Raw genomic sequence first — 55,955 nt, 5'->3', positions numbered from 1 at the left:
AGCCGAGCCCGAGGATCATCATCTGCGTGCCCTGCGGCTCGACCCAGGTGGAGCGCCGTGCCATCCGCGAATCGGCGCTCGGTGCTGGCGCGTCGGAGGTCTACCTGATCGAGGAACCCATGGCCGCCGCGATCGGCGCCGGTCTGCCGGTCTCCGAAGCCTCGGGCTCCATGGTCGTCGACATCGGCGGCGGCACCACCGAGGTCGGCGTCATCTCGCTGGGCGGCATGGTCTACAAGGGCTCGGTCCGCGTCGGCGGCGACAAGTTCGACGAAGCCATCATCAACTACATCCGCCGCAACTACGGCATGCTGATCGGCGAGCCCACGGCCGAGTCGATCAAGAAGAACATCGGCAGCGCCTTCCCCGGCTCCGAGGTCAAGGAGATGGAGGTCAAGGGCCGCAACCTCTCTGAAGGCGTGCCGCGCAGCTTCACGATCTCGTCCAACGAGATCCTGGAAGCGCTGACCGACCCGCTCAACCAGATCGTCTCCGCCGTGAAGAACGCGTTGGAGCAGACGCCGCCCGAGCTGGGCGCCGACATCGCCGAGCGCGGCATGATGCTGACCGGCGGCGGCGCCCTGCTGCGCGACCTGGACCGCCTTCTGGGCGAGGAAACCGGCCTGCCGGTGCTGGTGGCCGAAGACCCGCTGACCTGCGTCGTGCGCGGTTGCGGCATGGCCCTGGAACGCATGGAGCGCCTCGGCTCCATCTTCACGTCGGAATAAGCCTCTCTTAACGCGCCGCGCGCGCCATGCCCTTCGGCACCCTAGACCGCTCCCCACCGCCGTTCTTCCGCCAGGGTCCGTCGGCGCTGACCAAGCTCGTGCTGTGTTCGGCGCTGGCCCTGGTGATGATGGTGGCTGACGCCCGCTTCAAGCTGATGCAGCCGGCCCGCGCCGCGCTCGCCCTCGTCCTGCAGCCCGTGCAGCGGCTGATGCAGACGCCGGTGGACACGTGGGAGACCGCAGGCGACTACCTGCGCGGCACCAAGCGCGCGATGGCGGCGGAAGACCAGGCCAGGCGCCAACTGGCCGAGCAGGCCGAGCGCCTGTCGCGCGCCGAAGCGCTGCAGACCGAGAACGCGCGCCTGCGCAAGCTGCTGGACCTGCGCCCCGCGGCGGCGGTGCCGTCCCTGTCCGCCGAGGTGCTGTTCGAGGCGCCCGACCCCTTCTCGCGCCGCGTCGTCATCGACCGGGGCGCGACGCAGGGCGTGGCGGCCGGCTCGCCCGTCATCAACGAGAGTGGCGTGCTGGGCCAAGTGACGCGCGTCTACCCGCTGTCCGCCGAGGTGACGCTGTTGACCGACAAGGACGCCGCCATCCCGCTGCTGAACGCGCGCACGCAGATGCGCAACGCCGCCGCCGGCCGCGCCGACGGCAGCGGCATGGAGCTGCGCTTCCTGGCCGCCAACGCCGACGTGAAGGTGGGCGACCTGATGACGACCTCCGGCCTGGACGGCGTCTACCCGCCGGGCCTGCCGGTGGCCAAGGTCACGGTGGTCGACCGCCGCGCCGACTCCAGCTTCGCCCAGGTGCTGCTGGCGCCCATCGCCCAGCCCGACAGCGCCCGCCATGTGCTGGTGCTGCAGCCCATGGACCGGCATCTCGCAGCCAAGCAGGAGGCCGAGGTGGCGACGGCGGCCGAAGCGGCCTTGACCGCCGAGGCCAAGGCTGCCGCCCGCGCGGTGAAGAAGGAAGAACGCGCCGCGAAGGCCGCCGCCAAGGCTTCGGGGGCGACGCCATGATCATGCCGCGCGCAGCTGAAAAGCTGCTGCTCCCCGCCAACCCCTGGTTCATCGCCTTCACGCTGATCGTCGCGCTGATGATCGACATGGTGCCGGTAGGCCGCGTCGCCGCCATGCCGGACGTGCTGGCCGTCGTGCTGGTGTTCTGGGGCGTGCACCAGCCCAGGCGCATCGGCGTGCTGTGGGCCTTCGTGTTCGGCCTGCTCATCGACGTGCATGACGGCGCTCTGCTGGGCCAGCATGCGCTGTCCTATAGCGGACTGAGCTTCGGCGCGATCATGCTGCACCGCCGCCTGCCATGGTTCAGCGTCGGCGCCCAGGCCATCCAGGTGCTGCCGCTGTTCTTCGCCGCCCATGTGCTGGCGCTGATCGTGCGGATGATCGTCGGCGGCATGTGGCCGGGCTGGGGCGTGCTGCTGGCGCCGGTGTTCGAGGCCGCGCTGTGGCCCATCGCCAGCATGCTGCTGCTGGCCCCGCAGCGCCGCGCGCCGGACCGCGACGCGCACAGGCCCCTGTAAACCCAAGTGGTCGTCCTCAAGAACCTCCACCAGGAGCTGTCCCGCTTCCGGCTGCGCGTGCTGGCGGCGGGCGCGTTCGTGCTGTTCTGCTTCGGCCTGCTGGTGCTGCGCCTGGTGTGGCTGCAAGTCTGGCAGTACGACAGCTTTGCCGAGCGGGCCGAGTCCAACCGCATCGCCGTCGTGCCCATCGTGCCCAACCGCGGCCTCATCAAGGACCGCAACGGCGTCGTGCTGGCCAGCAACTACTCGGCCTACACGCTGGAGATCAACCCCGACAAGGTCAACAGCCTGGACGCCACCATCGAGGCGCTGGGCGAAGTGCTGGAGATCCAACCGCGCGACAAGCGCCGCTTCAAGCGGCTGCTGGAAGAGGCCAAGCACACCGACTCCCTGCCCATCCGAACCAAGCTGACCGACGAGGAGGTGGCTCGCTTCACGGCCCAGCGCTATCGCTTCCCCGGCGTCGAGATCAAGGCGCGGCTGTTCCGCTCCTACCCGCTGGGCGACATCGGCGCCCATCTGATCGGCTACATCGGCCGCATCAACCAGGCCGAGAAGAAGGCCATGGACGATTGGGAGGAGGAAGACCTCGCCAACTACCGCGGCACCGAGTACATCGGCAAGCTGGGCCTGGAGCAGGCCTACGAGAAGGAGTTGCACGGCGCAACCGGCTTCGAGCAGGTCGAGACCAGCGCCGGTGGCCGTGCCGTGCGCCGGCTGGACCACAAGCCGCCCACGCCCGGCAACACGCTGAACCTGTCCATCGACATCAAGCTGCAGGCGCTGGTGGAGCGGCTCTATGGCGAACGTCGTGGCGCGCTGGTGGCCATCGACCCGCGCAACGGCGAGGTGCTGGCCTTCGTGTCCAAGCCGACCTTCGACCCCAATCTGTTTGTCGACGGCATCGACGCCGACTCCTGGCGCGACCTCAACGAGGACATCGACAAGCCGCTGCTGAACCGGGCCTTGCGCGGCACCTACCCGCCGGGTTCGACCTTCAAGCCGCTGATGGCCATGGCCGCGCTGAACAGCGGCAAGCGCGCGCCGGGCACCATCGTCATGGACAACCTGGTCTACAGCTTCGGCGGCCGCAACTTCGGCAGCCCCGAGACGGACCGGGCCGGCCCAAAGGACATGCGCCTGGCCATCGTGTCCTCGTCCAACGTCTACTTCTACAGCCTGGCCAACGAGATGGGCGTGGACCTCATCCACGACCAGCTGCTGCCCTTCGGCCTGGGCCGCAAGACCGAGATCGACGTGCAGGGCGAGGTCACCGGCGTCCTGCCCTCGCAGGAGTGGAAGCGCCGCTACTTCTCCAAGAGCCCGGCGAATCAGAAGTGGTTCCCCGGCGAGACCATCTCGCTGGGCATCGGCCAGGGCTACAACAACTTCACCATGCTGCAGATGGCCAACGCCTACTCGACCATCGCCTCAGGCGGCCAGCGCTACAGGCCGCGCCTGGTGCGCGAGATCGAGGACGTCGTGCGCCACGAGCAGCGCCGCGTGGCCAGCGACGCGCTGGAGCCGCTGCCGCTCAAGCCGGCCGACGTCGCCATCATCCAGAACGCGATGAACGGCGTGACGCTTGAGGGAACCTCGCGCCTGGCCTTCCTGAACGCGCCCTACCAGAGCGGCGGCAAGACCGGCACCGCCCAGGCCATCGGCCTGAGGGCCGGCGAGAAGTACAGCAACATCAAGGCAGACGAGCGCAAGCGCGACCACTCGCTCTACGTCGCCTTCGCACCCGTCGACAACCCGACCGTGGCGTTGGCCGTCATCGTCGAGAACGCCGGCTATGGCTCGATGTCGGCCGCGCCCATCGCGCGCCGCGTGTTCGACTACCTGCTCGCCGGCGTCTACCCCAGCGAAGAAGACATCGCCAAGACGCAGCTGGGCCAGACCTTCGCGCCCATCGGCGTGCCGCGCAAGGCGGCCGACGTGCCGCTGCTGCCACCCGCTGCAGCGGCGGCCTCCGCACCCGCATCAGGAGCCTCGCGATGACCGTCATCGAGCGCCCACCGCTGATGAGCCGGCTGCGGCCCTGGCTGATCGGCTTCGACATCCCGCTGCTGCTTGCCGTGCTGTGGATGTGCGGCTGGGGCCTGCTGTGCATGTACTCGGCCGGTTATGACCACGGCACCCGCTTCGTCGACCATGGCCGCAACATGGCTCTGGCGCTGGGCCTGATGTTCATCGTCGCCCAGGTGCCGCCGCAGAAGCTGATGGCGCTGGCCATCCCGCTGTACACGCTGGGCCTGGCCCTGCTGATCGCGACCGCCCTGTTCGGCGTCACCAAGAAGGGCGCGATGCGCTGGCTCAACATCGGCATCACGCAGATCCAGCCGTCCGAGCTGCTCAAGCTCGCCACGCCGCTGATGCTGGCTTGGTGGTTCCAGAAGCGCGAGGGCATCCTGCGCTGGCCGGACTTCGTCGCCGCCTTCGCGCTGCTGCTGCTGCCCTTCTTCCTGATCGCCAAGCAGCCCGACCTCGGCACCGGCATCCTGGTGCTGGCTGCGGGCCTGTACGTGATCTTCTTCGCCGGCCTGCCGTGGAAGCTGATCGTCCCCGCCATGTTGCTGGCGGCGGCGGCGGCCACGACGCTGGTGCTCAGCGAGGACAAGATCTGCCAGCCCGACGTGACCTGGCCGGTGCTCAAGCCGTACCAGAAGCACCGCATCTGCACGCTGCTGGATCCGTCCAAGGACCCGCTCGGCAAGGGCTTCCACATCATCCAGGGCGAGATCGCCATCGGTTCCGGTGGCCTGACCGGCAAGGGCTTCATGAAGGGCACGCAAACCCACCTGGAGTTCATCCCCGAACGCACCACCGACTTCATCTTCGCGGCCTTCGGCGAGGAGTTCGGCCTGTTCGGCGCGCTGTCCCTGCTGGCCGGCTTCACGGCGCTGATCCTGCGCGGTTTGATGATCGCCTCCGACGCGCCGACGCTGTTCACGCGGCTGATGGCCGGCGCGGTGACGCTGTCCTTCTTCACCTACGTCTTCGTCAACATGGGCATGGTCAGCGGCATCCTGCCGGTCGTCGGCGTGCCCCTGCCCTTCGTCAGCTATGGCGGCACGGCGATGGTGACGCTGGGGCTGAGCCTTGGCCTGCTGATGTCGATCGCCCGCGTCAAGAAGCTGGTGAAGACCTGAGGAAAGGGCTGAGCGAGCCCACGACCGCCGCACATCCCTGGCTCGGGCGGTCTGCGGCGTTGCAAATCCTCGCCATAGCCCGCTATGGCTGTGGTTTGCGCCTTGCATCCCATCCCGATATCAGGGCGTGCACCGGCCGCGCGCTCACTCGGCCCCTTCCGCCGCCGGCTCGGCCGGGAAACGGATCGTGAACCGCGCGCCCGGGCCCTGCCCGTCCGGCGACTCCCCGCCCGCTGCGCGGCGCAGGCGCGTGTCGTCCAGCGTCAGCTCGGCCTCGTGCTGCTGCACGATCTCCCTGACGATGGCCAGGCCCAGGCCTGAGCCCTCCGCACCGCTGCCCAGCGAGCGGTAGAACGGCTGGAAGACCTTCTCCCGCTCCGCCGGAGCGATGCCCGGCCCGGTGTCCTCCACCTGCAGCACGACGACCTGGCCGAACGGGTCCTCCACGACACGCACCGTCACCAGCCCACCCGCCGGCGTGTAGAGCAGCGCGTTGTCGACCAGATTGCGGATCAGCTCGCCTATCAGCACCGGCTGCCCCTGCACGCGCAGCCGGCCGTCTTCCGGTACGACGCCGTCGTAGCCGAGGTCGATGCGCCGCTCCAGCGCGCGCGGCACGAAGTCGCGCACCGTGTCGACGGCGACTTCGGCCAGGTTGACCGGCTCGCGCCGCATGGCCTGCTCGGCGTCCTCGGCCCGCGCCATCGACAGCAGCTGGTTGACCATGTGGGCCGCCCGCTCGCTGGCCTTGGCGATGTGCCCGAGGGAGCGCTTCAACTCCTCGGGCGAGGCGCGGCCGGCGTCGATCTCGCGCTGGATCAGCTCGGCCTGCGTGCGCAGCCCCGCCAGCGGCGTCTTCAGCTGGTGCGCCGCGTCTGCCAGGAAATGCTTCTGCCGGCTCATCGACGAATCCAGTCGCGCCAGCAGGTCGTTGATGGCCTGCACCAGCGGCGCCACTTCGTCGGGCACACGCTGCTCGTCGATGGGGGACAGGTCTGAACTCTCGCGCGAACGGATGCGCCGCTGCAGCTCGTTCAGCGGCGCGATGCCACGCGCCAGCGCCAGCCATACCAGCAGCACGGCCAGCGGCAGGATGACGAACTGCGGCAGGATGACGCCCTTGATGATCTCGTTCGTCAGCCGCCCACGCTTGCCCAGCGTCTCGGCCACCTGCACCAGCATGGTCTTGGCCTGCCCGGCCTGGCCCTCGGGTGCGACCCAGAGGTAGGCGACCCGCACGGCATCCGCGCCCACCTCGTCATCGCGGAAGTGCAGCTCCCAGGGCACGATGGGGCTGTCTTCCGTGGGCACCGGCAGCGTCGCGTCGCCGCTAAGCAGCTCGCCGCGCAGGCCCAGCACTTGATAAAAGACGGTGTCCGAGGCGTCCACCCGCAGCAGCGCCGCCGCCTCGGGTGCCAGGGCATAGCGGTCCCGGCTGCGGGCCGGCGCCTCAGGCGCAGCCACCTGCTGCCCGAGGCTGCGCGCCATCTCGCCCAGCTCCCGGTCGTAGGGCCTGCTGGCAATGCCCTGCGCCACCAGCCAGGTCAGCGCCACGCTGATCGGCCAGATCAGCAGCAGCGGCGCGAGCATCCAGTCGAGGATCTCGCCGAACAGCGAACCCTGCTGCTGCGGGTTGGCGCCGTCCTTGGTCGGCATCTAGGAGGCGATCTTTTCCAGGCAGTAGCCAAGACCACGCACCGTCGCGATACGGATCGGCCCCTGCTCGATCTTCTTGCGCAGCCGGTGGATGTAGACCTCGATGGCGTTGTTCGAGACCTCCTCGCCCCACTCGCACAGGCGCTCGACGAGCTGGTCCTTGCTGACCAAGCGCCCCGCGCGCTGCAGCAGCACCTCCAGCAGCGACAGCTCGCGCGCCGACAGCTCCAGCATCTGCTCGTTGATGTAGGCCACGCGGCCGGTCGCATCAAACGTCAGCGGCCCATGCTTGATGACGCTGCTGGCCGTGCCCAAACCGCGCCGCGTCAACGCCCGCACGCGCGCCTCCAGCTCCTGCAGCGAGAAGGGCTTGGCCATGTAGTCGTCGGCGCCCAGGTCCAGCCCCTTGACGCGTTGCTCGACGCTGTCGGCCGCCGTCAGGATCAGCACCGGCATCGTCGAGCCGCGCGCGCGCAGCTTGCGCAACACCTCCAGCCCGTGCAGGCGCGGCAGGCCGAGATCCAGGATCACGAGATCGAACTCATGCGTCGCCAGCGCCGAGTCGGCCTCCGTGCCGCTGCTGACGCGGTCCACCGCATAGCCCGACGCACGCAGCGCACGCAGCAGACCATCGGCCAGCACTTGGTCATCTTCGGCAATCAGGATGCGCATCGTCTTGTCTCCGCCGCCGATGTTAGGCGCTGCCTAACTGGCTCACGCCATGAGCCACCCGGCCGCTAGCATGCTCATCAATCCTGGGGACAAACCACTGTACAAACATACAGATTGCCCCATAATTCACTCACTGCATTTGGAGACCCGCATGGACGCCCCCGTCAAAGCCCTGAACACCGAAAAAGCCAAGGCCCTGCAAGCCGCCCTCGCCCAGATCGAGAAGCAGTTCGGCAAGGGCTCCATCATGCGTCTCGGTGAAGGCGAGGTCATCGAAGACATCCAGGTCGTCTCCACCGGCTCCCTGGGCCTGGACATCGCCCTGGGCGTCGGCGGCCTGCCGCGCGGCCGCGTCGTCGAGATCTACGGCCCTGAATCCTCGGGCAAGACGACGCTGACGCTGCAAGTCATCGCCGAGATGCAAAAGCTCGCCGGCACCTGCGCCTTCATCGACGCTGAACACGCGCTCGACATCCAGTACGCCCAGAAGCTCGGCGTCAATCTGCAGGAACTGCTGATCAGCCAGCCCGACACCGGCGAGCAAGCCCTCGAGATCGTCGACGCGCTGGTGCGCTCCGGCTCGGTGGACCTCATCGTCATCGACTCGGTTGCGGCGTTGACGCCCAAGGCCGAACTCGAAGGCGAGATGGGCGACAGCCTGCCCGGCCTGCAGGCCCGCCTGATGAGCCAGGCGCTGCGCAAGTTGACCGCCACGATCAAGAAGACCAACTGCATGGTCATCTTCATCAACCAGATCCGCATGAAGATCGGCGTCATGTTCGGTTCGCCTGAAACGACCACCGGCGGCAACGCGCTGAAGTTCTACGCCTCCGTGCGCCTGGACATCCGCCGCATCGGCTCCATCAAGAAGGGCGAAGAAGTCATCGGCTCCGAGACCAAGGTCAAGGTCGTCAAGAACAAGGTCAGCCCTCCGTTCAAGACCGCCGAATTCGACATCCTCTACGGCGAAGGCATCAGCCGCGAGGGCGAGATCGTCGACATGGGCGTCGTCGCCAAGATCGTCGAGAAGTCTGGTTCCTGGTACGCCTACCAGGGCGAGAAGATCGGCCAGGGCAAGGACAACGCCCGCGAATTCCTGCGCGAGAACCCCGACGTGGCCCTCGAAATCGAGAACAAGATCCGCGAGTCGCTGGGCGTGGCGCTGCTGACCACCGCAGCACCGGAATAAGCCCACGCGGCCGGCCGTCGTGGCGCGCGCGCCCCTGTCGCTGAAGGCTCGGGCCATAGCCCTGCTGGCCCAGCGCGAGCAGAGCCGCGCCGAGTTGCGGCGCAAGCTGCTGCGCATTGAGCAGCAGCAGCGCGCCCGGCTTGCCGCTCAAGCGGGCGGCGAAGGTAGCGACCTGTCCGTCGAAGAAGCGCCCGAGGCGGGCGAGAGCGTCGTCGACGCCCTGCTCGATGCCCTTGCTGCGGCTGGGTACCTCGATGAAACCCGCTTTGTCGAGTCACGCCTGCATCTGCGCGCGCGCCGTTTCGGCGCCCAGCGCATCCAGCAGGAACTGGCCCAGCACGGGCTGAAGCTGGACGCCGAGCAGCAATCAGCGCTGCGCGCGACCGAGCTGGAGCGCGCCCGCGAGGTCTGGCTCAAGCGTTTCGGGGCGGAACCCGCCCGCGACGCCGCCGACCAGGCGCGCCAGACCCGCTTTTTGCTGGCCCGGGGTTTTGCCCCCGAAGTGGTGCGCCGCTTGCTCAGGGCCTAAGGGGTGCTTGACCGAGCGCGCAGGGGTGATTTTCACCCTCCGTGCTACATTGCCGGCTGCCCCGAAAACGGCGGTTCACCCGGTTACAAGCCACTGGCCCCTACGGCAAAGCGGCTCCGAAAGCTGGCAAAACCGCTGTACCGGCACCGGCCGGGTTGTTTCGCTTGCTTCCCGCCCATGCCCGCAGTCCATCCCTCCGTCACGCGCCGCCCGCTGCACCGCCGCGCCTTCGATGTGCAGGTGTTCGCGCGTGATGACGGCCTGTTCGACGTCGAAGCCAGCCTCATCGACACCAAGTCACATGACGTACCGCTGGCCGGCGTGACCCGCAACGCGGGCGACCCCATCCACGAGATGCACCTGCATCTGACCGTCGACGCGACGCTGACGATCACCGCCGCCTCGTCCGAGACGCTGTGGATGCCCTACGCGCAAGCCTGCGGCGAGCACGGCGACGCCTATGCCCGGCTCGTCGGCCTGAACCTGCTGAAGGGCTTTCGCCAGGCCGTCACCGAACGCCTGAGCGGCACACGCGGCTGCACGCATCTGACCGAGCTCTGCCTGGTACTGCCCACCGCAGCCATCCAGGCGATGGCCGGCTCGGTCATCGATACGCGTGAAGGCGACGCCGACGGCAACCCGCCCTTCCAGCTCGACCGCTGCCACGCGCTGCGCAGAGACGGCGCCACCGTCGCCCAGTTCTATCCTCGTTGGCATCTGACGCCAGAGCCAGCCTCGACCGCTTCCTGACTTCCCCGACCGAAAGACCCAGCCATGAAAATCCACGAATACCAAGGCAAAGAAATCCTGCGCCAGTTCGGCGTGCCGGTGCCGCGCGGCATTCCCGCCTTCACCGTGCAGGAAGCCGTCGAGGCCGCGCAGAAGCTGGGCGGCCCGGTCTGGGTGGTCAAGGCCCAGATCCACGCCGGTGGTCGCGGCAAGGGCGGCGGCGTCAAGGTCGCCAAGAGCATCGATGAGCTGAAGGAAAAGGCCGAAGCCATCCTCGGCATGCAGCTCAAGACGCACCAGACCGGCCCCGAAGGCCAGAAGGTCCGACGCCTGTACATCGAAGACGGCGCCGACATCAAGAATGAGCTCTACGTCTCGCTGGTCACCGACCGCGGCACGCAGACGGTCGCCTTCATCGCGTCGAGCGAAGGCGGCATGGACATCGAGGAAGTAGCCCACTCCACGCCCGAGAAGATCATCACCGAGATGATCGACCCGCTGGTGGGCCTGACCACCGAGCAAAGCAAGAAGATCGCTGCGGCCATCGGCCTGACCGGCGCGTCCGTCGACCAGGCCGTCGACATCTTCGCCAAGCTCTACAAGTGCTACATGGACACCGATGCGTCGCTGGTTGAAATCAACCCGCTGAACTGCGATTCCAAGGGCAACCTGATGGCGCTGGACGCCAAGTTCAACTTCGACGCCAACGCGCTGTTCCGCCACCCCGAGATCGTGGCCTACCGCGACCTCGACGAAGAAGATCCCGCTGAAGTCGAAGCCAGCAAGTTCGACCTCGCCTACATCAGCCTGGACGGCAACATCGGCTGCTTGGTGAACGGCGCCGGCCTGGCCATGGCCACCATGGACACCATCAAGCTGTTCGGCGGCGAGCCGGCCAACTTCCTGGACGTCGGCGGCGGCGCCACGGCCGAGAAGGTGACCGAGGCCTTCAAGATCATGCTCAAGAACAAGAGCGTCAAGGGAATCCTGGTCAACATCTTCGGCGGCATCATGAAGTGCGACACCATCGCCGAAGGTGTCATCACCGCCTGCAAGGCCGTGAACCTGTCCGTGCCGCTGGTCGTGCGCATGAAGGGCACCAACGAAGAACTGGGCAAGAAGATGCTGGCCGAATCCGGCCTGCCCATCATCGCCGCCGACACCATGGCCGAAGCTGCGACCAAGATCGTCGCTGCCGTCGCCTAAGAGGAATCAGACATGTCCATCTACATCAATAAAGACACCAAGGTCATCACCCAGGGCATCACGGGTAAGACCGGTCAGTTCCACACGCTGGGCTGCCAAGCCTATGCCAACGGCAAGAACGCCTTCGTCGCGGGCGTGAACCCGAAGAAGGCCGGCGAGAAGTTCAGCGAGATCCCCATCTACGCGACCGTCAAGGAAGCCGCCTCGCAGACCGGCGCGACCGTGTCCGTGATCTACGTGCCGCCCGCCGGCGCTGCCGCTGCGATCTGGGAAGCCGTCGAGGCCGACCTGGATCTGGCGATCTGCATCACCGAAGGCATCCCGGTCCGGGACATGCTTGAAGTGCGCAACAAGATGAAGGCCAAGGAGCTGGCCGGCGGCAAGAAGACGCTGCTGCTGGGCCCCAACTGCCCCGGCCTGATCACGCCGGAAGAAATCAAGATCGGCATCATGCCGGGCCACATCCACCGCAAGGGCCGCATCGGCGTCGTCTCGCGCTCGGGCACGCTGACGTATGAAGCCGTGGCCCAGCTGACCGAGATCGGCCTGGGCCAATCATCGGCAGTCGGCATCGGCGGCGACCCGATCAACGGCTTGAAGCACATCGACGTGATGAAGGCCTTCAACGACGACCCGGACACCGACGCCGTCATCATGATCGGCGAGATCGGCGGCCCGGACGAGGCGGAAGCCGCCCGTTGGTGCAAGCTGAACATGAAGAAGCCCATCGTCGGCTTCATCGCCGGCGTCACGGCGCCCCCCGGCAAGCGCATGGGCCACGCCGGCGCGCTGATCTCCGGCGGCGCCGATACGGCCGACGCCAAGCTCGCCATCATGGAAGAGTGCGGCTTCACGGTCACGCGCAATCCGTCGGAAATGGCCAAGCTGCTCAAGGCCCTGCTGTAATCGGGTCTCGACCCCACACCAGCCGCCGGGTTCGACCGGCGGCTTTTTTTTGCTTGACCGACCTACACGCCATGGACCTGCTGAACGCCGCCTTCTTCATCGCGCTGCTGAAGATCATCTGGGTCAACATCCTGCTTTCGGGTGACAACGCCGTCGTCATCGCGCTGGCATCGCGCAACCTGCCGCACAGCCAGCAGAAGAAGGCCATTGTCTTCGGCAGCGGCGCCGCCATTCTGCTGCGCGTCGTGTTGACGCTGTTCGCCGTGCAGTTGCTGCAGCTGCCCTGGCTCAAGCTGATCGGCGCGGTGCTGCTGCTCTGGATAGGCATCCAGCTGCTGGCCGACAGCGATGACGACGCCGACGTGCACGCCAGCGGCAACCTGTGGACGGCCGTTCGCACCATCCTCATCGCCGACCTGGTCATGAGTCTGGACAACGTCATCGCCGTGGCCGCCGCCGCCAACAGCGCGCCCGAGCCACTGCGCCTGCCGCTGCTCGTCATCGGCCTGGGGTTGTCCATTCCGTTGATCATCTTCGGTAGCACGCTGCTGCTGAAGTTGATGGAGCGTTTCCCGGCCATCATCACACTCGGCGCAGCGCTGCTGGGCTTCGTCGCCGGCGAGATGGCGACGACGGATATGGCCGTGCATGAGTGGTTCGAGACGCACATGCATGGCATGGACTACGCGGTCAGCATCAGCTGCGCGGTCCTTGTCGTCGTGGTGGGTCTTGCACTCGCCCGCCGCAGCAAGCGCGAGCCGACCTAAGATCTGCCGCATGGCAAGCGGCAGCAAACCCGGCACGGCAGGCGGCTTTTGGCAGCGCCTCATCGGCAGGGTCGCCGAAAGCGCAGACGCGCCACAGGACGAGCCTTCGACGCTACCCGCCGTGCAGCAGACGCAGGCCCCTGGCGCCTCCTCATCGCAGGCCGCGTCGCCGCCCAACCTGCATGACTTCGAACTCGGCGCCGAGATAGGCCGCGGCGCCATGGCCATCGTCTACAAGGCCACGCAACGCTCCACCGGCCGCCAGGTCGCCATCAAGCGCCTGGCGCTGAGCCGCGAGTTCTCGTCGGAAGACCTGGCCGATGTGCGCGAGCGCTTTATGCGCGAGGCCCGTGCGGCGCGGGCGCTGGAGCACCCGGACATCCTGCAGGTCGTCGATGCCGGCCAGGACGGCCGCGACGCCTGGCTCGCCCTGGATTACGTGCTGGGCCGCGACCTCAGCCTGTTCGCCAAGGCCGGCCAGCTGCTGCCGGTGCGCGAGGTCGTGCAGATCGGCGTGCGCCTGGCGCGCGCACTGCACTATGCCCACAGTCAGGGCATTATTCACCGCGACATCAAGCCGGCCAACGTCATGCTAGACCGCGTCAACGGCAGCTTGAAGCTGATGGACTTCGGCATCGCCCGGGTCGGCGACGGCAGCCGCACGCGCACCGGCCTCGTGCTCGGGACGCCCTCCTTCATGTCGCCCGAGCAGTTGTCCGGCCTGACGGTGGACGGCCGCAGCGACCTCTACTCCCTGGGCGTGCTGCTCTATCAACTGCTCACCGGCACGCTGCCGCATCAGAGCGACTCCATGGCGCGGCTGATGCAGCAGATCGCCACCCAGCCGGCGCCCGACGTGCGCATCCGCCGCCCCGGCCTGCCCGAGTCCCTCGCGCTGGTGTTGACCGTCGCGCAGGAGAAGCGGCCCGAGCTGCGCTACGCCTCCGGCGAGCAGATGGCGCGCGACCTCGAAGCCGTCCTCATCATGGATCTGCAGAACGAGCCGCCTGCGCCCGAGCCCGTCAAGTCCCCCGATGCAGCCTTCGCACAAACACTGCGCTTGACGCCGGAGGAAGCAGGGCAGAATCGTCTCTCCCCTGCCGAGCCCCACGAGCCACCTCAAGCCTCATGATCCTGGAGTTCTTCAGCGCCACCGACGTGGGCCGCGCTCGCGACAACAACGAAGACTCGGTTGCCCTCGATGAGGCGGCCGGCCTTGCCGTGCTGGCCGACGGCATGGGCGGCTACAACGCCGGCGAGGTGGCCAGCCAGATGCTGACCGGCTTCGTCAACACCGAACTCGGCCGCTGGCTGAAAGACGCCGGCCGCGAGGCCCGTGCCGGCGAAGTCAGGCGCGCGATGGACATCTGCGTGGACAACGCCAACCGCGCCATCTTCAACGCCGCCAACACCAACCCGCGCTATGCCGGCATGGGCACGACGCTGGTGCTCGGCGTCTTCCGCCCCGAGGGGCTGCTGCTCGGCCATGTGGGCGACTCGCGCGCCTACCGCCTGCGCGCCGGCCGCCTGATGCAGATCACGCGCGACCATTCCCTGCTGCAGGAGCAGATCGACGCCGGCCTGCTGACCGTGGAGGAGGCCGCCTTCTCCAGCAACAAGAACCTCGTCACGCGCGCCGTCGGCGTCGAAGACACCGTACTGATGGAGCTGCATCTGCACGAGATCCAGGCCGGCGACATCTACCTAATGTGCTCGGACGGGCTCTCCGACATGCTCGACGATGACAGCATCGCCAACCTGCTCAATGGCAACACGGCCCTACCCGAGACTGCGCAGGCGCTGATCAACGCAGCCAATGACAGCGGCGGTCGCGATAACATCGCGCTCATCCTGGCCCGCGCAGACGGCCGCCAACGAACCGAAGGCCGGGGCTGGTGGCCCTTCGGGCGACGTGGCGGCAACTGAGTCCTCGCCTAAGAGTCACGGCACGTACAACAGAACTTGAGGTCATTCATGGGCAAACTGGTGGTTTCGCTCGACGGTGTCGTGATCAAAGAGGTGCAGATCACCAAGGACAAGACGACGCTCGGTCGGCGGCCCTACAACGACATCGTCATCGACAACCTCGCCGTCTCCGGCGAGCACGCTGTCCTGCAGATGGTCGGCAACGACGTTTTCATTGAAGACCTCAATTCCACCAACGGCACCTACATCAACGGCAAGGCCATCAAGAAGCAGCTGCTGGCCGACCACGACACCGTCGAGATCGGCAAGTACAAGATCAAGTTCCTGCTCAATGACGGCAACGACTATGAGAAGACCATGATCCTCAAGCCCGGTGCGGCAGTGCCGGCGCTGGGCGGACTGGGCTCCTCATTCGGCGGTCTCGGCAGCGCTCCGGTCATCGGCCCGGCCTCCATCAAGGTGCTGACCGGCGCCGCCGCCGGCCGCGAAGTGGCGCTGAGCAAGGTCGTCACGACGCTGGGCAAGCCCGGCGTGCAGGTCGCGTCCATCACCAAGCGCCCCACCGGCTACGTCTTCGCCCACGTCGAGGGGGCCCAGCGCCCCAGCGTCAACGGCATTCCGTTGACGGGCGAATCCATCGCCTTGCGCAGCGGAGATCTCATCGAGCTGGCCGGCACGCAGATGCAGTTCATCCAGGGTTGAAGCGCCCGACCCGGACCGTCCGGCCGAGCCGGATTGGCGGGGTCTGCAGCATGAGCAGCCGGGGTCGCGGCTGCTGTGACTTCCTCACGATTGGGATACCCCCAACTCGGTAATCCGACCGCCTCCGATACCGGTCCGCTGCGTACATTCTTGGCTCCACCTCGCCTGACGCGAGGCCCCGAATCCCGAGCCAACGCACCGCATGAATATCCGCGTCCTGGGCTGCTCCGGCGCCATCGCCGCCGGCTACAAGACCACCGCCTTCCTGCTCGACGACGATGTCCTCATCGACGCCGGCACCGGCGTGGGTGACCTGCCGCTGGATGCCCTGGCCGCCATCGACCACATCCTGCTCAGCCACTCCCATCTGGACCATGTGCTGGGCATCCCGCTGCTGGCCGATGCCGTGCTGCGCCTGCGCGTCGCCGCCGGCCGCCCGCCCATCCAGGTGCACGCCCTGCCGCAAACGCTGGCCACGCTGCAACAGCACATCTTCAACGGCGCCATCTGGCCCGACTTCACGCGCCTGCCCAGCCGCGAGGCACCCGTCCTCAGCCTGCACCCCTTCCAGATCGGTGACCGCCTGGAGCTCGGTGGCCGCGTCATCGAGGTGCTGTCCGCCGTCCACACCGTGCCGGCGGTCGGTTTCGCCGTCGACGGTGGCGAAGCCAGCGGCCACGCCCACTGGGTCTTCACCGGCGACACCGGCCCCAACCCTGCGTTGTGGCGCCGCCTGGCCCAGCTGCGCCTGTCCCACCTCGTCATCGAAACGGCCTTCAGCGACGACGAGGTGGAGGTCGCCCATGTCAGCCAGCACCTCTGCCCGTCCGACCTGGGGCGGGAACTGGCCCAGCTGGCCGGCAGCGTCGACGTGCGCATCACCCACATCAAGCCTGGCGAAGCCGAGGCCGTCATGCAGGGCGTGCAGGCACTGAACAGCCCGCACCGAATCAGCGCGTTACAGGCCGGGCAGGAGATGGCGCTGTAGGCGCTCGGTGCTTTCATCCGTCAACGGCGCCTCGGCGCCGTTTTTCTTGACTGACGTTTCTTGCTCCTCAGGCCGCGACTGACAGAACGCGTCAGGCCGAAGTGACGATTTTTGTCAGGCCCAGCCCGGCAAGGCGGCCAAATGTGCGATTTCGCACGCCCGCAGCCGGCAAAGAAGCTGGCACGCCCCCTGCATTCATGGGGTCTGCCTCCCTCCCAAACACTCGCTGGAGTAACCGACATGCAACTGAAAGCACGCGCCCAAAAGGGCTTCACCCTGATCGAACTGATGATCGTCGTGGCCATCATCGGCATCCTGGCTGCTGTGGCTCTGCCGCAGTACCGCACCTACACGACCCGCGCCAAGTCCGCGAACGCCATCACGGTGGGCGATGCCTACAAGAGTGCCGTTGCTTTGTGCATCCAGGAAAACGGTGGCACGACGACGAACTGCGACCTCGGCAAGAGCGGCATTCCCAATACGGTGGTGACCAAGGAAGTTGCATCCGTCGCAGTCGCAGCCGGCGTCATCACCTTGACGCTCAATGACATCGGCACTGGCATCCAGGGCAAGACAATCAAATTCACGCCGGCAGATGTCGTGGGCGATGCGGTCATCTGGAAGACCGAGACGACCATCACCGACACAGTCATCAAGGAAGCCATCGAGAAGAACAACGTCTCCAGCTGATCGTGAGACTGGAACGTGCCGCCCCGGCGGCACAAACAAGGAAAGGGGCCTCGGCCCCTTTCTTTTTGACGTTTGCGTCCATGCACAACCTGAGTCGACTGCAAAGCCTCGCCGCGCTGCTGGCCGTTGCCGCCTGGATGCTGCTGGCCCACCCCTACCAGGGCCTGCGGCATGACGGCATCCTCTACTTCGGGCAGGTGCTGCTCAACTCCCGCGTGCCGGGGCTGAGCGACGACATCTTCTTTGCCGCTGGCTCGCAGGACCGCTACTCCATCTACTCCCACCTGATGGTGCCGCTTTACGAGCACCTGGGCGTGATGGCCACGCATATCGGCGTGCTGCTGGCCGGCTGGCTGCTGATGCTGGGGGCGGTGCTGGCCCTGCTGCGGCGCTTTGCGCCCACGCACAATTTCCCTCTGTGGGGTCTGCTCGCTTTTGCGGTGATGTCGCCGGTCTACGGCGGCAGCTGGGTGTTCAGCTATGGCGAGACCTTTGTCACCGCTCGCAATTTCGCGGAACCGGCCCTGCTGTGGAGCCTCGTGGCGCTGCTCGCCGGCCGGCGGCGCCTCACGGTGGCCTTGCAGGTGCTGGCCGCGCTCTTCCATCCGCTGATGGCCCTGCCCGTCATGGCAGTGAGCTGGTGCTATCTCGCCGAGACGGACCGGCGCTGGCTGTGGCTGCTCGCCGCGATTCCCGTCGTGCTGATCGCCGCGCTCGCGGGCGTGCCGCCCTGGAACGGCCTGCTGAAGACCTATGACCCCTACTGGTGGGCGCTGGTAGAGACCGGCAATCGCCAGGTGCTGCTGGGCAACTGGACGCTCCAGGACAAGCTGAGCGTCGCGCTGGATCTGGCCGTGCTGCTGGCGGTGAGCCGGCTCAGGCCGACCGACGACTGGACTCGCCTGCTCCATGCCGTCGTCATCACCACCGTCGCGTTCATCGGCCTGACCGCGCTTGCTACAGACGGCTGGCACGCGGTGCTGCTGACGCAATTACAGCTCTGGCGGGCGCATTGGGTCGCGCATCTGCTGGCCATGGCGCTGTCGCCCTGGCTGCTCGCACGCCTGTGGCAACTCGGCGGGCTGTGGCCGGTCAGCGCCTGTGCGCTGGCGCTGGCCCTGTTGAATGCCCACATCGGCATGGATCATGGCGCCGCCACCCTGTCTCTCTGGGCCCTGGCCTCGCTGGCCGCCTGGCGGGCAGGCGAGGTGTCGCCGGCCACGGTGCGGCTGGCCTGCGCCTGCATCCTGCTGTGCGTGCTGGGCCTGTCGGCCTATCAGCTCGACGGCGCGCTGCGGCAGCTGGGCTGGCAGTTTCCCAACACCGCCTGGGGCGATGGCTTCGGCAAGGTGGCTGCCTTCCCGCCCGTCGCGGCCTGCGGTTTCGCGGGGCTGATGTTCATCGCCGGCAAGCGGCCGGCGGGTGCGCTGGCGGCCTTGAGCCTGAGTGCGCTGCTGTTGATCGCCTCGGCAACCCACTGGGACCAGCGCCCGGACATCGTGCGCGCCGTGGAGTCCCCGCCCGCTGCAGCGCATCCCTTCGCCGCCCACCTGCCGGCCCATGCCACGGTCTACTGGCCCGAGCATCTCGTGCCGGTGTGGAGCCTGTTGGAGCGACCCAGCCACTATGCGTCGCAACAGGGGGCCGGCGTGCTGTTTAACCGCGATACCGGACTCCTCTTCGGCCCACGCAAGGAGATGTACCGGCCAATCAACGACGATCACGAGCGCTGCCTGACCGGCGCCTCGCTCAACCGCAGCCGAGCCGATCGACTCCACTGTGATAAGCCGGCAGAGCAGCGCTTGACGACGCTGTGCAGCCAGCCCGATGCGCCCGACTTCCTGGTGCTGCTGGGTCGGCTGCCGGTCGAGCCGCTGGCCACCTGGCAACCGCCCGAACACCGCGACCTGCCGCAGACCTATGCCCTTTATGCCTGCTCCCAGCTCAAACCGCCGCAAAGCCTGACATGACCTCAACCTTGCGCGAATTCCTGCTTTATTTCGCGGCCAGCGCCGCTGCGCTAGCGCTGGACACCGCCGTGTTCAGCCTCAGCCTGCGCCTGGGCGTGCACCTCGCCGTGGCCGCCTGCCTGGGCTTCAGCTTGGGCCTGATGCTGGTCTACACGATCAGCACGCGGCTTGTGTTCTCTCAGCACCGCCTGGCCGACCGCCGCAACGAGTTCGCGCTGTTCGCCCTCATCGGCGCGGCCGGCCTGCTGCTGACCGAGGCGTTGCTGTGGCTGCTGGTCGCGCAACTCGGCGTAGCGCCGCTGGCGGCCAAGCTGACCAGCGCCTGCGGCGTCTTCCTCTTCAACTTCGCGCTGCGCAAGGCCCTTTTGTTCACCGACCGCCGCACGGTGCTCGCCACGCAGCCATGACCCAGCCCTCCACCCTCATCATCGGCGCCGGCCCGGCCGGCCTGACCGCCGGCCTCGAACTGCTGCGCGCCGGCTACCCGCAGGTCACCATCCTGGAGGCCACCCAGGAAATAGGCGGCATCTCCAAGACGGTCAACTACAAGGGCAACCGCATCGACATCGGCGGCCACCGCTTCTTCTCCAAATCCGACTGGGTCATGGACTGGTGGCGCGACGTGCTGCCGGTCGCCAAACCGGCCGAAGGCAGTGGCGACGCGCGACTGGCCTACCAAGGCAAGGAGCGACTGCTCGGCGGACATGAAGCCACGGCCAGCGAGACTGACGACTCGGTGCTGCTGATCCGCAACCGGCAGTCGCGCATCTACTTCGGCGGGCAGTTCCTCGACTACCCGCTCAAGCCCGGCATGGACCTCGTGCGCAAGATGGGCCCGGCGCGCTGCTTGCAGTTCGCCGGCAGCTACATGGCAGCCGCCGCGCGGCCCATCCAGCCCGAGCAGACGCTGGAAGACTTCTTCATCAACCGCTTCGGCCGCCAGCTCTATCTGCAGTTCTTCAAGACCTACACCGAGAAGGTCTGGGGCGTGCCCTGCCGCGACATCAGCGCCGACTGGGGCGCCCAGCGCATCAAGAGCCTGTCCATCGGCAGCGCGGCCAAGCAGGCGCTGAAGAAGATCGTCACCGGCAAGACCGACAGCCAGCACACCTCGCTGATCGAGAGCTTCCTCTATCCCAAGTACGGCCCTGGCCAGATGTGGGAGACGGCAGCGGCCGAGTTCGAGCGCCGTGGCGGCCGCCTGCTGCGCGGCTGGGCCGTGGATGAGATCCATCGCCAGGAACGCCGCGTCGAGCGCGTCGTGGCGCGCGATGCCGACGGCCAGCGCCAGAGCTTAGCCGCCAGCGCCGTCGTCTCGACCATGCCCATCCGCGAGCTGGCCCAGGCCCTGCGCCCCGCGCCCGACGCGCCGGCGCTGTCCATCGCCTCGGGCCTGGAGTACCGCGACTTCATCACCGTGGGCCTGCTCTACCGCCGCATGTCGCCCAAGGTGGCGGGCAAGGCACGCTGCGTGACCGACAACTGGATCTACATCCAGGAGCCCGGCGTCAAGGTCGGCCGCGTGCAGGTTTTCAACAACTGGAGCCCCTACATGGTGGCCGACCCCGACACGGTCTGGCTGGGGCTGGAGTTCTTCGCCCGCGACGACGACGAGCTCTGGGCCATGAGTGATGAGGCCTTGAAGGCGCTGGCCGTGCGCGAGATGCAGCAGATGGGCATGGCCGACGAGGCCGAGCTGCTCGACGCCACCGTGCTGCGCCAGCCCAAGGCCTACCCGGGCTATTTCGGCGCGGCCTTCGAGCGCTTCGACGAGCTGCGCGGTTGGCTGGACGGCCTGGACAACCTCTTCCTGTGCGGCCGCAACGGCATGCACCGCTACAACAACCAGGACCACTCCATGCTGTCCGCCCGCCTGGCCGCGCAGGCCATCATGAACGGTGGCGCCGGGCGCGACGCAATCTGGTCGGTCAACATCGACGACGACTATCACGAGGAGGACGGCGCCAAACGCTGAGGCTGACCGCAGCAGCCCGGTCGCCGACAAACGCCATGCACATCATCCTCGGATGCCTGGCCTTTCTGGCCCTCTTTGTCCTGACACGCCAGTTGCAGCCGCAGGGCATCCTGTTCTACCAGGGCCTGGCCTGCGCGCTGCTCTGCGCTGGCGGTCAATGGCTGTGCAGCTTGCGCTGGTCCAACGCTGGCCGTCTGGCCTCAGCCAAGGATGCACTGTTGACCTTGCTGCTGGCCTATGCGTTCATGTTCACCGTGCCCACGACGGTGGATCGCGCGTACTCCGTTCGTCTGATGCAGCAACTGGCCAGCCACTCAGAAGGCATGAGCCGCACTGAAATGGAGGATTGGTTCGCGCGCCGCTTCATCGCCCAGGGCGGTGTCGAACGCCGTGTCCACGAGCAGCTCGCCACCGGCACATTGCAAGAGGCCCACGGCCGCTTCGTGCTGACCGAACGTGGCCACCGGTTGGTCAGTGCTTTCGGCTTCTTTCAGCGGCTCTTCAACTGCGGCGACCCGGCATGAACGTCGCGGCGTTGTGCTATCTCGTTGTACCGGGCCTGCTGTTCCTGACGAGTTTCGTCAGGCCTGCACTGGGACTGCCACTGGCTCTGGCGCTGCTGATGCTGCTGGCACATGCCGTGTTGAAGAGACGTGGCGAGCCCCACGTCAGCGTGCAACTGCGGCTCTTGGGCGTAGCGCCTTCCGTCATTCTGGCCATCGGCACCCTCGCGCTGATGGGCTTTGCTACCGGCCACTACTGCTGGGATTGGATCAAGCATTGGGCCCTGCTGAACAGCCTTGAAGGCCTGCCCTGGCCCGTTGAGCTGAACCTCCAGGGCGAACCAGGTTATCTACGCTTCTATGTCGGCGCCTATCTTGTGCCCGCCGCAATGGCTCATGCGACGGGCTGGAGCGTCGTGGCGTGCACGGCGCTCTGGTACGGCCTGGGGTTGGTGCTGGCCTTCACGCTGCTGGGCTCGGGCGCCAACGCCATCGGCAACCGGCTGCGTCTGCTGTGGGTCGTACCGCTTCTGCTGTGCATGGCAGGCGCTGACGCCTGGATGCAAACCTTGCTGCGCCCCGAAGTCGGGCCCATCACGTTCACGGGCTTCCACCACGAGTGGTGGGCCAATGCGCTCCTGGACCACCCGCTTCAGTACGGCTCACCACTGTGCCTGCTGCTCTGGGTGCCCCACCAGGCCATCCCTGCCTTCATCGCCGTTGGTTTGCTACGTCGCCTCAGAGCCGCTGACGACATCGGCACCGTCGTGTTGGCGACGAGCATGCTGGCACTGTGGTCACCCTATGCGCTGATCGGTGTCGTCCTGTTGCTTGTGCCGCATGTATTGGCACAACCGGCTTTGCGCAAGGCCGTGCGCCGCCCCGGGCCGGCAGCTGGTGGCGCGGTGCTTGCGGCCAGCGCCTTCGCAGCGCTGATGGCTTGGACGCTGACACACGAATTGCCAGCCGGCGGCCTGTGCCTCAGCTGCGCACCCGCGCGCCTGGCACAGCCCGGCCCCTACCTTTTATTTCTGGCGGTCGAGCTGGCCATTCCGCTGCTCTTGCTGAGGCGACGGCTTTTCGACGACGCGGCCAGCATCGCCGCCGTCGTGACGCTCGCGGTGCTGCCCTGGATAGGCGGCCCGGTGCCAGATGCAGTGATGCGCATCTCTATGCCGGCCTTGATCTATCTTTTCATACGATGTGCCCATGAGATTGCACAGCGGCCGCCGCGTCAATTCGCGGTCGCCGCCGTACTCGTCCTGACCCTGAGCGGCCCCACGGTGTGGGGAGAGGCCAGCTTTCACGTCGAGGGTGGCGCTCGCCACAAGGCCCTGCTTGCGCGCGACCCGCTCGCCTCGCCCTACTACACCGTCTGGGCCTCTCGCACGACCTATTCAGCGCAGGAGTTCTTCGAGATCTGCGGCTGGAAGTGGCGCCCACAGTATTTCGCCTTTACCCCCCCACCGACCTGGCCACGCGCCGCATCGGTGCCAGCGCGCTGACGCGCCAGGCAGGGGACGGCCAGCCCATGCCATCATCCGCGCCCATGTCCTCCCAGACCTCCGCCGCTGCGGCCGATGCCGCGCCCTTCAGCCTTGTCATTGCGGCCGCGCTACCGCCGCTGCTGGCCTTCAACCAGACGCCGGCTGCGACGCTCTACAACCAGTTGCTGGCGCTTGCCGGCTGGGGGTTGGCACTGGCCTTCTGGGCGCACTCGTCCCCCGGCTGGCGAGCCAGCCTGAAGAGCCCCGCCGCGCTGGCGATGGCGCTGCTGCTGGTCGCGCCGCTCAGCTCCGTCGCCTGGCGTGCGCTGCCGCTGTCGCTGGGCCTGGGCGCCACCGCCGTGCTGGGCGCGGGCCTGGCCGTGCTGCTGCTGGCCCAGGGCCTGTCGCGCGAGGCTCGCCACAACGCGGCCGAGGCGCTGTGCTGGGGCCTGCTCATCGCCGGCCTGTTCAGCGTGGCCATCAGCCTGGTGCAGGTGTTTGCGCCGCAGTGGGCGGACGGCAACTTCATCGCCCGCTCGGGCGTCGTGGGCAGCGCGGTCAGCAACCTGCGCCAGCCCAACCATCTGGCCAGCCTGGTGATGTGGTCGGCCATCGCCGCCGTCTTCATCACGGAGAAGCACGGCTGGCGCTGGCTGCTGCCGCCGCTGCTGTTCGCCTTTGTCTTCACCATTGTGCTGAGCGCCTCGCGCACCGGTTTCATCGGCATCGCCATGCTGGCGGTGTGGGGCCTGGTGGACTGCCGGCTGTCGCGCAGTGCCCGCCTGAGCCTGTTCGCGACCACGCTGATGCTTGCCGCCAGCTGGTGGCTGATGGCGCAATGGGCGGCAGAAAGCGGCCATGCCTTCCGAGGCACTTCGCGGCTGGCCGAGGGCGCCGGCTCACCGTCGCGGCTGGCCATCCTGCGCGATGCCTGGGCGCTGACGCTGGCCCATCCGCTGCTGGGCGTCGGCTGGGGCGAGTTCAATGTCGCGTGGAGCCTGACGCCCTTCCCGACCCGGCCCATCGCCTTCTTCGACCACACCCACAACATCGCCTCACAGCTGGCCGTCGAGCTGGGCCTGCCCTGGGCCGGCGCGGTGCTGGCGCTGCTGGGCTGGGCGCTGTGGAAGGCCTGGCGCGGCGCGGCCCGCGGTGACGACGATGCCCCGCTGCGCCGCGCGGCGCTGATGATCGTGCTGACCATCGCCCTGCACAGCCTGCTCGAGTACCCGCTCTGGTACGCCTACTTCCTGCTGCCCGCCTGCTTCGCCTTCGGCCTGGCCCTTCCCGCGGACGACACGTCGAAACCGGCACCGGCGGCGCCCAGCATCGTGCTCGGCGTCCTGCTGATCGCGGGCAGCCTGTTCGCCGTCTGGGACTACCAGCGCATCGTGTCGATTTACGCCCCCGGCGCCCGCGCCGCGCCCCTCAACGAGCGCATCGCCACCGGCCAGGGCTCGCCGCTCTTCAGCCACCAGGCCGACTACGCGGCCGCGACCAGCCAGCCGCCGGGCGCCGACGCCCTCGCCGCGTCCCGTCGCACGGCCTTCAGCCTCGTCGATGCCCGGCTGCTGATGCACTGGTCGCGCTCGCTCGAAGCCACCGGCGACGTGGAAGGCGCACGCTATGTGGCCGACCGGCTGCGCGAGTTCCGCAACCCGACGGGCGACAACTGGTTCGAGAGTTGTGCCGAGCCGGCCGCGGCCTCCGCGCCGGCCATGGTGCAGTGTCAGGCGGCCTCGGCCGTCATCGACTGGCGCTCTCTACGCTGACCAGTCGCCGCTCTTGCCGCCGTGCTTCTCCAGCACCCGCACATTGCCGATGACCATGCCCCGGTCCGCGGCCTTGCACATGTCATAAATCGTCAGCAGGCCGACCTGCACCGCGCACAGCGCCTCCATCTCGACACCGGTTCGGCCCAGCGTCTCGACCTGGGCGCGGCACAGCAAGCGGCTGGCGGGCTCGTCCAGCTCGAACTCGACCTTGACGCGGGTGATGGGCAGCGGATGGCACAGCGGCACCAAGTCCGAGCAGCGCTTGGCGCCCTGGATGGCCGCGATGCGCGCCACGCCCAGCACGTCACCCTTCTTGGCCGTGCCGCTGGCGATCAGCGCGAAGGTCGCGGGCAGTATGCGGATCTCGCCGGCCGCCACCGCCACGCGGTGCGTCTCGGCCTTGGCGGACACGTCGACCATGTGGGCCTGGCCTTCGGCGTCGAAATGGGTCAGCGGGGTGGTCATGTCAGGTTGGGACGCGTTTCATCTTCAGGAAACATTCGGGCGCCGAGTTGAAGGCATCATAGACAGCCAGCCCGCGCTGGCCGGAGCCCCTGCCTGATGAAGAAGTCGTTCGCCACCCGCCCCCTGCTGTCCTTGCTCGCAGCCGCCACGCTGGCCCTGCCGGGCGCACCGCTGAATGCGCAGGTCAACCTCCCGGCGCTTGGTGATTCGGTGTCGCAGGATCTCGACCTCGGCGCCGAGCGGCAGCTGGGCGAGCGCTACATGCGCCAGATCCGCCTCGACCCGGCCGTCGTGCAGGACCCGCTGCTGCGGGAGTACATGGCCACCATCTTCGATCCGCTGATCTCAGCGTCACGCAAGCTGGGGCACATCGGCGACGACATCCAGACTCGCTTCGCATGGGAAAGCTTCCTGGTCGAGGACAAGAGCGTCAACGCCTTCGCGCTGCCGGGCGGCTTCATCGGCACCCACCTGGGTCTCATCGCGATGACGGTGTCGCGCGACGAGCTGGCCTCGGTGCTGGCCCACGAGATCTCGCACGTGACGCAGCGCCACATCGCGCGCCGCATAGCCGGCGACTCGAAGAACAGCATGATCGCCATCGCCGGCCTGCTGCTCGGCGTCCTGGCCGCATCGCGCGGCAACATCGAGATGGCCAATGCCGGCATCGTTGGCGGCCAGGCGGCAGCGCAGCAGATGTCGCTGAACTTCTCGCGCGACATGGAGCGCGAGGCCGATCGCGTCGGCTTCAACGTGCTCGTCGAGGCCGGCTTCGCGGGCAGCGGCATGGTCAGCATGTTCGAGCGCATGGAGCAGGCCTACCACCTGATGGACAACGGCGCCTACCCTTACCTGCGCTCCCACCCGCTGACGAGCGAGCGCATCGGCGACGCCCGCACGCGCCTGGCGCTGGAGCCCTTCGCGCGCCCGCGTGGCCTGGCCGAGCATGCATTGATGGCGGCGCGCGCGCGCGTCCTCATGGATCCGCGCGTGGAAGCCTGGAAGGTGCTGGAGAACTACGACGCCGGCGCCCGCAACATCCGCGAAAGCGGCGGCTACGAGCAGCTCGGCGCGCGCTATGCGGCGGCGCTGGCGTCCATCAAGCTTCGCAACTTCGACCGCGCCGAGGCCACGCTGCGCAGCGCCGAGGTGACGCTGCAGCTCATCAACCCCAGTCCCTCCGAGACAACCTCGGCCAGCCGGCAGCTGACTTATCTGCGCGCCGAACTGGCGCAGGCGCGCGGCCGGGCGATGGAGGGGGTCGCCGCGCTGGAGACGCTGGCGGGAGAGAAGTCCCGCCCGATGCTGATGCAGCGTGTGGGCCTGGCGCTGGTGGCGGGGCCGTCATCACCCACCTTGCGCGAAGCGGCTGACGCGCTGCAGACCCATGTGAGCCTGGAACCTCGGGACTCCCTCGCCTGGGCCCAGTTGGCGCTGATCTGGCAGAAGCTGGGCCAGCCGCTGCGGGCGGTGCGCGCCCAGGCCGAGGTCTACGCCGCCGCCGGCGACCTGAACGGCGCCATCGACCGCATGCGCTCCGGGCTGCGCCAGTCGCGCGGGCCCGATGCCGACCAGGTCGAGGCCTCGGTCATCGACGCCCGGCTGCGTGCACTCGTCTACGAGCGCCAGTCCCTCCTGGGCGAGATGTACCGCGGGCGCTACATCCCGCCGGACGTCGAATTGCCGAACTAAGCCGCTCTCAGCCGCTGCTCTTCCTGATAGAGCGCGAACTCCTCGCGCGTCGCGCGCATCACCGCTTCGCGCTGGTTGATGCGGCGGTGGAAGCCTTTGACGGCGGGCCACGGCGCGAGGTCGACGCCGGCATAGGGCGCCCAGTTCAGCACGACGGCAAGGTAGATGTCGGCGATGCCGTAGCCGCCCTCCAGGTACTCATGCCGCGCCAGGTGCGCCTCCAGCACCGACAGACGCAGGGCGGCCTTCTCCATCGCATAGGCCTTCACGTCGGCGCCGGCTTTCGGGTCGAGCAGCGGCACAAACACCGCCTTGTGCAGCTCGGTGGCGATGAAGCCAAGCCACTGGCGCATGCGAGCCTGCGCATCCAACTCGGCGGGCAGCAGGCCGGCAGCGGGAAAGGCCTCAGCCAGGTATTGCAGCACCGCCGCGTTTTCGGTCAGCAACCAGCCGGCGGGCGTCAGCAGCGCAGGCACCTGGCCCATGGGGTTGATCTGCCAGTAATCGCGCCCGTCGCCGGTGCGCTTGGCCTTGTCAACATGGATCAGGCGCGCCTCGACGCCCACTTCGTAGATGACGATGCGGCTGGCCAGCGAACAGGCCATGGGGGAGAAGAACAGCTCCATCTCGGTCTCCAACAGTGTTTTTGTACTATATTGAACAGAAATMAATCGCGTCAATGAATTTCATGCATCGTGGTACAAAAATCTGAAGACATCGGCAAACCGGCGCCGCGTCCCCGTGGCCGGCCGCGCAGTTTCGACACCGAGGCCACGCTGGCCCAGGCCACGCTGACCTTCTGGCAGCGTGGCTACGCAGCCACGTCGCTGGATGACCTGAGTGCTGCCACCGGTCTGAACCGGCCCAGCCTCTATGGCGCGTTTGGCGACAAGCACGCGCTGTATTTGCAAGCGCTCAAGCTCTACACCGAGCAGTCCGACGCGGCCATTGCGGCGGCACTAGCGGGGCGGTCAGTGCGTGAGGGGCTGTTGCGCGTCTACGAACTGGCTCTGCAGCTCTACTGCCCGGCCGACGCTGCCGCGCGTGGCTGCCTGCTGATCGGCACGGCAGCCACCGAGGCGCCACGCGACGATGCGATCCGCCAGGCGCTGGGTGATGCGTTGCGCGGCTTCACCGCCGCCTTCGAGGCCCGGCTGCAGCGAGCAGTTGAAGAGGGCGAACTAGGCGCCAGCACCGATGCCGCCATGCGCGCCCAGCTCGCCTCGGCGGTGCTGCATTCGATCGCGCTGCGCGCCCGCGCAGGGGATGCGCGCGAGGCGCTGGCGGCGCTCGCGCTGGCGGGCGTCGAAATGGTCGTCAGTCGCTAGGGAACATGCGCTCGACGACGACGTCGATGGCCATGCCGCACAGGCTGTAGATCAGCGAGCCGATCAGCGCGGCCCAGAAGCCGGTCACGGCCAGGCCGTCCAGCAGGGACGCGGCCGCCCAGAACATCAACGCGTTGATGACGAACAGGAAGAGCCCCACGCTGATCACCGTCACCGGCAGCGTCAGCAGCACCAGGATGGGCCGCAGCAGCGTGTTCAGCAGGCCCAGCACCAGCGCCGCGATCAGCGCCGAGGTGAAGCTCGTCACCACGACGCCAGGGTAAAGGTGAGCCACCAGCAGCAGCGCACCGGCCAGCAGCAACCAACGAACGAGGGTCTTCATGCCGCGAGCATATCGGGCCGGCAGGCCACGCAGGCTGTCGCGTGGCCGCCTCATTCCTCAAATAGGAATCGTTCGCATTCGTGTTAATATTTTCGTACTGTCACTGCCTGCCGCCCCGTCTTGAAGACCGCTCTCGCCTTTGTCGCCCCATCTCCGGTTGCCGCGCCCGTGCCGCACCTGGCGGTTGTGCGCACGCCGCGTGAGCCGCGACGGAGCTATGCCGAGCTGTCCCGCGCGCCGCGCAGCCGCCGGCTGCTGCTGGTGGGCATCGCGACGCTGCACCTGCTGGGCTTGTGGGGCCTGAGCCGCATGCAGGACGTGAAGCGCGCCGTGGCCCAGGTCGCGCCTATCGTCGTGCGCCTGGTGGCGCCCGCCGACCCGCCCAAGCCGCTGCCACCCACGCCCGTGGTGATGCCCGAGATGAAGGCGCCCACGCTGACGCTGGTGGAACCGCCGCTGATCGCCATCGCCGCGGCGCCGGCCCCGTCGCCCGTCGTGGCCGCCCTGCCGCCACCGCCGCCTACGCCCACGCCGGTGCAGATGACCCCGGCACCGCCCGTGCAGGTCACGCCGCCGCCCACGCCGGCCCTCAAGCAGATCCCGGCCAGCGCGGTGCGCTACCTGAAGGAGCCGCGTTGGACGGTGCCACTGATGTCCAGGCGGCTGCGCGAGTCCGGCATCGTGAACCTGCGCGTCGTGGTGGACGCGCGCGGCCTGCCACGCGAGATCACGCTGGCCAAGTCCTCCGGCTTCGCCCGCCTGGACGAACAGGCCCTGCAGGACATGCGCGGCGCCCGCTTCGTGCCGCAGACCGAGAACGGTCAACCCGTCGAGTGGGAAGTCATCACGCCGCTGTCCTACGAACTCGACCGCTAGACCTTTTCCCCTTCCCCTTCTAGCCATGCCGTGGGCGGTGCTTGACACCGTCGTGGGCAAAGCCATGCCCATTCACGATCCTTCGGAGAAATCCATGTCCCGCAACAACAACCTGAAATCGCCCGCGCTGCTGCCTCTACTTCCTCTTGGCGCACTCGCCGCCGGCTTCGGCCTGGCCTCGGCCGCCCTGGCCCAGACCGCGCCGCCCAAGGAAGAAACGGTGCTGCCCACGGTGCGCATCAAGGCCAGCGCCGAGAAGCAGGGCAAGGACGACTACCAGGCCACCGAGACCCGCATCGGCAAGGGCAAGCAGGACATCCGCGACATCCCGCAGGCGCTGACCGTCGTGACGGAGAAGGTCATGGATGACCGCAACTTCACCAACGTCAAGGAAGTGCTGAAGAACACTTCGGGCATCACCTTCCTGGCGGCCGAAGGCGGCGAGGAAGACGTCAAGATCCACGGCATCTCGCTGCAGAGCACCGGCGACATCTTCATCGACGGCATGCGCGACCCGGCCTTCTACGACCGCGACACCTTCTTCCTCGACAAGCTGGAGCTGCTGCGCGGCTCGGCCTCGCTGCTGTTCGGCCGCGGCTCGACCGGCGGCGCCGTCAATCAGGTGACCAAGCAGGCCCAGCTGGCCGACCAGAACCAGATCGACGTGACCATGGGCAGCCACGGCGCGCTGCGCGCCATCGGCGATTTCAACCAGCGCACCGGCGAGACCGCGGCTTTCCGCATCAGCGCGATGACCAACCAGGCCGACAGCAACGGCGCCGGCTCCAAGATCGACAAGCGCGGCATCGGTGCCAGCTACCGCTTCGGCATCGACGAGACCGACGAGTTCGGCATCACCGTCTACGGTCTGCAGAACGACAACGGCATGAACTACGGCGTGCGCTGGATCAGGCCGACCGCCACATCCCCTGTCGCCAACGGGCTCAATACCAAGCTGGACCCGGACGCCTACTACGGCCTGGCCAGCGACTTCAACAAGGGCACGGCCTATTACGGCATGCTCTCGCACACGCACCGCTTCTCCAAGGACACGGAGCTGGTGACCAAGGTGCGCGCTGCCAACTACACGCGTGACCAGCGCGCGACGCTGTGGAACTTTGCCGGTGCGGCCCAGCAACCGGGCGGCCAGGCCGTCACGCTGGAGAACCTGAGCGCCAACACCGTCATCACCCGCGGCCTGCAGATCAAGAAGCAGAACATGCAGACCGTGACGGCGCAAAGCGACCTGAGCACCAAGTTCAAGGCGCTCGGCTTCGAGCACACGCTGCAGACCGGCGTCGATTTCGCCAAGGAGAACAAGCAGGTCTTCATCGCCGTCACGCCGGCGCAGGGTGGCGTCGTTCCGACCCGCCCCAACACCACGGTGGGCACGCCGTATGACGGCGCCAGCATCGACGAGAACCTGCGCAGCTTCCGCGACAACAACTCCTACACGTCCACTGGCTACGGCGGCTATCTGCAGGACATGATCCAGATCGCGCCGATGTGGAAGCTGCTGGCCGGCCTGCGCTACGACAACCTGAAGGGCGACTACGACCAGTACGCGGCCGCGTCGGCCACGGCGGTGTATCCGCTCACGACGACCAGCTACCAGATGAAGATCTCGGAAGTGAGCAAGCGCGCCGCCGTGCTGTTCCAGCCGAACGAGCAATGGTCCTTCCACCTGATGGGCGCGACGTCGTTCAACACCTCCGGCGATGCCTACTCGCTGAGCGCGGCCAACCAGGACATCCCGCCTGAGAGCTCCGTCAACGTCGAGCTGGGTGCCAAGTGGGACAGCGCCGACGGCAAGCTCAGCCTGCGCGCCAGCGCCTTCCGCAACACCAAGCTGCACGAGCGCAACCAGGATTGCCCGCCCGGCACGCAGAACTGCCCCACCACGCTGTCCGGCAAGCGCCACGCCGCCGGCCTGGACGTTGACGTCGTCGGCCGCATCACGCCGCAGTGGGAGGTCTTCGGCAACTTCACCTGGCTGCCGGTCGCCAAGATCGACGAGGGCGCCGAAGGCGCGGAAGGCAAGGGCCAGCGCCCGTCGCTGACGCCGCGTTACTCCGGCAGCATCTGGACGGCCTACCAGTTCCTGCCCCAGCTGCGCCTGGGCGCTGGACTGAACGCCCGCAGCAGCCAGACGCCCAACCGCAACCCGGCCGGCATCGCCGCGCCCAAGTTCGTCACTGCCGACGCGATGGCCGAGTTCACCGCCGTGCCCGAGACGCTGGTGTTCAAGCTCTACGTCAGCAACCTCGCCAACAAGCTCTATGCTGACTCGCTGTACACGGCCTTCTACGTGCCCGGCACGGGCCGCGTGACCAGCCTGACCGGCACCTACAAGTTCTGATCGCTATGCAAACCCGCGCCACGCCATGCTGCTGAAGATCCCCCAGATCCTCGACACCGCCGGCGTGGCCCGGGCTCGCGAACTGCTGGCCTCGGCCCCCTGGGCCGATGGCCGCGCGACCGCCGGCCGCCAGGCCGCGCAGGTCAAGAACAACGAACAGCTGCAGACCGGCAGCGAGCAGCACCGCGAGCTTCAGGCCCTGGTGCTTCAGGCGCTTGAGAAGCACCCGCTGTTCTTCTCCGCGACTATCCCGAAGCGCGTGCTGCCGCCGCTGTTCAACCGCTACGCCGGTGCCAGCAATGCCTACGGCAGCCATGTCGACCAGGCGGTGCGCTACCTCCCGGGCAGCGCCCAGCGCGTGCGCACCGACATCTCCTGCACGCTGTTCCTCAACGAGCCCACCGACTACGACGGCGGCGAGCTGGTCATCGACACGACGTTCGGTGAGCAGCGCATCAAGCTCGCGGCGGGCGACCTCGTCGTCTACCCCGGCACCAGCGTCCACCGCGTCGAGCCGGTCACGCGCGGCGAGCGCCTGGCCAGCTTCTTCTGGATAGAGAGCATGGTGCGCGCCGACGAGCAGCGCCGCCTGCTCTACGAAATGGACATGAGCCTGATGCAGCTGCGTCAGGCGATGGGCGAGACGCCCGAGCTGGTGCAGCTCACCGGCACGTATCACAACCTCCTGCGCATGTGGGCAGACACATGAGTGCACCGGCCATCGAGGCCCTGCCCGAGGGCTTGGCCAATCTGGCCCACTTCGAGGCGCCCGCCAAGGCGCGCCTGACCGAATCCGCCTGGGCCTACTTGAACGGCGGCGCGGCCGACGAACTGACGCTGCGCGCCAACCGCACCGCCTGGGACGCGATCAAGCTGCACCCCCGCGTGCTGCGCGACCTGTCCGGCGGCCATACGCGCGTGAGCCTGCTTGGCCGCGAGCTGCTCCACCCCATCCTGCTGGCGCCCATCGCCTACCAACGCCTCTTCCACGCCGACGGTGAGATGGCAATCGCCCACGCCGCCGCCGCGCAGGGTGCCGGGGTGCTGCTCAGCGCCCAGGCCAGCGTGCCCATGGAAGACGTGGCGGCACCCATGCTGGCCGACCCGACCGCCGGCCCGCTGTGGTTCCAGCTCTACTGGCGCGACGATCGCGACTTCATGCGCGCGCTGCTGAAGCGCATCGCGGCCGCCGGCTACCAGGCCCTGGTGCTGACCGTCGACGCGCCCGTGCATGGGGCCCGCGACCGCGAGCGCCGGATCGGCTTCAAGCTGCCCGACGACATCCGCGCCGTCAACCTCGGCGGTCTCAAGAAGCCGCTCAACCTGCAGTCCGGCCAGAGCGCGCTGTTCGACGGCCTGATGCCTCGCGCGGCCACCTGGCGCGAGGTCGACTGGCTGCGTTCTGAGAGCAAGTTGCCGCTACTGCTCAAGGGCGTCACGCATGTGGACGACGCGCGCGAGGCGCTGGCACGCGGCGTGACGGGCTTCGTCGTCTCCAACCACGGCGGGCGCGCGCTCGACACGCTGCCGCCCACCACCGAGCTGCTGCCGCCGCTGCGCGCCGCGCTCGGCCCCGATGTGCCGCTGCTCGTCGACGGCGGCATCCGCCGCGGCACCGACGTGCTCAAGGCCATGGCCCTGGGCGCCAACGCCGTGCTGCTCGGCCGCCCCTATGTGCACGCCCTCGCGGCCAGCGGCGCCCTGGGCGTGGCCCATGCGCTGCGCCTGCTGCGCGACGAGCTGGAGATCGCCATGGCCCTCTCCGGCTGCAAGACCCTAGCCGACGCCGGCCCGGCGCTGCTCTGGCCCGGCAACCTTCCCCAAAGGACCTCATGATGAAACGCCTCCTCGCCACCCTCGCCCTCACTGCCTTCACCGGCGCCGCCTTCGCCCACGGCAACGTCTCCTGCCCTGTCGTGCCCAAGGAAGAGAAGAAGGGCCAGATGGAACTGCAGAAGAAGCTCGAAGGCGAGGGCTGGAAGGTCCGCAAGGTCCAGAACTACAACGGCTGCTACGAGGTCTACGGCTTCGACGGCCAAGGCAAGAAGGCCGAGGCCTTCTTCAACCCCAAGACCTTCGAGCGCGTCTACCCCGAAGGCGAGCAGGCCGCAGACAAGAAGTAAGCCATGCGCATCCGCGTCTGGGACGTGTTCGTGCGCGTCCTGCACTGGACGCTGGCTGGCGCCGTCGCCACCGCATGGATCAGCGGCCACTGGCCGCCCAGCCACTTCGACGACTGGCACCACACCGCCGGCTATGTGGCGGCCGCTGCCGTCACGCTGCGACTGATCTGGGGCTTCACCGGCGGCCGCTATGCCCGCTTCAACCAGTTCGTGCGCGGCCCGCGCGCGGTGCTGGCCTATGCCCGCGCGATGCGAACCGGCCGCGAGCCGCGCCACTTGGGCCATAACCCGCTGGGTGGTTGGATGGTGCTGGCGCTGTGGGCCACGGCCGCCGCGCTGGCCTTGAGCGGCTGGCTGTACACCACGGACTGGCTGTGGGGCTACGAGTGGCTGTCGGACCTGCATGCGTGGCTGGCCTGGGGCATCGCGACCCTCGTCATCGGCCACCTCGGCGGCGTCATCGTGACGAGCTTTAGGCACCGCGAGAACCTCGTGGCGGCGATGTTCAGCGGCGAGAAGCGCGCACCCGATGGCGACGACATTTGCTGACGTGAACATACGCAAAGCCCAGGACTGATGCGGCCTCGCGACAAGCTAGGCCCGAAAGCCTCGATTTCATGGGCTACTGCGGGTCATCCCCTCTATGAAAGCCTTCTATTCCCCCAGGGAGCGCAGTACCATCGCCGCCGCAGGGTGCTAGCGAGTATTGAAGGTCTACTGGACCTTCACCCACGCCCGGCACATCAACAACTTTTGATGGAGTGAATCGACATGGCAACTGCGAAGAAGGCCGCGCCCGCAAAGAAGGCTGCGGCTCCGGCGAAAAAGGCCGCACCGGCGAAGAAGGCAGCAGCGCCCGCAAAGGCGCCTGCAGCAAAGAAGGCAGCAGCGCCCGCAAAGGCACCTGCAGCGAAGAAGGCAGCTCCGGCCAAGAAGGCCGCAGCACCCGCCAAGAAGCGCACGCCCAACGCCGCCTTTATGAAGGCCCTCACCCCCAGCGCCGCTCTCGCGGCCATCGTCGGCGCAGCACCCCTGCCGCGTACCGACGTGACCAAGAAGGTCTGGGAGTACATCAAGAAGAACAAGCTGCAGGACGAGTTGTCCAAGCGCGTCATCAACGCCGACGCCAAGCTGAAGGAAATCTTCGGCAAGGCCAAGGCCGACATGTTCGAGATGACCAAGCTGATCAACAGCCACCTGAAGTGAAACGGCGCCGCGCTCGCGCGGCCTCGTCAACACGAAGCCCGGCAGTGCCGGGCTTTTTTTCGGCTCCTTGCGCATTGATTCGTGATGCGCCGGGACGCGGGTACACGCACTTGCTTCGTGTCCCCCGGGCCGCAAGCGGCCCTCCTCCTTTACCTGCGCAAGTACGCGTACCCGCATCCCGGCTTGCACCAACTGTGTCCTGCGACGAACGGCCCAGTGCGCCAAGCGGGAGAGCGGGTAGGCCTGATGCGAAGGTAAAGGCGGAGGTCGCGAAGCGGCCGGAGGACTGAGCCCGGACTCAAACAGTCCTGAGGACTGTTTGTGCTTGGCGAAGGATCGGGCCTCTGGCCCGAGCAACGCAGCATCAGGTCTGCCCGCTCTCCTGCGCCCAAGCCGCCGCCATGCAGCAGAGCACGGCCAGCCGCGCGGCTACGTCATCGACGCCCGTTAGGCGAGCAGCGCGCGCATGCCGGCCTGCAGCCGCGACACGTCGATGGGCTTGAGCCAGTAGTCGGCAAAGCCGGCCGCGCGCGCGGCGCGCACGACCTCGCCCGGGTTGTCGGCCGACAGCGCCACCCAATGTGCGCCGCTCAAGGCAGCCGACAGGTCGGCATCCGCCGCGACGCGGGCACGCAGTTCCAGGCCCGTCATGTCCGGCAGATTCATGTCGATGAGCAGCAGATCGGGCCGGCATTCCGCCAGCATCGCCAGCGCCTCGGCACCGGTCTCGGCACAGCGCAGCTCCCAGCCCGGCAGCATCCGGAACACCTCCTCCATCAGGATCAGGTGGATGCGGTCGTCTTCGACGTAAAGCACCAGCGGCGCGGCGCGGTCGGGCATGGCGGATTGGGGGGACAGCTACAGCGGTCGGCACGATAGCAGCAATGCCCGTGGGTTCGCGGGCGTCTCCTTCGCATCGTTTCCTGCGCTTTGCGTGATATTTCTCACCGGCCGGCCACCCTGTCTTCGGGGGCATTCAACGCGTGAAAACCCTGGGATTCCCTAACACTAGGGATATGCACCCCTGGTTTGGGGCGCGCTGTTTCCACGGGCCCTCCGATGTCTCTGATCGCCACCCTCGCTCTCGCCGTTTCCGCCGGCTCCACGCTGCCCGATTGCAGCTGGGACCGCCCGGGCGTCAACCCCTTCATGGGCGACGTGGTGGTGGCCGTGGACCGCTACCAGGACATCCCCGCCGCCACGCGCGAGAAGCTCAAGGCGCGCATGAAGGCGCGCAGCTACGACGACATCGCCCTCATCGAGCGCGACTCCATCAAGGGCCAAGCCAGCTATGCGCCGGAGATCCGCGACATGCATTTCGGCCCCGGCGCCGTCTGCAAGACGGTGACGCGCGCCAAATGGACGGCCAAGACCCAGGAGCGCGGCCTCGTCTACTGCGAGGACGGCCAGTGCATCCTGGTGCCCACCGTCTGCCGCAACGTCAGCCGCATTCGCCGCCTGGAGGCCAAGCCCGCCGCCGTGGCGCCGTCCGGCGCCGCCAACGTGGTGTCGTCGGCCCGAGAGGGCGAGGACGTCACACCGCTGGAATTCGAGGCACCGGCCGCCGGCCCCATGGCCGCCGCAGCGCCGGAGAGCTTCGCCGGCCAGTCGGGCGGCGCGTCTCTGGGCAGCGGCGCGCCGGCCCAGGGCAGCGGCAGCTTCGCCGGCCTTGGCGGCGGTACGCCCGGCCCCGTGGCCAGCTCTGGCGGCGGCATGCCGCCCCTGGCCAGCCTGGGCATGCCCTCGCTGCCGCCGGGCACGGTGCGCGTGGCCGAGTCGCCGAGCTTGCCCGGCGTCACGCCCGCGGTGCCGGAGCCGGGCAGCTGGGCCATGATCGTCGCGGGCCTGCTGGTGATCGGCTACCGCTTCAAGCGCAAGCCAATCAACGTCTGAGCAAGGGCGCCAGGTAACGCCCCGTGTGGCTGGCCTCGCAGGCCGCCACGTCCTCCGGCGTGCCGGCCACCAGCAGCTGGCCGCCGCCGGCACCGCCCTCCGGGCCCATGTCGATGAGCCAGTCGGCCGTCTTGATGACGTCCAGGTTGTGCTCGATGACGACAATGGTGTTGCCCGCGTCGCGCAGCTGGTGCAGCACCTTCAGCAGCAGGGCGATGTCGGCGAAGTGCAGGCCGGTCGTCGGCTCGTCCAGGATGTAGAGGGTGCGGCCCGTGTCGCGCTTGCTCAGCTCCAACGCCAGCTTCACGCGCTGCGCCTCGCCGCCGGACAGCGTGGTCGCGCTCTGGCCCAGCTTCACATAGCCCAGGCCCACGTCCAGCAGCGTCTGCAGCTTGCGCGCCAGTGCCGGCACGGCGTTGAACAGGTTGAAGGCGTCCTCCACCGTCATGTTCAGCACGTCGGTGATGTTCTTGCCCTTGTAGAGCACCTCCAGCGTCTCGCGGTTGTAGCGCCGGCCGTGGCAGACGTCGCAGGGCACGTAGACATCCGGCAGGAAGTGCATCTCCACCTTCAGCACGCCGTCGCCCTGGCAGGCCTCGCAGCGGCCGCCGGCGACGTTGAAGCTGAAGCGCCCCGGGCCGTAGCCGCGCTCGCGCGCCGTGTTCATCTCGGCGAACAGCTCGCGGATGGGGGTGAACAGGCCCGTGTACGTCGCCGGGTTGGAGCGCGGCGTGCGGCCGATGGGGCTCTGGTCGACGTTGATGACCTTGTCGAAGGCGTCCAGGCCCTCGATCTCGTCGTAGGCGGCCGGGTCGGCATGGCTGTTGTAGAGCTTCTTGGCGACGGCGGCGTAGAGCGTGTCGTTGACCAACGTGCTCTTGCCCGAGCCGGACACGCCGGTCACGCAGGTCAGCACGCCCACCGGAATGTCGACCGTGACGCCCTTGAGGTTGTTGCCGCGCGCGTTGACGATGCGCAACCTCTGCTGGCCCTCGGCCACCTTGTGGCGCTGGGTGGGCACTTCGATGCGCACGGCGCCGCTGAGGTAGCGGCCTGTCAGCGAGTTCGGGTCGGCCGCCACCTGGGCGGGCGTGCCCTGCGACATGATGTGGCCGCCATGCACGCCGGCGCCGGGGCCGAGGTCCAGCACCCAGTCGGCAGCGCGGATGGCGTCCTCGTCATGTTCGACGACCAGGACCGAGTTGCCCAGGTCGCGCAGACGGCGCAGCGTGGCGATGAGCCGGTCGTTGTCGCGCTGGTGCAGGCCGATGCTGGGCTCGTCCAGCACATACATGACGCCGGTCAGGCCGGAGCCGATCTGGCTGGCCAGGCGGATGCGCTGGGCCTCGCCGCCGGACAATGTGTCGGCGCTGCGGTCCAGGCTCAGGTAGTTGAGGCCCACGTCGTTCAGGAAGCGCAGCCGCGACGCGATCTCGCGCACGACCTTGTCGCCGATGTCGGCCTTGTTGCCCTTGAGCTTGAGTGTCTCGAAGTAGTCCAGGCATTCGCGCAGTGTCGAATGCTCGACCTCGAAGATCGGCCGGCCGCGCACGCCGGGCGGCGCGTCTGCCGGCTGCAGCACCACATTGCGGGCCTCGCGGCGCAGGCGTGAACCCTCGCAGGCCGTGCAGGGCTTGGCGGCCATGTAGCGGGCCAGGTCCTCGCGCACGGCGGCCGAGTCGGTCTCCTTGAAGCGGCGCTGCAGATTGGGCAGGATGCCTTCGAAGGGATGCTGGCGCTTGACGCTGCGCTTCTTGCCCGAAGCCGTCTCGGCCTGGTAGACGAAGCTGATGTCCTCGGTGCCTGAGCCGCGCAACAGCACGTCCTGCGCGGCCGGCGGCAGGCTTTCCCACGGCGCCTCGACGTCGAACTTGTAGTGCGCCGCCACCGACTCCAGCAGCGAGAAGGTATAGGGGTTGCGGCGGTCCCAGCCCTTGACGGCACCGCTGGCCAGGCTCAGCGTCGGGAAGGCGACCACGCGGTCGGCGTCGAACACGGTGACCTGGCCCAGGCCCTCACAGCTCGGGCAGGCACCCACCGGCGAGTTGAACGAGAACAGGCGCGGCTCCAGTTCGGGCAGCGAGTAGGAGCAGACCGGGCAGGCAAACTTGCTGGAGAACAGCGTCGTCTGGTCGCTGTCCATGTTCATGACGAGCGCCCGGCCCTCGGCCTGCCGCAGCGCCGCCTCGAAACTCTCGGCCAGTCGCTGGCGCAACTGATCGTGCGAATCGGCACGCAGCTTGACGCGGTCGATGACGACATCGATGTCGTGCTTCTCGGTCTTCTTCAGCGCCGGGATCTCAGGCGCCTCGACCGTGGCGCCGTCGACGCGAAAGCGCACATAGCCCTGGGCCTGCAGCTCCTGGAAGAGTTCGACGAACTCGCCCTTGCGGTCGCGCACGACCGGCGCCAGCAGCATCAGCTTGCTCTCGTCGGGCATGGCCAGCACGGCGTCCACCATCTGGCTGACGGACTGCGCCTCCAGCGGCAGGTCGTGGTCGGGGCAGAAAGGCGTGCCGGCGCGGGCATAGAGCAGGCGCAGGTAGTCGTGGATCTCGGTGACCGTGCCGACGGTGGAGCGCGGGTTGTGGCTGGTCGCCTTCTGCTCGATGGAGATCGCCGGGGACAGGCCCTCGATGATGTCCACATCGGGCTTGTCCATCAGCTGCAGGAACTGCCGCGCGTAGCTGGACAGGCTCTCCACATAGCGCCGCTGGCCTTCGGCGTAGAGCGTGTCGAACGCTAGCGACGACTTGCCAGAACCTGACAGGCCGGTGATGACGACCAGCGCATGGCGCGGCAGGTCGACGTCGATGTTCTTCAGGTTGTGGGTGCGCGCACCGCGCACGCGGATGAAGCGGGATTCGGGAACTGCGGGCAAATCCGGGTGGGGCATGGCAATGTCTACAAGCGAACCGGCCATGATAGGCGGACGCTTCATCGCCGTCGCCCGCAGCTCAGCACGCGGCTCTTGCGCTTCATCGCAGCGGCCTGGCGAAGCAAGGGTTCGTTGCCGAAACTCCTTCCATCGACACAGCAATCCCGCTGTGCATACCCCGAAGGAAGCACCATGAAGACCACCGTTCTGATCCAGGCCGCCGCTGTTGCCGCCTTTGCCTTCACCGCCTTCGCCGCCAGCGCCGCCCCCGTGGAAGTGCAGAAGCTGCCCCGCGTCGTCATCACCGGCAAGGCGGTCAAGGAAGTGGCTCAACTGCCGCGCGTCGTCGTCACCGGTTATGCCGTGCGCGAGATCGCTCAACTGCCCCGCGTCACCGTCATCGCCCGCCGCGCCTGAGCCGCATGAGCATGTCTTTGACGACGAAACCACGAGCCGAGTCGCCGGCGCAGCAGGCCGTTAGCCTGAACTGCGCCGCCGAGTCGGCTTGTCTCTCGCGGCAAAAGCCGTTTCTGTGAAAGACAATCGGGCTTCTTATCGGAGCCCGCTTGTGAAAGAAGAGCTGCGCCAACGCCGTTCCTGGCTGGATGGCTTCATGGCTTATCCGGCCCCGGCAGGCCTGAGCGAAAACCAGCTGCGCGACAACATCATCCTGCTGGACCAGGCCCTCTACTCGCTGTGGAACCTGGGCGACAACCTCCTCTTCGGCTGGACGCCCGAGGCCCGTGGCCTGCGCGCCATCGTCGCGCCCCACCCCATGCTGACCGAGTTCGCGCTGGGCGACGGCAACCTGCCGCCGGCCGAGCTGACACGGCGCGCGCGCCTGCTGGACAAGCTGCTGTCCAACCAGGAGCACCTCGACGCCCACGCCTTCGACGAAGTCAGCGCCGCCCTGGGCGTGGCGCCGCGCTTCATCGAACTGCCCTTCGCCCCCGAGAAGGGCCTGGGCCTGCCGCTGATCGCGGCCATCGCCGCGCGCTACGGCGTGCGCCTGGTGGAAGACCGCGCCGTCATCCTGTTCGACGCCGTCGGCTTCTCGCTGCTGACACCGCTTCAACAGGTCGTGCAGCTGAACAGCTTGTCCTGCTCGGTCAACGCCGCCTACGCCAAGCTGCTGGCCCAGGAAATCAACATCAATTTCGCTCGCACGACGACGGGCGACGGCTTCTACATCTGGAACCGCATGCGCGGTGTCGAGGCCAATGTGGAGCTGTATCAGCTGATGCAGTTCATCCTGGCCGACAACGCGCTGGCCCAGGAACGAGCCACGCGCCCGGAGTCCGTGCCGCGCCTGCGTGCCTGCTTTCACGTCGGCTCGCACTACGAGTTCTACCAATCCGAAGGCCTCAACCCGACCTCGTTCAGCTACTTGGTCGGCCAGGTCACCATCGAGCTGGCGCGCATGGTGGAGAACGCCCAGCCGGGCCAGATCCTGGTCGGCAAGTTCAACACGCTGATGCACGACGAAGCCACCGGCGACGACGTGCGCATCGATAGCCTGGACTTCGTCGAGCGCACGCGCGCGCCGCTGCGCAGCCTGAACGGCCTGCGCCTGGCCGGCTCGGAGGTCGACGAGATCGCCTGCTACCTGACCGGCCGGCGCGACGCCACGGGCCTGTGGGGCATCAGCGAATACCAGATCGCCGACAAGCACGGCCTGATCCACCGCGTCTACAACGCCAAGATCAACATCCACCGCCGCAACGGCGAACCCATCTACCTCGGCCTGCGCGAGGAAGACCTGCCCCCGGACGCGCCGCGCACCGTGGCCGACACGGATTTCCAACCGCTGCCGGCCTGAGCTGGCTTGACGGGTGCAGTGACCGAGACCCCTGTTCCCTTCGCCCCCGCTGGCGCTCCCAGCGCGACCGGTCAGCGCCGGCTGCTGACCCTGCTCTTCGTCGACCTGAGCGGCTCCACGGCCATGGCCGAGTGGATGGAGGCCGAGCACTACTCGGCCATGCTGACGAGCCTGCGCGAGTTCTACGAGCGCATCGTGCCCCACCACGGCGGCGTCATCGCGCGCATCCAGGGCGACGGCATGCTGGCCGTCTTCGGCCATCCCGAGGTGCGCGAGGACGACGGCCGCCGCGCCACCGAGGCCGCGCTGGAGCTGCACGCCGCCGTGCGCGGCATCATGCCGCCGGGCCCGCGGCCGGCCGAGTTCCGTGGCCTGACGCTGCACAGCGGCGTCCATGCCGGCATCGTCCTCGTCAACGAGGGCGACCAGATGCGCGGCCGCTTCGAGCTGCTGGGCAACGCACCCAACATCGCCGCGCGGCTGTCCGAAGCGGCGCGGGCCGACGAGATCATCGCCAGCGAGGACAGCCTGGGCCTGCAGAGCCAGTTCTTCGAGACCGGCCCGCGCTTCACGCTGCAACTGCGTGGCCGCGCGACGCCGCTGGCGGCCTACCGCGTGCTCGGCCGCGCGGCCGTGAGCCGCCGCTTCGAGGCCAGCATGCGCCGCGGTCTGGCGCCCTTTGTTGGCCGCGAGGCCGAGCGGGCGGCGCTGGACGCGGCGCTCGTGCGCACGCTGGGCGGCCGCACGCTGTGGCTGGGCCTGCGCGCCGGCGCCGGCGTCGGTAAGACGCGGCTGACCGAGGAGTTCCTGTGGCGCGCGGCCAACCAGGCCGGCCAGATCTGCCGCCTCCACCGCGGTTACTGCGAAAGCTACCTCAGCGCCGAGCCGCTGCAACCCTTCTTGCAAATGCTGCGCGGCATGGACGGCATGACCGACCCGCCGCCCGAGCTGGCCGCCGCCCAGCACAGCGCACCGAGCCAGCGCGCCGATGCCCTGCTCGCCTTGTTGCTGGCGCTGGCGCGGCGCGAGGCGCAGCTCGTCTTCATCGACGACCTGCAATGGGCCGACGACGCCTCCCTGCGCCTGATGCACCGGCTGCGCACCATCGCCGCCGCGCAGGGCCTGCCGCTGCTGCTGCTGACGGCCAGCCGGCCCGAGCCCGCTCTGCCCGCCGCCCGTGACGACGGAGCGCAGATCATCGAGCTGCCGCCGCTGACGGAGCGCGAATCTGCCCGCGCGGTGCAGCAGCTGGCGCCCCAGGTCGACCCCTTCCTCGCCGCCGAGGTGCTGCGCCATGCCGGCGGCAACCCGCTCTTCATCGAGGAGCTCTGCCACGCTGCGGCCGATGCCGGCGACAGCTTCGTCCAGGGCCAGAGCAGCTCGGCCTGGCTGGCCGCCCTGGTCGAATCGCGCGTCGGCCGCCTGCCGCTGGAGCAGGCGCGGCTGGTGCGGCTGGCCGCCGTGATCGGCAATGTCATCCCGGTCTGGCTGCTGGAGGCCTTGTCCGGCTGCGGCGAGCAGCACCCCGCCGTGCGCGCGCTGGCCGGGCAGGACTTCATCTTCCCCGACCAGGCGCCCGGCCACCTGCGCTTCAAGCACGGCATCACGCGCGACGTCGTCTACGAAGCCACCGGCCTGCACGAGCGCCAGGCCCTGCACCAGCGCATCAGCACCGAGCTGGCCGCGCGCGGCGGCGCCGAGGGCCAGTTGCACGAACAGCTGGCCTATCACGCCGCCGCCGCCAACGACTGGCCCGCCGCCGGCCTGCATGCCGAGGCCGCCGGCGACCAGGCCCTGGCCGCCTCGGCGCTGGACCGCGCCAAGAAGCAGTTCCGCGCCGCGCTGGCCGCGCTGGAGTTCCTGCCCGATGACGCCGGCCGGCGCCGCCGCTGGATCGCCGTCGCCCAGCGCCTGGGCATGGCCTGCGTGTTCGACGCCTCCCGCGACGACCTGCGCGTGCTCAAGCACGCGGCCGTGCTCGCCCAGGCCGACGGCGAGCCGGGCGTCGTCGCCCGCACCGAATACTGGCTGGCCTACGTCGGCTACGCGCTGGGCGAGACGCGCGACAGCCTGCGCCATGCGCGCGCCGCCGTCGCCAAGGCGCAGGAATGCGGCGACCACGCGCTGCTGGCCCAGTTGCCGGGCACCGTCGGCCAGCTGCAGGCCGCCGCCGCCCACTACGACGACGCCCTGCCCATGCTGGACCTGGCCATCGCCCGCCAGCGCCCCCGCGCCAGCAAAAGCGCCGTCAACCGCATCGGCCTGTCCTTCTCGCTGTGCTGCCGCGCCTACGTGCTGGCCGACCAGGGCCGTTTCCAGCAGGCCCACGAGATCTTTGCCGAGGCGCTGGCGCCCTTCGACGGCAGCGGCCACGCGGTGGAGGCCAGCATGCAGGGCTGGCGTGCCGCCGTCTTCCTGTGGCAGGGCCATTGGGCAGAGGCGTGCGACGCTGCGGCCGTGGCCCACCGCGTGGGCGCTCAGGTGCGCAGCATGTTCACCTGTGCCATGGGCCAGGCCGCCGGGGCCTATGGCGCCTGGAAGCACGAAGCCGACCCGGCCGCGCTGCAGCGCGTGCGCGACGCCACCGCCTGGCTCGCACCGCGCGGCGGTGGCCTCTACAGCAGCTTCAACCATGGCTGGCTGGCCGACATGCTGGCCGCGCAAGGCGACGCCGTCGCGGCGCGCCGCCACGTCGCCCTGGCGCTCAAGCGTGGCCGCCAGCACGACTGGATAGGCGGGGCGATGGCCTACCGCGCCGCGGCACGGTTGGCGGCGAACGCGGGTGATGCGGCGCAGGCGCGGCGCTACCTGGCGCTGGCCCGGGGCGCGGGCGAGCAGCGGCAGTCCGATCACGAGGCCGCAGTGACAGCGCTGTTGGAAGCCGAGCTGAAGCTGGACGACGGCTGGCAGGCCGCGCTGGAGCGGGCGCGGGGTGAGTTCGAGCGCATGGGCATGCGGGGATTCAGCGAGCGAGCGCAACGCCTTCGTGACGCCTGACGCACGGAAGTTACGACTTTCCAGTCCCCATAGCGGGCTACATGAAACCGCGTATCCACAAAATCAGAACGATGTTTCATAGTTGCCCCGCGATGCGCGGCAGCCTTGCTGCGCCGACCTGACGTCGCCGCGCCCCAGCGCGCGGATCGACCGGTTGCGACCTGACGTCGGCACTGGTTCCTCCCACCACACCGCTCTCGCGTCGGCGCGCTCCAGGCCCGCACGCGAAGCAGGCTGCGCGTGCCTGGATGGATACCGCGCCGCCACAACGACAGGAGACAAACCCATGAACAAGATCACTCCCCCGCCGCTGCCGACCACCCGGTCCGCCGCTGCCGCTGGCACGGCCGTGTCGCTGCTGCTGGCCGCCTCGGCTGCCCACGCGGTGGACTGGCCCTCGGGCTATTCGAAATGCGCCGACCAGGGCGAAATCTGCAAGGCCGGCACCGCCACGCGGCCGGTGTCCTTCGGCATCAAGGACAAATGGGTCATCAAGAACCTGAGCGGCGACATCGCCTGCACCGTGGCCACCTTCGGCTCGGACCCCAACCCCGGCATCACCAAGAAGTGCGCCGTCGGTCCCGTGGGCAGCCCCGCTCCTACCCCCGCGCCGACGCCGGCGCCCACGCCTGCCCCAACCCCTGCCCCAACCCCTGCACCTACACCGGCCCCGACGCCCGCACCCGCCCCGGCCGGCGCCAGCGGCGGCTATGCCGGCACCGTGACCGGCGGCGGCGCCAAGACCGCCGTGACGGTCAGCACCGCCGCGCAAATGCAGGCGGCCCTCAATGCCTACGACGGCAGCTCGGGCCTGGTGTTGCGCTACACGGGCACGTTCAACTTCGGCGCCATCACCGACTCCTGCGCGCAGTGGCAGAAGCCCGCCGGCACCGTCGTCGAGATCAAGAACAAGAACAACGTGACCATCGAAGGCGCCAACGGCTCGGCGGCCAACTTCGGCCTCGCCATCAAGGCCGCAGCGCAGAACATCATCATCCGCAACATGACCATTGGCCTGCTGCCCGGCTCCATCGACGCCATCGGCATCGAAGGCCAGAGCGGCGGCATCCCGGGCTATATCTGGGTGGACCACAACACCTTGTTCAGCAGCCTGAAGGAATGCAGTGGCGCGGGCGACCTGGAGTTCGACGGCCTCGTCGACAGCAAGGCCGGCGCCCACCACATCACCTATTCGTACAACTACATCCACGACCACCAGAAGGTCGGCCTGATCGGTTCCAGCGACAGCGACGCCAGCGACCGCTACATCACCTTCCACCACAACTACTACAAGGACGTGAACTCGCGCCTGCCACTGCAGCGCGCCGGCTACACCCACCTGTACAACAACCTCTACAGCGGCGTGAAGACCTCGGGCGCCAACATCCGCATGGGCGGCTACTCGCTGATCGAGGGCAACTGGTTCGAGAACGCTCAGAACCCGGTGACCTCGCGCGACAGCTCGTCCATTGGCTACTGGCAGCTGCGCAGCAACAACATCGCCAGCCCGGCCGATTTCGCGACCTACGGCATCACCTGGGTGGCCAGCGGCTCGTCGCCGTCGCGCGACGCCACCGACTGGGTCACCACCGCCAACTTCCCGCTCGGCATCCCCTACAGCTACTCGCTGCAGGCACCGTCCTGCGTGAAGCAGAAGCTGCCGGCGGCGGCCGGGGCGGGGACGAACTTCGCGAAGGTCAGCTGCTGACCCACCGACCAGCCGGCGCCCGCGCAATGTGGGCGCCGGCTTGCTCGGATTCCGCGTATCCATCGACGCAAAGAGGCTGAACGCCCCGCAGGCCGCGACCTTAGGATCCGCGGCCTGCCATGACGACTCCGCTCTACGACCGCGACTTCATCACCCTCTACCCCGGCCTGGACGAGCCCCTGTGCCGCGCCGTCATCGAGCGCTTCGACCACGACGAGGGCAAGCGGCCGGGCCGCACCGGCGCGCCCGGGCAGGCGGCTCTCGCTGAGCAGACCAAGCGCTCCTGGGATCTGGAGATCCTGCACGACGGCCCCTGGCGAGACCTCTTCCAGCGCATCCACCCGCGCATCCAGGCCTGCATCGCCCATTACCTGTCGCGCAGCCCCATCCTGCAGTTCTTCGACCTGCAGGCCACCGGCTACAAGATCCAGATGTATCCCCGTGGAGAGGGCCATTTCAAATGGCATGCCGACTCCGTAGGCGGCCCCAGCGGCGACCGGGTGGTGGCGATGGTGCTGTACCTGAACGATGTCGAGCGCGGCGGCGAAACCGAGTTCTTCCACCAGGGACTGAAGATCGCGCCCAAGGCGGGCCAGCTCGTCCTATTCCCGGCCGGGTGGAACTACATGCACTGCGGGCACAAGCCGGAGTCGGGGGACAAGTACGTGATCTCGACGTTCATCCGCATCAAGCACTGACCGGCGGCACCGGCAGCCCGCGAATCTCGGTCCAGTACTCCTCGCGCACGTCCGCATCGACCTCCGGCTTCACATGCGTGGCGTAGAGCGCATCACCGCCATCCTTGTGCGGCCCTGAGATCCAGTAGGGCTCACCGGTCTCCACGTCGAAGTAGTTCGACTTGAAGCCGCTGCCCTTGAGACTCTGGAAGGACTTGCCGGCGTAGTACAGCGTGGCGCCGGTCTTGGAGAAGGTCACGCGGCCGATGCGCGCAGGCCCGACAAGGCCGCCGGCCTTGCACTCGATGTACATGATGCGGGTCTTCACACCGCCAACGCCACCACCGTCGGCGCCCCCGTGAACCGCATCACCCCGGCGTCCAGCACCGCCGCGACCACACCCAGCATCACGCCCATGCCCATGCCGTAGCCCGAGCAGGCGTGCGGTGGCGGGCCTTGGGGGTCGGCGCGGTCGCCGCCGAAGGCGACGTGGTGGCGCAAAGGGTCTTGCTGTGTGGCCGAGCCCAGGCCGACGACGACGACGCGGCCCGGCTCGACATTCACCTGGCCCAGCTTGTGCGCCACGCGGGCCTTGCGCCAGATCTGGAAGGGCGTGGGGCGCTGGTTCAGCGTCGCGACCATGGTCGGGCGCAGGCGGGCGACGGCCTCGGCGTAGGGACGCAGGCCGGTCTGCGCGTCCGGCTTCACCTCGTTCCACTGCGGCTGCAGCTCCCAGAGCTTGCGTGTCTGCACCCAGGCAGCCAGCACGGTCAGCAGGTTGGCGTGCGTGGTGGGCGGGAAGCCCAGCATGATGCCGGCCAGCGTGCGTGCGGGCAGGTCGGGCGTCGCGTCGGGCAAGGCTTTCGCGGCGGCGACGATCTTCTGCGCCAGCGGCGGCAGCTGCACTCCACTGGACTGGGTCTCGGCCAGCCAGGCTTCCACCGCCGCCGTGAAACGCTTGCCGGCGGCACGGCCCTCGGCCTTCACCGCATCGGTCGGGTAAGGCCCGAAGACATGGCGCGACACCTTGAACAGGTCGCGCGGGCAACGCGGCGCAACACCGTGCGCGGGAGCCTCGGCATGGAACTCCGTGCCCCAGATGCGGCGCCCGTCGGGCTGGCCGAACCAGGCCTTGCACAGCGCGGCCAGCACGCCTTCGCTGAGGCGCTCGAAGTCCAGCGGCGTGTCGGTGGGCAAGTCCTTCGGTGTCTGGCTTTCTGGGAAGGCGGCCAGCAGTTCGCGCGCCTCCTTCTTCAGCTGCACCAGGCCGGCCTTGGCGACCTGATAGGCCGTGGCATAGCACTGCGCCTCGCTGTAGGCCTCGATGGCGGCGTTGATGACGGGGGCCTGCTCGCGGTGGCCGGTGTCGTCGTCCAGGCCCAGGTAGCCCACGCCGATGGAGTCGTGCATGCGCTCGCCGTAGCCGCTGTTGGAGTAGCGATCGGGGGCGTTCCTCAGCACTTCGCAGACGCGCTCGGCCGCGCCCACCAGCACGCCGTAGGCCGTGTCGACGACGCCGCCGGGCTGGGCGCGCACCCAGGCCCAGGCGCTGTCGCGGGTGGTGGTGTCTTCCAGCCAGCGCTGCCAGGCCAGCAGGTCTTGCGGGTTGGGCGCGCGCTCGGGCACCGGCGTGGGCGCCGGCAGCGGCAGGGGCAGCTCGACCAGACCCGGCAGCGACTTCAGCGCGGCGATCGAAGGCACGTAGAAATAGGCGCCCCATTGCAGCGTGACGAAGGGCTCGGGGCCGAGGTCGATCTCGTAGGGCTTGCCGGCATGCTCGAAGGGGAACAGGCGCGGGCCGGCGCTGCCGTCGACAACACCGAGCAGGGGGTCGCTCTGCGCCGAATAGCCGCCGCTGGCATTGCCGCCGGCCACCCAGTGCTGCACGACCTCGAACTGCTCGGCCAAGTGGGCGTTGTAGGCCATGAAGATCAGGCCGCGGTCATCGTCGTCCGGCGCGTCGGCATGCACGGGCGCGCCATAGCTCATGCCGCGGCGCAGGATGCGCGGCATGCGGTTCCTGGCGAACGCCGTACCGCCTAGGTCGCGCGGGTTGACGCGGCGGATGTGCGAGTGGAAGGGGCAGGCCGAGCCTTGCGCGTCCTTGACGTAGTTGAAGTCGTTGGTGGTGTCGGGCGCGTCGGGTGACGCCAGCGGGCGGCCGTCCTGGAAGCGGCCCATCAGCTTGGCCAGCACGAGGTCGTGGTCCAGGCCGATCTTCCTGGCTTCTTGATAAGTGCGGCGGCTGAAGCGGCCGGTGTACTGGCGCAGCTTGCGCACGACCAGGAAGCTGCCGCGGTCCAGCAGCGCGTCGGGCTGCTCGGGCACGGCATAGCCCTTGTCGCGCTCGGTCGGGAAACCCTGCAACACCTCCCCCGTTTTGACCCTGTCGTCCCAGGACTGCCCCGAGGCTTCGCCGCCCAGCACGGGCTGGCTGATGCCGTCCTTGAAGCCGAAGTGCTCCTTGTCGGCGGCGTTGCTGCGCATGGGCTCGATGGCCATCAGCGCCAGGCCGGTGCCCACGGTCAGCGCGTCGGCCAGCGCGCGCAGGCGCTGCTCGTCGGCGACCGTGAAGGCCTCGCCCGGCTCCACCGCCGGGAAGCGCAGTTGCACGAGGACGTGGGCATTCGCGGGGTCGATGCGGTCGATGCCGTTGACGTGGGGCGCCAGCACCCAGTGCGCCGGGTGGTTGTGGCGCACGTCGCCCAGCAGGCCGGCGCGGGCGGCCATGCCCTCCTTGAAGGCTTGCGGGAAGCGCTCCAGCCGCGCGGCCGGGATGCCCAGCGCCTTTAGGCCAGCCAGCGTCAGCGCGACCTGGCGCCAGACATTCAACTGCGCGGCGTCCTCGTTGTCGCGCTGCACGGGCGCGGTACTGAGCCAGGCGACGGCCTGGGACGGCTGGGCCACGCGCAGCAGCACCAGGCCGCCGCGGTTGCCGGGCGGCTTGGTCAGCAGGCAGCACTGCAGGTCGCCGGGCTTGAGCGACAGCGCGCGGGCTTTGACTTCCGGCTCGGGCAGCGGCTGCTCGAACCAGCCCAGCATCTCGTAGTGGCGCTGGCGCAGCGCGCCGCCGGGCGTCTTGCCGCCGTCACTGGGGAACTGTTTGACCGTGTCCAGCTCGCACAGCTCGAACAGCACGTCGTGCGTGGCGCGCAGCAGGCAGGCGCGGTCGGCCGCCTGGGCGCCGAAGAAGCGCTGCAGCGTGAACAGGCCCGCCAGCGGCACCAGGCCACGCGCGGCCATCGCAAAGCGCTCCTTGTCGCCGGTGGGCAGCGGCTGCGTCTCGCCGGAGGCCGGCGCGCGCAGGCGGTTGAACGCCAGCTCGTTGGCGCGGCCGCGCTGGGCGGCCTCCAGCCTGGCGAGGTATTCGCCGTCGCCCACGCTGCGGCCGGACTCGATGAACAGAAAGTCCGCCGACACCTCGTGCGCCCGCACCCAGCGCGCATAGGTCTCGAAGCTGCAATCGCGCGACAGCGTGTAGCCCTCGGTATGGCAGAGCATCAGGTCCAGCGTGGAGCCGAGCTGGTCCCAGATGACCCGCATGTACGGCTCCCAGCCGCCGTCGAAGTTGACGCTGAGCAGCAGGCGGTCGGGCGCCCCGTTCACACCGTCGACGATGCTCCAGCGGAAGGAGTGGACGATGCGCCAGCGGGCGACGATGTCGGTGTACGGCGAGGCCGGCGCGCTCGATTCGCGTGAGCCCAGGCGCAGGCCATTCAGCGTGCGCAGCACCTTGCGCAACCGGTCCACATAGGTGAGCACTTCCAGTGCGTCGACAAAGCCTGGCTTGATGTCCGCCAGCAGGTTCAGGTCCGTGATGCCGCCCAGCTGGACGTCGTTGCCGCGTGCCATGTCTGTCTCTCCCTAGATTGAGCGCGCGGAGTATGCGGGCTCGGCGTGAAGGGCCACCCGACGTCGCCCATAGGTTTGATTAGGACCGTCATCGCCGCTAGCTGCAATTCATCCGCGAAAAGTGGCGACCTATCGCAAACCCGCAGACGCGCCCACCCTCGGCGCGCAAAGTCCGCTCCATCGAACACGGGAGCGCCACATGAACCGCATCAGCACCACCACCACCCACACCACTCGCCTGCAAGCCGCCAGCGCCGCCGTCCTCGTCGCGCTGGTCGCGCTGACCGGCGCCACCTGGATGACCATCACCGCGCCGGCCGAGCCGACCGTCGTGCTTGAACGTGTGGTCATCGAAGGCTCGCGCACCGCCGACACGACGGCCGAGGTGCAGCAGCTGCCGCGCGTCGTCATCGTCGGCAAGCGGGACGCGGCAGCCGACGGCACCCAGGTGGCGGCGGCAGGCACCGGCAGCGTGCGCTAAGGCCTATCCCTCGGTGCGGCCTGGTCGCACTTGAGGCAGTTCAACTGCTGACCCAGCACGCCGGCCCGGCCCTCGGGCGTCTGCGTCCAGGGCCTGTTCTGCCAGGGCGGGTCGTGGCGCGTGTGCTGGTTGTGGCCACAGGCCAGTTCGGCGACCCAGTGGCCCTCTTCGTCTCGATGAAAGCCGGTGATCGGCTGTTCCATCAACGTCCCAGCACCCTGAGGATCTCTGCGCCGTAAGCCTCAAGCTTCTTGGCGCCCACGCCGCTGATCTCGCCCAGTTCCACCAGGTCGCCCGGCACCTGCCGCGCCATCTCGGCCAGCGTCGTGTTCTGGAAGATCACATAAGCCGGCAGCCCATGCTCCTTGGCCACCTCGGAGCGCCAGGACTTCAGCGCCTCGAAGCGCTCCTGGGCCTCGGCATCCAGGCCCAGCGCCGGGTCGACCTTGGGCTTGCCCGTGCTGCCGCGTGAGGCCTTGCCGCGCGGCTTCTTCTCCTCGGCCTCGCGCAGGCGCAACTCCACCTCGCCCTTGAGCACCGAGCGCGCGCTGTCCTGCAGCGCCAGCGTGTTGAATTCCCCCTCGGCCGCCACATGGCCCAGCGAGATCAGCTGGCGCAGCACGGCCCGCCATTGCTGCTCGGACAGGTCGGCCCCGACGGCCCAGGTAGACAGCCTGTCGTGCCCGTACTGCTTGGTCTTGTCGGTCGYCTTGCCGCGCAGCACGTCGATSAGGTGGCCGGCGCCGAAGCGYTSGCCGCGCTGGTGGAAKCGGTAGATGCAGCTCAGCAGCTTGCGGGCGGCCTCGGTGCCGTCCCAGGTCTGCGGCGGGTTCAGGCAGTTGTCGCAGTTGCCGCAGCGGATGCTCTCTTCGCCGAAGTAACCCAGCAGCCGCACGCGCCGGCAGTCCGTCGCCTCGGCCAGCGCCAGCAGCGCGTCCAGCTTGCCGCGCTGGCCCTGCTTGAAGACTTCGTCGGCCGGGCTGTCGTCGATCATGCGGCGCTGGTTGACGACGTCCGCCAGGCCATAGGTCATCCAGGCCTCGGCCGGCGCGCCGTCGCGGCCGGCGCGGCCGGTCTCCTGGTAGTAGCTCTCGATGTTCTTGGGCAGGTCCAGGTGGGCGACGAAGCGCACGTCGGGCTTGTCGATGCCCATGCCGAAGGCGATGGTGGCCACCATGACCAGGCCTTCCTCGCGCAGGAAGCGGTCCTGGTGGCGGCGGCGCACGTCGGCGTCCAGGCCGGCGTGATACGGCAGGGCCTTGATGCCCTCGCTCTCCAGCCACACCGCCGTCTCGTCGACCTTCTTGCGGCTCTGGCAGTAGACGATGCCGGCCTCGCCTTCATGCTCATCGCGCACGAAGCGCAGCAGCTGCTCGCGCGGCGAGGCGGTCTTCTCGGCGATGAGGTAGCGGATGTTGGGCCGGTCGAAGCTGCTGATGAAGACGCGCGCGTCCTGCAGCTGCAGGCGCTGGATGATGTCGGCGCGCGTCAGGTCGTCGGCCGTGGCCGTCAGCGCGATGCGCGGCACCTCGGGGAAGCGCTCGTGCAGCAGGCTCAGCTGCAAATACTCCGAGCGGAAGTCGTGCCCCCACTGGCTGACGCAATGCGCCTCGTCGATGGCGAACATCGACAGCAGGCAGCGCTCCCGAAGCGACTCGAGCTGGGCCAGGAAGCGCGGCGTGGTGAGCCGTTCGGGCGCGGCGTACAGCAGCGTCAGGCGCCCGCTCATCATTTCGCGCTCGATGCGGCTGGCCTCCTCGCCGGTCTGGCTGCTGTTCAGGAAGGCGGCATGCACGCCGGCTTCTTCCAGCGCGCCGACCTGGTCGTGCATCAGCGCGATCAGCGGGCTGACGACGATGGCCACCCCCTGGCCGCGCGTGTGGCGCACGATGGCCGGCACCTGGTAGCACAGGCTTTTGCCGCCGCCCGTGGGCATGAGCACCAGCGCGTCGCCGCCGGCGGCCACCTGCTCGACGATCTCCGCCTGCTGGCCGCGGAAGGCCGTGTAGCCGAAAACTGCTGACAGGACCTGGTGTGCAGCGGATTGCAGGTCGGCGGAAGGTTCTGGAAGATGCACGGGCGGGTTCACACCGCGATTGTCCCAGGAGCTTCTGCATGACCACACCCGCCGAGCTGCGCGAGCGCTTGATCCGCAATTTCAACGACGTGCCGCGCGAGCGCTTCGTGCGCGCGCCGCGCTACGACAGCGAGTCCGCCAGCCTGACCAAGGGCACCGCAGCGAAGAAGCTCGGCGCCAGCTTCGACATCGTCGCGCCCGGCCAGATGAGCTGCCCCTACCACCTCCACCACGCGGAGGAGGAGATGTTCATCGTGCTGCAAGGCGAGGGCACGCTGCGCGTGGCTGGAGAGCTGGTGCCCATCAAGGCCGGCGACGTCATCACCATCCCGCCGGGGCCAGAGTACCCGCACCACATCGTCAACACCTCGAGCGCGCCGCTGCACTACCTCAGCATCAGCACGTTGGAGAGGCCGGAGGTCTGCGAATACCCGGACTCGGGCAAGGTCGGCGTGTTCTCGACGGACCTGCGCCTGCTGCAGCGGCGCGAGGCGGGGCTGGATTACTGGGACGGCGAGGCCTGACGCCGCCGCCGGGACAGCTTCACTCGGGCCGACATTCGATGGTGGCCTTCACCGTGAGTGGCACCCCGTTCCTAAGTGACACCGCGCCGATGACAGACCTGGCATGGAGACCGGCGGATCCAAATACCTCCAGGAGCAGGTCGGAGGCGCCATCCAAGACCCTGGCGTGGTCTTCAAAGTCCGGCGTCGTATTCAACGACCCGTGCAACTCGACGATGCGCACCACTTTGTCCAGATCTCCGAGCGTTGCCCTCACCGTCGCCAGCAAATCCAGGCAGGCGGAGCGGGCAAACTGGTAGCCATCCTCAGCGGAATACTCGCGGCCCAAGCGACCGCGCGGCTTCACGTTATTCAGCGGCAGTGGCGCTTTGCCAGACAGGAACAACAAATTGCCCGAACGCGCTGCGGCGGCATAGTTTCCTGCCGGGCCACTGCTTGCCGGCAGCTCGATACCAAGGTCCAGAAGGCGTTGTTCTGTGGTCATGACATGAAGGGGTGGTTGCTTGTGAGGCCACGTCTCACCTCGGTCGAAAGGCTAGGCGTCATCGGTTGCCCTGCCCTGAGTATTGAACGCGGGTTGAAGATACTGAATCAGTTGCGATTCAAGCGTATGCGGAGACGCGCACTCGTGCCAACGAACCCAAATAAATGACTTGGTCAGCCCCTCTGCCCGGTACTTTTGCTGAACCTCGATGAGTAGAAGATTCTTGCCGGTGTGCCGGAGGGACGTGGACAGCCTCGTGCCGCCGCTCTTCTGCGACATGACAAGGAGGTTTTCCGGATCTACGAGATAGCTCTGCACCCGTTTGAAAAGAGATTTGGCTTTGCCAACATACAGCACACCGAAGTTCTTCTCCAAGGCTTCGGGATAGTTCGTGAACACATAGACGCCGGAAGTGCGCGGCAAGCGCTGCCGATCAAGCCGCAATTCCTCGATAGGTACCGAAGCGGACCATGAGAGGGCGGAGAACCAAGGTGGGTTGGTCATGAAGCGGAGTCCCGCGGTTGGAGGTTATGACGCCTCACGTTGAAGTTCACCGGCGGATCGAGGCTTGCCGAGGGACGTCCGGTGGAACGGCCGGTAAGACCTTTTTTCAACCCGGACCAAGTGCCATGTCATAGATGCGACCGATATGTAAATGGGAAAAGTGCGGTACGCAATTAGCGATTGAATCTCCATTCGCAGCTTCAAACGCCCTAATGTCGCGAGATGCCTCACGTAATGCCTCTAACCATTGCTCCGCAGTATCGATCCGACCGACGCCAAGATGACGCCTCACTTCAGAATCGAAGGCGGGACCGACGCGCCCGTCGGTGAGAAGCATGACGGCCTTCGATATTCCAACGGCACCTGCCAGACCACTGCGCACTTTCCCGCCATAAGAAAGCTGTTGAAAGATCACCCAAAGCGCGCGCAGGGACTCGCAGACAGGAGGAGTAAATGCATGCGCGTCCGATATTTTGAAGGCCACCAACCGCAAGAAGTGTGTCTCAGATAACTCGATGAGATCTTCGAGAAACGGATAATCATGCGCAGCATCGAGCCGAGTACGTCTCATAGGATTCGGAC

Annotated in this window: 53 protein-coding genes (1 of these 53 running past the window's edge); 39 read left to right on the top strand and 14 right to left on the bottom strand. The window is 68.0% G+C overall.

Translation table 11 applies throughout. The features are described 5' to 3' along the window. The 5 genes in view from ACXRVZ_RS13555 to rodA are tightly spaced (at most 26 nt apart) and all read left to right on the top strand, a layout consistent with a single transcriptional unit that may run on beyond the window. On the top strand, positions 1 to 728 hold the 3' portion of the coding sequence (locus ACXRVZ_RS13555) for a rod shape-determining protein (protein WP_348009276.1). It extends 316 nt beyond the left edge of the window; the window shows 728 of its 1,044 coding nt (coding positions 317-1,044); its start codon lies off the left edge, out of view; the stop codon is at positions 726 to 728. A gap of 26 nt (positions 729 to 754) precedes the next feature. Next, positions 755 to 1,747, top strand: a complete 993-nt coding sequence (mreC, locus tag ACXRVZ_RS13550; RefSeq protein ID WP_457420034.1) for a rod shape-determining protein MreC — start codon at positions 755 to 757, stop codon at positions 1,745 to 1,747. Continuing rightward, positions 1,744 to 2,265 carry a rod shape-determining protein MreD gene (gene mreD, locus ACXRVZ_RS13545; RefSeq protein ID WP_457420032.1) on the top strand — a complete coding sequence of 174 codons (522 nt, stop codon included), beginning with the start codon at positions 1,744 to 1,746 and terminating at the stop codon, positions 2,263 to 2,265. The genes mreC and mreD overlap by 4 nt, the downstream gene beginning before the upstream one ends. A gap of 6 nt (positions 2,266 to 2,271) precedes the next feature. After that, positions 2,272 to 4,266, top strand: coding sequence for a penicillin-binding protein 2 (gene mrdA, locus ACXRVZ_RS13540; protein ID WP_457420030.1), 1,995 nt, complete (start codon positions 2,272 to 2,274; stop codon positions 4,264 to 4,266). After that, the gene (gene rodA, locus ACXRVZ_RS13535) at positions 4,263 to 5,417 is read left to right on the top strand and encodes a rod shape-determining protein RodA (protein WP_457420028.1); all 1,155 of its coding nucleotides are present in this window, start codon (positions 4,263 to 4,265) and stop codon (positions 5,415 to 5,417) included. Before mrdA ends, rodA begins: the two co-directional genes overlap by 4 nt. A 144-nt stretch (positions 5,418 to 5,561) precedes the next feature. Here the strand turns inward: rodA and ACXRVZ_RS13530 are convergent, their stop codons facing one another. Beyond that, a complete protein-coding gene (locus tag ACXRVZ_RS13530) occupies positions 5,562 to 7,073 on the bottom strand; it encodes a sensor histidine kinase (RefSeq protein WP_457420026.1) in 1,512 nt (503 codons plus the stop codon). After that, positions 7,074 to 7,745 (bottom strand): response regulator, encoded by a 672-nt coding sequence (locus ACXRVZ_RS13525; protein ID WP_457420024.1) that lies wholly within the window; start codon positions 7,743 to 7,745, stop codon positions 7,074 to 7,076. Between the two features lie 151 nt (positions 7,746 to 7,896). On the opposite strand from ACXRVZ_RS13525, the gene recA reads away from it, so the two are divergent. The 17 genes from recA to ACXRVZ_RS13440 all read left to right on the top strand — a co-directional run bounded on the left by recA (position 7,897) and on the right by ACXRVZ_RS13440 (position 25,084). Further along, a complete protein-coding gene (recA, locus tag ACXRVZ_RS13520) occupies positions 7,897 to 8,934 on the top strand; it encodes a recombinase RecA (protein WP_457420022.1) in 1,038 nt (345 codons plus the stop codon). Between the two features lie 19 nt (positions 8,935 to 8,953). Next, positions 8,954 to 9,463, top strand: coding sequence for a regulatory protein RecX (locus tag ACXRVZ_RS13515; protein WP_457420020.1), 510 nt, complete (start codon positions 8,954 to 8,956; stop codon positions 9,461 to 9,463). A 177-nt stretch (positions 9,464 to 9,640) separates the two neighbouring features. Further along, entirely contained in the window at positions 9,641 to 10,213 is a 573-nt protein-coding gene (locus tag ACXRVZ_RS13510) for a DUF2889 domain-containing protein (RefSeq protein ID WP_457420018.1), read from the top strand. Positions 10,214 to 10,237: 24 nt separating this feature from the next. Further along, the gene (gene sucC, locus ACXRVZ_RS13505; RefSeq protein WP_457420016.1) at positions 10,238 to 11,398 is read left to right on the top strand and encodes an ADP-forming succinate--CoA ligase subunit beta; all 1,161 of its coding nucleotides are present in this window, start codon (positions 10,238 to 10,240) and stop codon (positions 11,396 to 11,398) included. 12 nt (positions 11,399 to 11,410) lie between these two features. Continuing rightward, the gene (gene sucD / locus ACXRVZ_RS13500) at positions 11,411 to 12,304 is read left to right on the top strand and encodes a succinate--CoA ligase subunit alpha (protein WP_458232476.1); all 894 of its coding nucleotides are present in this window, start codon (positions 11,411 to 11,413) and stop codon (positions 12,302 to 12,304) included. A gap of 71 nt (positions 12,305 to 12,375) precedes the next feature. Next, positions 12,376 to 13,071 carry a TerC family protein gene (locus ACXRVZ_RS13495; protein WP_457420012.1) on the top strand — a complete coding sequence of 232 codons (696 nt, stop codon included), beginning with the start codon at positions 12,376 to 12,378 and terminating at the stop codon, positions 13,069 to 13,071. A 10-nt stretch (positions 13,072 to 13,081) separates the two neighbouring features. Further along, positions 13,082 to 14,203 carry a serine/threonine-protein kinase gene (locus tag ACXRVZ_RS13490; RefSeq protein ID WP_457420010.1) on the top strand — a complete coding sequence of 374 codons (1,122 nt, stop codon included), beginning with the start codon at positions 13,082 to 13,084 and terminating at the stop codon, positions 14,201 to 14,203. After that, positions 14,200 to 14,997 (top strand): Stp1/IreP family PP2C-type Ser/Thr phosphatase, encoded by a 798-nt coding sequence (locus ACXRVZ_RS13485; protein ID WP_457420008.1) that lies wholly within the window; start codon positions 14,200 to 14,202, stop codon positions 14,995 to 14,997. The genes ACXRVZ_RS13490 and ACXRVZ_RS13485 overlap by 4 nt, the downstream gene beginning before the upstream one ends. A 48-nt stretch (positions 14,998 to 15,045) precedes the next feature. Then, the gene (locus tag ACXRVZ_RS13480) at positions 15,046 to 15,699 is read left to right on the top strand and encodes an FHA domain-containing protein (protein WP_457420006.1); all 654 of its coding nucleotides are present in this window, start codon (positions 15,046 to 15,048) and stop codon (positions 15,697 to 15,699) included. A gap of 202 nt (positions 15,700 to 15,901) precedes the next feature. Next, complete coding sequence (locus ACXRVZ_RS13475; protein ID WP_457420004.1) at positions 15,902 to 16,687, top strand: MBL fold metallo-hydrolase; 786 nt, start codon at positions 15,902 to 15,904, stop codon at positions 16,685 to 16,687. Positions 16,688 to 16,927: 240 nt separating this feature from the next. After that, positions 16,928 to 17,377: a pilin gene (locus tag ACXRVZ_RS13470; protein ID WP_457420002.1), complete on the top strand. Its 450-nt coding sequence runs from the start codon at positions 16,928 to 16,930 to the stop codon at positions 17,375 to 17,377. A gap of 80 nt (positions 17,378 to 17,457) precedes the next feature. Beyond that, positions 17,458 to 19,347 (top strand): hypothetical protein, encoded by a 1,890-nt coding sequence (locus ACXRVZ_RS13465; RefSeq protein ID WP_457420000.1) that lies wholly within the window; start codon positions 17,458 to 17,460, stop codon positions 19,345 to 19,347. Then, positions 19,344 to 19,754: a GtrA family protein gene (locus ACXRVZ_RS13460; protein ID WP_457419998.1), complete on the top strand. Its 411-nt coding sequence runs from the start codon at positions 19,344 to 19,346 to the stop codon at positions 19,752 to 19,754. The genes ACXRVZ_RS13465 and ACXRVZ_RS13460 overlap by 4 nt, the downstream gene beginning before the upstream one ends. Beyond that, positions 19,751 to 21,322: an NAD(P)/FAD-dependent oxidoreductase gene (locus tag ACXRVZ_RS13455; RefSeq protein ID WP_457419996.1), complete on the top strand. Its 1,572-nt coding sequence runs from the start codon at positions 19,751 to 19,753 to the stop codon at positions 21,320 to 21,322. Before ACXRVZ_RS13460 ends, ACXRVZ_RS13455 begins: the two co-directional genes overlap by 4 nt. A 35-nt stretch (positions 21,323 to 21,357) precedes the next feature. Further along, a complete protein-coding gene (locus ACXRVZ_RS13450) occupies positions 21,358 to 21,846 on the top strand; it encodes a hypothetical protein (protein ID WP_457419994.1) in 489 nt (162 codons plus the stop codon). Then, entirely contained in the window at positions 21,843 to 23,330 is a 1,488-nt protein-coding gene (locus tag ACXRVZ_RS13445; RefSeq protein ID WP_457419992.1) for a hypothetical protein, read from the top strand. Before ACXRVZ_RS13450 ends, ACXRVZ_RS13445 begins: the two co-directional genes overlap by 4 nt. Positions 23,331 to 23,374: 44 nt before the next feature. Continuing rightward, positions 23,375 to 25,084 carry a Wzy polymerase domain-containing protein gene (locus tag ACXRVZ_RS13440; protein ID WP_457419990.1) on the top strand — a complete coding sequence of 570 codons (1,710 nt, stop codon included), beginning with the start codon at positions 23,375 to 23,377 and terminating at the stop codon, positions 25,082 to 25,084. On the opposite strand, the gene moaC is transcribed toward ACXRVZ_RS13440, so the two are convergent. After that, on the bottom strand, positions 25,076 to 25,552 hold the full coding sequence (gene moaC / locus ACXRVZ_RS13435; RefSeq protein WP_457419988.1) for a cyclic pyranopterin monophosphate synthase MoaC: 477 nt from the start codon (positions 25,550 to 25,552) through the stop codon (positions 25,076 to 25,078). The two genes, ACXRVZ_RS13440 and moaC, sit on opposite strands and share 9 nt — an antisense overlap. A 96-nt stretch (positions 25,553 to 25,648) precedes the next feature. On the opposite strand from moaC, the gene ACXRVZ_RS13430 reads away from it, so the two are divergent. Then, complete coding sequence (locus ACXRVZ_RS13430) at positions 25,649 to 27,244, top strand: M48 family metalloprotease (RefSeq protein WP_457419986.1); 1,596 nt, start codon at positions 25,649 to 25,651, stop codon at positions 27,242 to 27,244. On the opposite strand, the gene ACXRVZ_RS13425 is transcribed toward ACXRVZ_RS13430, so the two are convergent. After that, entirely contained in the window at positions 27,241 to 27,870 is a 630-nt protein-coding gene (locus ACXRVZ_RS13425) for a glutathione binding-like protein (protein ID WP_457419984.1), read from the bottom strand. The genes ACXRVZ_RS13430 and ACXRVZ_RS13425 overlap by 4 nt on opposite strands. Before the next feature lie 69 nt (positions 27,871 to 27,939). Between ACXRVZ_RS13425 and ACXRVZ_RS13420 the strand changes: the two genes are divergently transcribed. Further along, positions 27,940 to 28,572, top strand: coding sequence for a TetR/AcrR family transcriptional regulator (locus ACXRVZ_RS13420; protein ID WP_457419982.1), 633 nt, complete (start codon positions 27,940 to 27,942; stop codon positions 28,570 to 28,572). Here the strand turns inward: ACXRVZ_RS13420 and ACXRVZ_RS13415 are convergent. Beyond that, positions 28,562 to 28,915 (bottom strand): phage holin family protein, encoded by a 354-nt coding sequence (locus tag ACXRVZ_RS13415; protein WP_457419980.1) that lies wholly within the window; start codon positions 28,913 to 28,915, stop codon positions 28,562 to 28,564. The genes ACXRVZ_RS13420 and ACXRVZ_RS13415 overlap by 11 nt on opposite strands. A gap of 120 nt (positions 28,916 to 29,035) precedes the next feature. Here ACXRVZ_RS13415 and ACXRVZ_RS13410 point away from each other — a divergent pair, with 120 nt between their 5' ends. The 7 genes from ACXRVZ_RS13410 to ACXRVZ_RS13380 all read left to right on the top strand — a co-directional run bounded on the left by ACXRVZ_RS13410 (position 29,036) and on the right by ACXRVZ_RS13380 (position 35,479). Further along, positions 29,036 to 29,791 (top strand): energy transducer TonB, encoded by a 756-nt coding sequence (locus tag ACXRVZ_RS13410; RefSeq protein ID WP_457419978.1) that lies wholly within the window; start codon positions 29,036 to 29,038, stop codon positions 29,789 to 29,791. A 94-nt stretch (positions 29,792 to 29,885) separates the two neighbouring features. Then, entirely contained in the window at positions 29,886 to 32,150 is a 2,265-nt protein-coding gene (locus ACXRVZ_RS13405; protein WP_457419976.1) for a TonB-dependent receptor, read from the top strand. Between the two features lie 25 nt (positions 32,151 to 32,175). Further along, positions 32,176 to 32,859, top strand: coding sequence for a Fe2+-dependent dioxygenase (locus ACXRVZ_RS13400; RefSeq protein ID WP_457419974.1), 684 nt, complete (start codon positions 32,176 to 32,178; stop codon positions 32,857 to 32,859). After that, entirely contained in the window at positions 32,856 to 33,986 is a 1,131-nt protein-coding gene (locus tag ACXRVZ_RS13395; RefSeq protein WP_457419972.1) for an alpha-hydroxy acid oxidase, read from the top strand. The genes ACXRVZ_RS13400 and ACXRVZ_RS13395 overlap by 4 nt, the downstream gene beginning before the upstream one ends. After that, a complete protein-coding gene (locus tag ACXRVZ_RS13390) occupies positions 33,986 to 34,273 on the top strand; it encodes a PepSY domain-containing protein (RefSeq protein WP_457419970.1) in 288 nt (95 codons plus the stop codon). The genes ACXRVZ_RS13395 and ACXRVZ_RS13390 overlap by 1 nt, the downstream gene beginning before the upstream one ends. Positions 34,274 to 34,276: 3 nt before the next feature. Next, positions 34,277 to 34,822: a cytochrome b/b6 domain-containing protein gene (locus tag ACXRVZ_RS13385; RefSeq protein WP_457419968.1), complete on the top strand. Its 546-nt coding sequence runs from the start codon at positions 34,277 to 34,279 to the stop codon at positions 34,820 to 34,822. A gap of 222 nt (positions 34,823 to 35,044) precedes the next feature. Then, a complete protein-coding gene (locus ACXRVZ_RS13380) occupies positions 35,045 to 35,479 on the top strand; it encodes an SWIB/MDM2 domain-containing protein (RefSeq protein WP_457419967.1) in 435 nt (144 codons plus the stop codon). A 447-nt stretch (positions 35,480 to 35,926) separates the two neighbouring features. Here ACXRVZ_RS13380 and ACXRVZ_RS13375 read toward each other — a convergent pair whose 3' ends face one another. After that, a complete protein-coding gene (locus ACXRVZ_RS13375) occupies positions 35,927 to 36,319 on the bottom strand; it encodes a response regulator (RefSeq protein ID WP_457419965.1) in 393 nt (130 codons plus the stop codon). A 219-nt stretch (positions 36,320 to 36,538) separates the two neighbouring features. On the opposite strand from ACXRVZ_RS13375, the gene ACXRVZ_RS13370 reads away from it, so the two are divergent. Continuing rightward, on the top strand, positions 36,539 to 37,372 hold the full coding sequence (locus ACXRVZ_RS13370) for an MHFG family PEP-CTERM protein (protein WP_457419963.1): 834 nt from the start codon (positions 36,539 to 36,541) through the stop codon (positions 37,370 to 37,372). Here ACXRVZ_RS13370 and uvrA read toward each other — a convergent pair. Beyond that, the gene (uvrA, locus tag ACXRVZ_RS13365; RefSeq protein WP_458232475.1) at positions 37,362 to 40,268 is read right to left on the bottom strand and encodes an excinuclease ABC subunit UvrA; all 2,907 of its coding nucleotides are present in this window, start codon (positions 40,266 to 40,268) and stop codon (positions 37,362 to 37,364) included. The genes ACXRVZ_RS13370 and uvrA overlap by 11 nt on opposite strands. Positions 40,269 to 40,442: 174 nt before the next feature. On the opposite strand from uvrA, the gene ACXRVZ_RS13360 reads away from it, so the two are divergent. The 5 genes from ACXRVZ_RS13360 (at position 40,443) to ACXRVZ_RS13340 (ending at position 47,472) form a co-directional block, all read left to right on the top strand. Further along, positions 40,443 to 40,667, top strand: a complete 225-nt coding sequence (locus ACXRVZ_RS13360) for a hypothetical protein (RefSeq protein WP_457419959.1) — start codon at positions 40,443 to 40,445, stop codon at positions 40,665 to 40,667. Between the two features lie 196 nt (positions 40,668 to 40,863). Next, the gene (locus tag ACXRVZ_RS13355) at positions 40,864 to 42,069 is read left to right on the top strand and encodes a hypothetical protein (protein WP_457419957.1); all 1,206 of its coding nucleotides are present in this window, start codon (positions 40,864 to 40,866) and stop codon (positions 42,067 to 42,069) included. An 18-nt stretch (positions 42,070 to 42,087) separates the two neighbouring features. Beyond that, on the top strand, positions 42,088 to 45,066 hold the full coding sequence (locus ACXRVZ_RS13350; protein WP_457419955.1) for an ATP-binding protein: 2,979 nt from the start codon (positions 42,088 to 42,090) through the stop codon (positions 45,064 to 45,066). Between the two features lie 286 nt (positions 45,067 to 45,352). Then, positions 45,353 to 46,774, top strand: coding sequence for a pectate lyase family protein (locus ACXRVZ_RS13345; RefSeq protein ID WP_457419953.1), 1,422 nt, complete (start codon positions 45,353 to 45,355; stop codon positions 46,772 to 46,774). 119 nt (positions 46,775 to 46,893) lie between these two features. Continuing rightward, a complete protein-coding gene (locus tag ACXRVZ_RS13340) occupies positions 46,894 to 47,472 on the top strand; it encodes a 2OG-Fe(II) oxygenase (protein ID WP_458232474.1) in 579 nt (192 codons plus the stop codon). Here ACXRVZ_RS13340 and ACXRVZ_RS13335 read toward each other — a convergent pair. Both ACXRVZ_RS13335 and ACXRVZ_RS13330 read right to left on the bottom strand, forming a co-directional pair. Further along, a complete protein-coding gene (locus tag ACXRVZ_RS13335) occupies positions 47,462 to 47,779 on the bottom strand; it encodes a 1-deoxy-D-xylulose-5-phosphate synthase (protein ID WP_457419949.1) in 318 nt (105 codons plus the stop codon). The two genes, ACXRVZ_RS13340 and ACXRVZ_RS13335, sit on opposite strands and share 11 nt — an antisense overlap. After that, complete coding sequence (locus ACXRVZ_RS13330) at positions 47,776 to 51,303, bottom strand: hypothetical protein (RefSeq protein ID WP_457419947.1); 3,528 nt, start codon at positions 51,301 to 51,303, stop codon at positions 47,776 to 47,778. Before ACXRVZ_RS13330 ends, ACXRVZ_RS13335 begins: the two co-directional genes overlap by 4 nt. Positions 51,304 to 51,502: 199 nt before the next feature. On the opposite strand from ACXRVZ_RS13330, the gene ACXRVZ_RS13325 reads away from it, so the two are divergent. Next, positions 51,503 to 51,784, top strand: coding sequence for a hypothetical protein (locus ACXRVZ_RS13325; RefSeq protein ID WP_457419945.1), 282 nt, complete (start codon positions 51,503 to 51,505; stop codon positions 51,782 to 51,784). Here ACXRVZ_RS13325 and ACXRVZ_RS13320 read toward each other — a convergent pair. Beyond that, entirely contained in the window at positions 51,781 to 51,987 is a 207-nt protein-coding gene (locus tag ACXRVZ_RS13320; RefSeq protein WP_457419943.1) for a DUF3565 domain-containing protein, read from the bottom strand. The two genes, ACXRVZ_RS13325 and ACXRVZ_RS13320, sit on opposite strands and share 4 nt — an antisense overlap. Continuing rightward, positions 51,987 to 53,861, bottom strand: coding sequence for a DNA helicase RecQ (gene recQ, locus ACXRVZ_RS13315; RefSeq protein ID WP_458232473.1), 1,875 nt, complete (start codon positions 53,859 to 53,861; stop codon positions 51,987 to 51,989). Before recQ ends, ACXRVZ_RS13320 begins: the two co-directional genes overlap by 1 nt. Positions 53,862 to 53,899: 38 nt before the next feature. Between recQ and ACXRVZ_RS13310 the strand changes: the two genes are divergently transcribed. Then, positions 53,900 to 54,385 carry a cupin domain-containing protein gene (locus tag ACXRVZ_RS13310; protein WP_457419939.1) on the top strand — a complete coding sequence of 162 codons (486 nt, stop codon included), beginning with the start codon at positions 53,900 to 53,902 and terminating at the stop codon, positions 54,383 to 54,385. A gap of 19 nt (positions 54,386 to 54,404) precedes the next feature. Here the strand turns inward: ACXRVZ_RS13310 and ACXRVZ_RS13305 are convergent, their stop codons facing one another. The 3 genes from ACXRVZ_RS13305 to ACXRVZ_RS13295 all read right to left on the bottom strand — a co-directional run. After that, positions 54,405 to 54,869 (bottom strand): RidA family protein, encoded by a 465-nt coding sequence (locus tag ACXRVZ_RS13305; RefSeq protein ID WP_457419937.1) that lies wholly within the window; start codon positions 54,867 to 54,869, stop codon positions 54,405 to 54,407. 51 nt (positions 54,870 to 54,920) lie between these two features. After that, positions 54,921 to 55,373, bottom strand: a complete 453-nt coding sequence (locus ACXRVZ_RS13300) for a hypothetical protein (RefSeq protein WP_457419935.1) — start codon at positions 55,371 to 55,373, stop codon at positions 54,921 to 54,923. Positions 55,374 to 55,479: 106 nt separating this feature from the next. Continuing rightward, positions 55,480 to 55,955: hypothetical protein (locus ACXRVZ_RS13295; RefSeq protein ID WP_458232472.1), on the bottom strand; the 476-nt coding region annotated here is incomplete at its 5' end.

The organism is Roseateles sp. P5_E8 (assembly GCF_054177665.1).
The sequence above is the reverse complement of the archived record's forward strand: the minus strand, read 5'-3'. Positions and strand labels throughout refer to the sequence as shown.

Bases quoted from the DNA above. Each gene is read 5' to 3' on its own strand.
- ACXRVZ_RS13385 (WP_457419968.1), top strand. From the start codon at position 34,277: ATGCGCATCCGCGTCTGGGACGTGTTCGTGCGCGTCCTGCACTGGACG.
- ACXRVZ_RS13495 (WP_457420012.1), top strand. From the start codon at position 12,376: ATGGACCTGCTGAACGCCGCCTTCTTCATCGCGCTGCTGAAGATCATC.
- uvrA (WP_458232475.1), bottom strand. From the start codon at position 40,268: ATGCCCCACCCGGATTTGCCCGCAGTTCCCGAATCCCGCTTCATCCGC.
- mreD (WP_457420032.1), top strand. From the start codon at position 1,744: ATGATCATGCCGCGCGCAGCTGAAAAGCTGCTGCTCCCCGCCAACCCC.
- sucC (WP_457420016.1), top strand. From the start codon at position 10,238: ATGAAAATCCACGAATACCAAGGCAAAGAAATCCTGCGCCAGTTCGGC.
- ACXRVZ_RS13305 (WP_457419937.1), bottom strand. From the start codon at position 54,869: ATGACCACAGAACAACGCCTTCTGGACCTTGGTATCGAGCTGCCGGCA.
- ACXRVZ_RS13380 (WP_457419967.1), top strand. From the start codon at position 35,045: ATGGCAACTGCGAAGAAGGCCGCGCCCGCAAAGAAGGCTGCGGCTCCG.
- ACXRVZ_RS13510 (WP_457420018.1), top strand. From the start codon at position 9,641: ATGCCCGCAGTCCATCCCTCCGTCACGCGCCGCCCGCTGCACCGCCGC.
- ACXRVZ_RS13405 (WP_457419976.1), top strand. From the start codon at position 29,886: ATGTCCCGCAACAACAACCTGAAATCGCCCGCGCTGCTGCCTCTACTT.
- sucD (WP_458232476.1), top strand. From the start codon at position 11,411: ATGTCCATCTACATCAATAAAGACACCAAGGTCATCACCCAGGGCATC.
- ACXRVZ_RS13415 (WP_457419980.1), bottom strand. From the start codon at position 28,915: ATGAAGACCCTCGTTCGTTGGTTGCTGCTGGCCGGTGCGCTGCTGCTG.
- ACXRVZ_RS13300 (WP_457419935.1), bottom strand. From the start codon at position 55,373: ATGACCAACCCACCTTGGTTCTCCGCCCTCTCATGGTCCGCTTCGGTA.
- ACXRVZ_RS13480 (WP_457420006.1), top strand. From the start codon at position 15,046: ATGGGCAAACTGGTGGTTTCGCTCGACGGTGTCGTGATCAAAGAGGTG.
- ACXRVZ_RS13475 (WP_457420004.1), top strand. From the start codon at position 15,902: ATGAATATCCGCGTCCTGGGCTGCTCCGGCGCCATCGCCGCCGGCTAC.
- ACXRVZ_RS13310 (WP_457419939.1), top strand. From the start codon at position 53,900: ATGACCACACCCGCCGAGCTGCGCGAGCGCTTGATCCGCAATTTCAAC.
- ACXRVZ_RS13465 (WP_457420000.1), top strand. From the start codon at position 17,458: ATGCACAACCTGAGTCGACTGCAAAGCCTCGCCGCGCTGCTGGCCGTT.
- ACXRVZ_RS13485 (WP_457420008.1), top strand. From the start codon at position 14,200: ATGATCCTGGAGTTCTTCAGCGCCACCGACGTGGGCCGCGCTCGCGAC.
- recA (WP_457420022.1), top strand. From the start codon at position 7,897: ATGGACGCCCCCGTCAAAGCCCTGAACACCGAAAAAGCCAAGGCCCTG.
- ACXRVZ_RS13370 (WP_457419963.1), top strand. From the start codon at position 36,539: ATGTCTCTGATCGCCACCCTCGCTCTCGCCGTTTCCGCCGGCTCCACG.
- ACXRVZ_RS13525 (WP_457420024.1), bottom strand. From the start codon at position 7,745: ATGCGCATCCTGATTGCCGAAGATGACCAAGTGCTGGCCGATGGTCTG.
- ACXRVZ_RS13340 (WP_458232474.1), top strand. From the start codon at position 46,894: ATGACGACTCCGCTCTACGACCGCGACTTCATCACCCTCTACCCCGGC.
- ACXRVZ_RS13450 (WP_457419994.1), top strand. From the start codon at position 21,358: ATGCACATCATCCTCGGATGCCTGGCCTTTCTGGCCCTCTTTGTCCTG.
- ACXRVZ_RS13355 (WP_457419957.1), top strand. From the start codon at position 40,864: ATGGCTTATCCGGCCCCGGCAGGCCTGAGCGAAAACCAGCTGCGCGAC.
- mreC (WP_457420034.1), top strand. From the start codon at position 755: ATGCCCTTCGGCACCCTAGACCGCTCCCCACCGCCGTTCTTCCGCCAG.
- moaC (WP_457419988.1), bottom strand. From the start codon at position 25,552: ATGACCACCCCGCTGACCCATTTCGACGCCGAAGGCCAGGCCCACATG.
- ACXRVZ_RS13325 (WP_457419945.1), top strand. From the start codon at position 51,503: ATGAACCGCATCAGCACCACCACCACCCACACCACTCGCCTGCAAGCC.
- ACXRVZ_RS13320 (WP_457419943.1), bottom strand. From the start codon at position 51,987: ATGGAACAGCCGATCACCGGCTTTCATCGAGACGAAGAGGGCCACTGG.
- ACXRVZ_RS13430 (WP_457419986.1), top strand. From the start codon at position 25,649: ATGAAGAAGTCGTTCGCCACCCGCCCCCTGCTGTCCTTGCTCGCAGCC.
- ACXRVZ_RS13470 (WP_457420002.1), top strand. From the start codon at position 16,928: ATGCAACTGAAAGCACGCGCCCAAAAGGGCTTCACCCTGATCGAACTG.
- ACXRVZ_RS13400 (WP_457419974.1), top strand. From the start codon at position 32,176: ATGCTGCTGAAGATCCCCCAGATCCTCGACACCGCCGGCGTGGCCCGG.
- ACXRVZ_RS13345 (WP_457419953.1), top strand. From the start codon at position 45,353: ATGAACAAGATCACTCCCCCGCCGCTGCCGACCACCCGGTCCGCCGCT.
- ACXRVZ_RS13330 (WP_457419947.1), bottom strand. From the start codon at position 51,303: ATGGCACGCGGCAACGACGTCCAGCTGGGCGGCATCACGGACCTGAAC.
- ACXRVZ_RS13460 (WP_457419998.1), top strand. From the start codon at position 19,344: ATGACCTCAACCTTGCGCGAATTCCTGCTTTATTTCGCGGCCAGCGCC.
- ACXRVZ_RS13390 (WP_457419970.1), top strand. From the start codon at position 33,986: ATGAAACGCCTCCTCGCCACCCTCGCCCTCACTGCCTTCACCGGCGCC.
- ACXRVZ_RS13395 (WP_457419972.1), top strand. From the start codon at position 32,856: ATGAGTGCACCGGCCATCGAGGCCCTGCCCGAGGGCTTGGCCAATCTG.
- ACXRVZ_RS13530 (WP_457420026.1), bottom strand. From the start codon at position 7,073: ATGCCGACCAAGGACGGCGCCAACCCGCAGCAGCAGGGTTCGCTGTTC.
- ACXRVZ_RS13425 (WP_457419984.1), bottom strand. From the start codon at position 27,870: ATGGAGCTGTTCTTCTCCCCCATGGCCTGTTCGCTGGCCAGCCGCATC.
- ACXRVZ_RS13440 (WP_457419990.1), top strand. From the start codon at position 23,375: ATGTCCTCCCAGACCTCCGCCGCTGCGGCCGATGCCGCGCCCTTCAGC.
- rodA (WP_457420028.1), top strand. From the start codon at position 4,263: ATGACCGTCATCGAGCGCCCACCGCTGATGAGCCGGCTGCGGCCCTGG.
- ACXRVZ_RS13490 (WP_457420010.1), top strand. From the start codon at position 13,082: ATGGCAAGCGGCAGCAAACCCGGCACGGCAGGCGGCTTTTGGCAGCGC.
- ACXRVZ_RS13375 (WP_457419965.1), bottom strand. From the start codon at position 36,319: ATGCCCGACCGCGCCGCGCCGCTGGTGCTTTACGTCGAAGACGACCGC.
- ACXRVZ_RS13360 (WP_457419959.1), top strand. From the start codon at position 40,443: ATGAAGACCACCGTTCTGATCCAGGCCGCCGCTGTTGCCGCCTTTGCC.
- ACXRVZ_RS13445 (WP_457419992.1), top strand. From the start codon at position 21,843: ATGAACGTCGCGGCGTTGTGCTATCTCGTTGTACCGGGCCTGCTGTTC.
- ACXRVZ_RS13455 (WP_457419996.1), top strand. From the start codon at position 19,751: ATGACCCAGCCCTCCACCCTCATCATCGGCGCCGGCCCGGCCGGCCTG.